The sequence below is a fragment of the Gracilibacillus alcaliphilus genome (assembly GCF_016909015.1).
Classification (GTDB): Bacteria; Bacillota; Bacilli; order Bacillales; family Amphibacillaceae; genus Gracilibacillus; species Gracilibacillus alcaliphilus.
The window spans coordinates 1-57,671 of record NZ_JAFBFA010000025.1 but is presented as its reverse complement, the minus strand read 5'-3'; the positions used below and the strand labels follow the sequence as shown (position 1 = coordinate 57,671).

At 35.3% G+C, this 57,671-nt stretch carries 55 protein-coding genes and 4 pseudogenes; 31 read left to right on the top strand and 28 right to left on the bottom strand.

Annotated features, from left to right (window positions below; genetic code table 11):
• Nucleotides 1-222: 222 nt before the first annotated feature.
• The 3 genes from JOD18_RS16505 to vanY all read left to right on the top strand — a co-directional run bounded on the left by JOD18_RS16505 (nucleotide 223) and on the right by vanY (nucleotide 3,013).
• Complete coding sequence (locus JOD18_RS16505; RefSeq protein ID WP_204670218.1) at nucleotides 223-924, top strand: response regulator transcription factor; 702 nt, start codon at nucleotides 223-225, stop codon at nucleotides 922-924.
• Entirely contained in the window at nucleotides 917-2,044 is a 1,128-nt protein-coding gene (locus tag JOD18_RS16500) for a sensor histidine kinase (protein WP_204670217.1), read from the top strand. Before JOD18_RS16505 ends, JOD18_RS16500 begins: the two co-directional genes overlap by 8 nt.
• A 90-nt stretch (nucleotides 2,045-2,134) precedes the next feature.
• Nucleotides 2,135-3,013 carry a VanY-A/VanY-F/VanY-M family D-Ala-D-Ala carboxypeptidase gene (gene vanY / locus JOD18_RS16495; RefSeq protein ID WP_204670216.1) on the top strand — a complete coding sequence of 293 codons (879 nt, stop codon included), beginning with the start codon at nucleotides 2,135-2,137 and terminating at the stop codon, nucleotides 3,011-3,013.
• Nucleotides 3,014-3,269: 256 nt separating this feature from the next.
• Here vanY and JOD18_RS16490 read toward each other — a convergent pair whose 3' ends face one another.
• The 9 genes from JOD18_RS16490 to JOD18_RS16450 all read right to left on the bottom strand — a co-directional run bounded on the left by JOD18_RS16490 (nucleotide 3,270) and on the right by JOD18_RS16450 (nucleotide 11,400).
• Complete coding sequence (locus tag JOD18_RS16490; protein ID WP_204670215.1) at nucleotides 3,270-3,701, bottom strand: hypothetical protein; 432 nt, start codon at nucleotides 3,699-3,701, stop codon at nucleotides 3,270-3,272.
• 898 nt (nucleotides 3,702-4,599) lie between these two features.
• Nucleotides 4,600-5,811, bottom strand: coding sequence for a tyrosine-type recombinase/integrase (locus JOD18_RS16485; protein ID WP_204670214.1), 1,212 nt, complete (start codon nucleotides 5,809-5,811; stop codon nucleotides 4,600-4,602).
• A gap of 38 nt (nucleotides 5,812-5,849) precedes the next feature.
• Nucleotides 5,850-6,035: a DUF3173 domain-containing protein gene (locus JOD18_RS16480; protein WP_204670213.1), complete on the bottom strand. Its 186-nt coding sequence runs from the start codon at nucleotides 6,033-6,035 to the stop codon at nucleotides 5,850-5,852.
• 489 nt (nucleotides 6,036-6,524) lie between these two features.
• Nucleotides 6,525-6,779 (bottom strand): helix-turn-helix domain-containing protein, encoded by a 255-nt coding sequence (locus JOD18_RS16475; RefSeq protein ID WP_204670212.1) that lies wholly within the window; start codon nucleotides 6,777-6,779, stop codon nucleotides 6,525-6,527.
• Nucleotides 6,763-7,200: an RNA polymerase sigma factor gene (locus JOD18_RS16470; RefSeq protein ID WP_204670211.1), complete on the bottom strand. Its 438-nt coding sequence runs from the start codon at nucleotides 7,198-7,200 to the stop codon at nucleotides 6,763-6,765. Before JOD18_RS16470 ends, JOD18_RS16475 begins: the two co-directional genes overlap by 17 nt.
• Nucleotides 7,201-7,724: 524 nt before the next feature.
• Nucleotides 7,725-8,405 carry an ABC transporter ATP-binding protein gene (locus JOD18_RS16465; RefSeq protein WP_204670210.1) on the bottom strand — a complete coding sequence of 227 codons (681 nt, stop codon included), beginning with the start codon at nucleotides 8,403-8,405 and terminating at the stop codon, nucleotides 7,725-7,727.
• An 800-nt stretch (nucleotides 8,406-9,205) separates the two neighbouring features.
• Entirely contained in the window at nucleotides 9,206-10,021 is an 816-nt protein-coding gene (locus tag JOD18_RS16460) for a hypothetical protein (RefSeq protein ID WP_204670209.1), read from the bottom strand.
• Entirely contained in the window at nucleotides 10,002-10,781 is a 780-nt protein-coding gene (locus JOD18_RS16455) for a hypothetical protein (RefSeq protein ID WP_204670208.1), read from the bottom strand. Before JOD18_RS16455 ends, JOD18_RS16460 begins: the two co-directional genes overlap by 20 nt.
• Before the next feature lie 220 nt (nucleotides 10,782-11,001).
• Nucleotides 11,002-11,400: a hypothetical protein gene (locus tag JOD18_RS16450; protein ID WP_204670207.1), complete on the bottom strand. Its 399-nt coding sequence runs from the start codon at nucleotides 11,398-11,400 to the stop codon at nucleotides 11,002-11,004.
• A 426-nt stretch (nucleotides 11,401-11,826) separates the two neighbouring features.
• Between JOD18_RS16450 and JOD18_RS16445 the strand changes: the two genes are divergently transcribed.
• From JOD18_RS16445 to JOD18_RS16435, 3 genes are all read left to right on the top strand, one after another.
• Nucleotides 11,827-12,201: a BlaI/MecI/CopY family transcriptional regulator gene (locus tag JOD18_RS16445; protein ID WP_204670206.1), complete on the top strand. Its 375-nt coding sequence runs from the start codon at nucleotides 11,827-11,829 to the stop codon at nucleotides 12,199-12,201.
• 8 nt (nucleotides 12,202-12,209) lie between these two features.
• Complete coding sequence (locus JOD18_RS16440; RefSeq protein ID WP_204670205.1) at nucleotides 12,210-13,376, top strand: M56 family metallopeptidase; 1,167 nt, start codon at nucleotides 12,210-12,212, stop codon at nucleotides 13,374-13,376.
• Nucleotides 13,377-13,447: 71 nt separating this feature from the next.
• Nucleotides 13,448-13,858, top strand: a complete 411-nt coding sequence (locus tag JOD18_RS16435) for a hypothetical protein (RefSeq protein WP_204670204.1) — start codon at nucleotides 13,448-13,450, stop codon at nucleotides 13,856-13,858.
• A 201-nt stretch (nucleotides 13,859-14,059) separates the two neighbouring features.
• Here the strand turns inward: JOD18_RS16435 and JOD18_RS16430 are convergent, their stop codons facing one another.
• Genes JOD18_RS16430 through JOD18_RS16420 form a run of 3 tightly spaced genes read right to left on the bottom strand, consistent with a single transcriptional unit; the run spans nucleotide 14,060 to nucleotide 16,714 of the window.
• Nucleotides 14,060-14,623 (bottom strand): SCO family protein, encoded by a 564-nt coding sequence (locus tag JOD18_RS16430; protein WP_204670203.1) that lies wholly within the window; start codon nucleotides 14,621-14,623, stop codon nucleotides 14,060-14,062.
• A 2-nt stretch (nucleotides 14,624-14,625) separates the two neighbouring features.
• Nucleotides 14,626-16,038 carry a sensor histidine kinase gene (locus tag JOD18_RS16425; RefSeq protein ID WP_204670202.1) on the bottom strand — a complete coding sequence of 471 codons (1,413 nt, stop codon included), beginning with the start codon at nucleotides 16,036-16,038 and terminating at the stop codon, nucleotides 14,626-14,628.
• Nucleotide 16,039: 1 nt separating this feature from the next.
• The gene (locus JOD18_RS16420) at nucleotides 16,040-16,714 is read right to left on the bottom strand and encodes a response regulator transcription factor (RefSeq protein WP_204670201.1); all 675 of its coding nucleotides are present in this window, start codon (nucleotides 16,712-16,714) and stop codon (nucleotides 16,040-16,042) included.
• Between the two features lie 411 nt (nucleotides 16,715-17,125).
• On the opposite strand from JOD18_RS16420, the gene JOD18_RS16415 reads away from it, so the two are divergent.
• The 6 genes from JOD18_RS16415 to JOD18_RS24360 all read left to right on the top strand — a co-directional run bounded on the left by JOD18_RS16415 (nucleotide 17,126) and on the right by JOD18_RS24360 (nucleotide 22,557).
• Nucleotides 17,126-18,415 (top strand): NosD domain-containing protein, encoded by a 1,290-nt coding sequence (locus JOD18_RS16415; RefSeq protein WP_204670200.1) that lies wholly within the window; start codon nucleotides 17,126-17,128, stop codon nucleotides 18,413-18,415.
• On the top strand, nucleotides 18,402-19,067 hold the full coding sequence (locus tag JOD18_RS16410) for a nitrous oxide reductase accessory protein NosL (RefSeq protein WP_204670199.1): 666 nt from the start codon (nucleotides 18,402-18,404) through the stop codon (nucleotides 19,065-19,067). Before JOD18_RS16415 ends, JOD18_RS16410 begins: the two co-directional genes overlap by 14 nt.
• Before the next feature lie 21 nt (nucleotides 19,068-19,088).
• A complete protein-coding gene (locus JOD18_RS16405; RefSeq protein WP_204670198.1) occupies nucleotides 19,089-19,919 on the top strand; it encodes an ABC transporter permease in 831 nt (276 codons plus the stop codon).
• Nucleotides 19,906-20,631 carry an ABC transporter ATP-binding protein gene (locus tag JOD18_RS16400; RefSeq protein WP_204670197.1) on the top strand — a complete coding sequence of 242 codons (726 nt, stop codon included), beginning with the start codon at nucleotides 19,906-19,908 and terminating at the stop codon, nucleotides 20,629-20,631. Before JOD18_RS16405 ends, JOD18_RS16400 begins: the two co-directional genes overlap by 14 nt.
• 205 nt (nucleotides 20,632-20,836) lie before the next feature.
• Nucleotides 20,837-22,180 (top strand): PepSY-associated TM helix domain-containing protein, encoded by a 1,344-nt coding sequence (locus tag JOD18_RS16395; protein WP_204670196.1) that lies wholly within the window; start codon nucleotides 20,837-20,839, stop codon nucleotides 22,178-22,180.
• A 191-nt stretch (nucleotides 22,181-22,371) separates the two neighbouring features.
• Entirely contained in the window at nucleotides 22,372-22,557 is a 186-nt protein-coding gene (locus JOD18_RS24360; protein ID WP_204670195.1) for a helix-turn-helix domain-containing protein, read from the top strand.
• A gap of 83 nt (nucleotides 22,558-22,640) precedes the next feature.
• On the opposite strand, the gene JOD18_RS16385 is transcribed toward JOD18_RS24360, so the two are convergent.
• The 4 genes and pseudogenes from JOD18_RS16385 to tcpF form a co-directional block, all read right to left on the bottom strand.
• Complete coding sequence (locus JOD18_RS16385; protein WP_204670194.1) at nucleotides 22,641-23,552, bottom strand: conjugal transfer protein; 912 nt, start codon at nucleotides 23,550-23,552, stop codon at nucleotides 22,641-22,643.
• Between the two features lie 17 nt (nucleotides 23,553-23,569).
• Nucleotides 23,570-24,598 carry a bifunctional lytic transglycosylase/C40 family peptidase gene (locus JOD18_RS16380; RefSeq protein ID WP_204670236.1) on the bottom strand — a complete coding sequence of 343 codons (1,029 nt, stop codon included), beginning with the start codon at nucleotides 24,596-24,598 and terminating at the stop codon, nucleotides 23,570-23,572.
• Between the two features lie 961 nt (nucleotides 24,599-25,559).
• Nucleotides 25,560-26,970: pseudogene (locus JOD18_RS25040) on the bottom strand (CD3337/EF1877 family mobilome membrane protein); the annotation flags it as partial.
• A pseudogene (gene tcpF, locus JOD18_RS16370) lies at nucleotides 26,951-29,242 on the bottom strand (conjugal transfer ATPase TcpF); the annotation flags it as partial. The pseudogenes JOD18_RS25040 and tcpF, both read right to left, overlap by 20 nt.
• Before the next feature lie 32 nt (nucleotides 29,243-29,274).
• Here tcpF and JOD18_RS25035 point away from each other — a divergent pair.
• From JOD18_RS25035 to JOD18_RS16330, 9 genes and pseudogenes are all read left to right on the top strand, one after another.
• Nucleotides 29,275-29,505 carry a DUF4872 domain-containing protein gene (locus tag JOD18_RS25035; protein ID WP_204670192.1) on the top strand — a complete coding sequence of 77 codons (231 nt, stop codon included), beginning with the start codon at nucleotides 29,275-29,277 and terminating at the stop codon, nucleotides 29,503-29,505.
• A gap of 447 nt (nucleotides 29,506-29,952) precedes the next feature.
• On the top strand, nucleotides 29,953-30,114 hold the full coding sequence (locus tag JOD18_RS16360; protein WP_018705595.1) for a helix-turn-helix transcriptional regulator: 162 nt from the start codon (nucleotides 29,953-29,955) through the stop codon (nucleotides 30,112-30,114).
• A pseudogene (locus JOD18_RS24355) lies at nucleotides 30,056-30,469 on the top strand (metal ABC transporter ATP-binding protein); the annotation flags it as partial. The gene JOD18_RS16360 and the pseudogene JOD18_RS24355, both read left to right, overlap by 59 nt.
• A pseudogene (locus JOD18_RS16355) lies at nucleotides 30,451-31,285 on the top strand (metal ABC transporter permease). The pseudogenes JOD18_RS24355 and JOD18_RS16355, both read left to right, overlap by 19 nt.
• Nucleotides 31,286-31,718: 433 nt before the next feature.
• A complete protein-coding gene (locus JOD18_RS16350) occupies nucleotides 31,719-32,120 on the top strand; it encodes an RrF2 family transcriptional regulator (RefSeq protein ID WP_018705597.1) in 402 nt (133 codons plus the stop codon).
• Nucleotides 32,121-32,644: 524 nt separating this feature from the next.
• A complete protein-coding gene (locus JOD18_RS16345) occupies nucleotides 32,645-33,559 on the top strand; it encodes an NAD(P)/FAD-dependent oxidoreductase (protein WP_018705598.1) in 915 nt (304 codons plus the stop codon).
• Between the two features lie 503 nt (nucleotides 33,560-34,062).
• Entirely contained in the window at nucleotides 34,063-35,025 is a 963-nt protein-coding gene (locus tag JOD18_RS16340) for a VanZ family protein (RefSeq protein WP_204670191.1), read from the top strand.
• A 135-nt stretch (nucleotides 35,026-35,160) separates the two neighbouring features.
• A protein-coding gene (locus JOD18_RS16335) for an IS3 family transposase (protein WP_142246032.1) occupies nucleotides 35,161-36,335 on the top strand; the annotation gives its coding sequence in 2 pieces (ribosomal slippage) (nucleotides 35,161-35,404 and nucleotides 35,404-36,335; 1,176 coding nt in all).
• Nucleotides 36,336-36,551: 216 nt separating this feature from the next.
• Nucleotides 36,552-36,764, top strand: coding sequence for a hypothetical protein (locus JOD18_RS16330; protein ID WP_033369738.1), 213 nt, complete (start codon nucleotides 36,552-36,554; stop codon nucleotides 36,762-36,764).
• Between the two features lie 392 nt (nucleotides 36,765-37,156).
• Here JOD18_RS16330 and drcS read toward each other — a convergent pair whose 3' ends face one another.
• A complete protein-coding gene (gene drcS / locus JOD18_RS16325; protein ID WP_077113179.1) occupies nucleotides 37,157-38,182 on the bottom strand; it encodes a daptomycin efflux sensor histidine kinase DrcS in 1,026 nt (341 codons plus the stop codon).
• On the bottom strand, nucleotides 38,179-38,850 hold the full coding sequence (drcR, locus tag JOD18_RS16320) for a daptomycin efflux response regulator transcription factor DrcR (protein ID WP_018705604.1): 672 nt from the start codon (nucleotides 38,848-38,850) through the stop codon (nucleotides 38,179-38,181). Before drcR ends, drcS begins: the two co-directional genes overlap by 4 nt.
• Before the next feature lie 207 nt (nucleotides 38,851-39,057).
• On the opposite strand from drcR, the gene drcA reads away from it, so the two are divergent.
• Nucleotides 39,058-39,825 (top strand): daptomycin efflux ABC transporter ATP-binding protein DrcA, encoded by a 768-nt coding sequence (gene drcA, locus JOD18_RS16315; protein WP_018705605.1) that lies wholly within the window; start codon nucleotides 39,058-39,060, stop codon nucleotides 39,823-39,825.
• Nucleotides 39,812-41,737, top strand: a complete 1,926-nt coding sequence (locus tag JOD18_RS16310) for an ABC transporter permease (protein ID WP_204670190.1) — start codon at nucleotides 39,812-39,814, stop codon at nucleotides 41,735-41,737. Before drcA ends, JOD18_RS16310 begins: the two co-directional genes overlap by 14 nt.
• A gap of 205 nt (nucleotides 41,738-41,942) precedes the next feature.
• Here the strand turns inward: JOD18_RS16310 and JOD18_RS16305 are convergent, their stop codons facing one another.
• The 7 genes from JOD18_RS16305 to JOD18_RS16280 form a co-directional block, all read right to left on the bottom strand.
• Nucleotides 41,943-42,089: an SHOCT domain-containing protein gene (locus tag JOD18_RS16305; RefSeq protein ID WP_091775827.1), complete on the bottom strand. Its 147-nt coding sequence runs from the start codon at nucleotides 42,087-42,089 to the stop codon at nucleotides 41,943-41,945.
• Nucleotides 42,090-42,463: 374 nt separating this feature from the next.
• Nucleotides 42,464-42,718, bottom strand: coding sequence for a helix-turn-helix domain-containing protein (locus tag JOD18_RS16300; RefSeq protein ID WP_077735386.1), 255 nt, complete (start codon nucleotides 42,716-42,718; stop codon nucleotides 42,464-42,466).
• Nucleotides 42,702-42,926 carry an RNA polymerase sigma factor gene (locus JOD18_RS25130; protein WP_428835754.1) on the bottom strand — a complete coding sequence of 75 codons (225 nt, stop codon included), beginning with the start codon at nucleotides 42,924-42,926 and terminating at the stop codon, nucleotides 42,702-42,704. Before JOD18_RS25130 ends, JOD18_RS16300 begins: the two co-directional genes overlap by 17 nt.
• Nucleotides 42,927-42,964: 38 nt before the next feature.
• Nucleotides 42,965-43,138 carry a hypothetical protein gene (locus JOD18_RS25125; RefSeq protein ID WP_460578427.1) on the bottom strand — a complete coding sequence of 58 codons (174 nt, stop codon included), beginning with the start codon at nucleotides 43,136-43,138 and terminating at the stop codon, nucleotides 42,965-42,967.
• Between the two features lie 459 nt (nucleotides 43,139-43,597).
• Nucleotides 43,598-44,749 carry an acyltransferase family protein gene (locus tag JOD18_RS16290; protein WP_204670189.1) on the bottom strand — a complete coding sequence of 384 codons (1,152 nt, stop codon included), beginning with the start codon at nucleotides 44,747-44,749 and terminating at the stop codon, nucleotides 43,598-43,600.
• A gap of 103 nt (nucleotides 44,750-44,852) precedes the next feature.
• Complete coding sequence (locus tag JOD18_RS16285) at nucleotides 44,853-45,074, bottom strand: hypothetical protein (protein WP_042532676.1); 222 nt, start codon at nucleotides 45,072-45,074, stop codon at nucleotides 44,853-44,855.
• A gap of 24 nt (nucleotides 45,075-45,098) precedes the next feature.
• Nucleotides 45,099-45,812 (bottom strand): GAP family protein, encoded by a 714-nt coding sequence (locus JOD18_RS16280; RefSeq protein WP_204670188.1) that lies wholly within the window; start codon nucleotides 45,810-45,812, stop codon nucleotides 45,099-45,101.
• Nucleotides 45,813-45,908: 96 nt separating this feature from the next.
• Here JOD18_RS16280 and JOD18_RS16275 point away from each other — a divergent pair, with 96 nt between their 5' ends.
• Together JOD18_RS16275 and JOD18_RS16270 are read left to right on the top strand one after the other, a co-directional pair.
• Nucleotides 45,909-46,514, top strand: coding sequence for a TetR/AcrR family transcriptional regulator (locus tag JOD18_RS16275; protein WP_042532680.1), 606 nt, complete (start codon nucleotides 45,909-45,911; stop codon nucleotides 46,512-46,514).
• A gap of 531 nt (nucleotides 46,515-47,045) precedes the next feature.
• Complete coding sequence (locus tag JOD18_RS16270; protein ID WP_204670187.1) at nucleotides 47,046-47,789, top strand: hypothetical protein; 744 nt, start codon at nucleotides 47,046-47,048, stop codon at nucleotides 47,787-47,789.
• Between the two features lie 874 nt (nucleotides 47,790-48,663).
• Here JOD18_RS16270 and JOD18_RS24840 read toward each other — a convergent pair.
• Both JOD18_RS24840 and JOD18_RS16260 read right to left on the bottom strand, forming a co-directional pair.
• On the bottom strand, nucleotides 48,664-48,828 hold the full coding sequence (locus tag JOD18_RS24840; RefSeq protein WP_332094245.1) for a hypothetical protein: 165 nt from the start codon (nucleotides 48,826-48,828) through the stop codon (nucleotides 48,664-48,666).
• A 1,070-nt stretch (nucleotides 48,829-49,898) separates the two neighbouring features.
• Entirely contained in the window at nucleotides 49,899-50,651 is a 753-nt protein-coding gene (locus JOD18_RS16260) for an alpha/beta fold hydrolase (protein ID WP_204670185.1), read from the bottom strand.
• Between the two features lie 199 nt (nucleotides 50,652-50,850).
• Between JOD18_RS16260 and JOD18_RS16255 the strand changes: the two genes are divergently transcribed.
• The 6 genes from JOD18_RS16255 to JOD18_RS16230 all read left to right on the top strand — a co-directional run bounded on the left by JOD18_RS16255 (nucleotide 50,851) and on the right by JOD18_RS16230 (nucleotide 56,319).
• Entirely contained in the window at nucleotides 50,851-51,273 is a 423-nt protein-coding gene (locus JOD18_RS16255) for a hypothetical protein (protein WP_239588176.1), read from the top strand.
• Nucleotides 51,274-51,959: 686 nt separating this feature from the next.
• Nucleotides 51,960-52,538 carry a TetR/AcrR family transcriptional regulator gene (locus JOD18_RS16250; protein WP_204670184.1) on the top strand — a complete coding sequence of 193 codons (579 nt, stop codon included), beginning with the start codon at nucleotides 51,960-51,962 and terminating at the stop codon, nucleotides 52,536-52,538.
• A gap of 106 nt (nucleotides 52,539-52,644) precedes the next feature.
• Nucleotides 52,645-53,034 carry a DUF4064 domain-containing protein gene (locus JOD18_RS16245; RefSeq protein WP_204670183.1) on the top strand — a complete coding sequence of 130 codons (390 nt, stop codon included), beginning with the start codon at nucleotides 52,645-52,647 and terminating at the stop codon, nucleotides 53,032-53,034.
• A 44-nt stretch (nucleotides 53,035-53,078) separates the two neighbouring features.
• The gene (locus tag JOD18_RS16240; RefSeq protein WP_204670182.1) at nucleotides 53,079-54,491 is read left to right on the top strand and encodes a serine hydrolase domain-containing protein; all 1,413 of its coding nucleotides are present in this window, start codon (nucleotides 53,079-53,081) and stop codon (nucleotides 54,489-54,491) included.
• 92 nt (nucleotides 54,492-54,583) lie between these two features.
• Nucleotides 54,584-55,039 carry a DUF2269 family protein gene (locus tag JOD18_RS16235; protein WP_063608840.1) on the top strand — a complete coding sequence of 152 codons (456 nt, stop codon included), beginning with the start codon at nucleotides 54,584-54,586 and terminating at the stop codon, nucleotides 55,037-55,039.
• 71 nt (nucleotides 55,040-55,110) lie between these two features.
• Nucleotides 55,111-56,319: an MFS transporter gene (locus JOD18_RS16230; protein WP_204670181.1), complete on the top strand. Its 1,209-nt coding sequence runs from the start codon at nucleotides 55,111-55,113 to the stop codon at nucleotides 56,317-56,319.
• 335 nt (nucleotides 56,320-56,654) lie between these two features.
• Here JOD18_RS16230 and JOD18_RS16225 read toward each other — a convergent pair whose 3' ends face one another.
• Entirely contained in the window at nucleotides 56,655-57,566 is a 912-nt protein-coding gene (locus tag JOD18_RS16225; RefSeq protein ID WP_063608839.1) for a conjugal transfer protein, read from the bottom strand.
• Nucleotides 57,567-57,671: the final 105 nt, after the last annotated feature.

Below are 57,671 nucleotides of genomic sequence, written 5' to 3'. Positions count from 1 at the left end.
TTCTCTTTCTATATGCGAAAAAAGAAGGGATTTGACTTCTCTTTCTTAATGTATTAATAGTTGGTATGTAATTATCATCTTAGATATAATAAAATTAGGATTATTCAATGCACGGATCATTTTTTAATATTACTAAGTAGAATGATACACAAAACGAAGTATTATAAAATGAATAAGGTCTAACATTTTGATATATGTTAAATCTAACTAGGAAGTGGGAAGATGAAAAATATTTCAATATTAATTGCTGATGATGAAAAGGAAATTGCCGATTTAATTGCTATTCATTTGGAAAAAGAAGGTTATGATGTTATTAAAGTATTGGACGGACAAGAAGCTGTTCATGCTATCAAGACTAAACAGGTTGATTTAGCAATACTGGATATTATGATGCCTCATATGGATGGATTTGAAGTAACACACCATATTCGTGAACAATCCAATATTCCTATCATATTTTTGAGTGCTAAAACCTCTGATTTTGATAAAGTAAAAGGATTAGTCATCGGAGCAGATGATTATATGACAAAACCATTTACACCTATAGAGTTGGTAGCACGTGTTAATGCCCAGCTTCGACGTTTTACGAAGTTAAATCAACCTAAAGAAAATACGGAAGATAAAACCTATTTGGAATATGGTGGATTGGTTATTATTCCTGACCAGCGTACTGTAACTCTTTATGGTGATCACATTGAGTTAACACCGAAGGAATTTGACATTTTGCATTTATTAGCGAGTCATCCAAAGAAAGTATTTAGCGTGGAAAATATTTTTCAGCAGGTTTGGGATGAAGCATACTATGGTGGAGCAAACACAGTTATGGTCCATATACGTACGCTTCGGAAAAAACTTCGAGAAGACGAGTATAAAGACAACTGGATTAAAACAATATGGGGAGTAGGCTACATATTCAATGGCTAAAATAATATATAGTTTTCGTTCAAAGATGGTGCTACTATTTGGTTTAAGTATGATTTTATCAGGTGGCATAACATATCTGATCTTCAAAGGATTACAATGGTATTATCAAACATCAGTAGATTATGGGAGTCTGTTAGCTCAAGTACGCATATTTATTCGGAATATTGGGGATATTAATTTCTTTTTGATGTTATTTATCCCACTTTCTTTTTTGTTTTTCTATTTGCTAACTAAACCTTATTCTACATATTTTAATAACATTTCAAACGGAATTCATTCACTAGCACAAGGTGATTTTAAACACAAGATACATATCCATTCTAATGATGAATTTGCGGATATTGCGCAAGATATTAATTTAGCAAGTGAAAAATTGGAAATGGCGATTCAACGAGGGGATTTTTCGGAAAGCAGTAAGGAGCAATTGATTGTAAATTTAGCCCATGATTTACGGACCCCACTTACTTCGGTTTTAGGATACTTGGATTTGATACTTAAAGATGAAGAATTGACTGAAGATCAAGTGAGACATTATCTGTCAATTGCTTTTACGAAATCACAACGGTTGGAAAAGCTAATTAATGAATTATTTGAAATCACTAAAATGAATTATGGAATGCTACCAGTTGAGAAAAAGGAAATAAACGTAACCAATCTCCTGCGTCAATTAAAGGAAGAATTGTATCCTGTATTTAAAAAGAATCATTTGATTGCTCGGATGAATTGTGTGACTGATTTATCTATTTTAGGTGATGGGGACTTGATCGCTCGCGTGTTTGAAAATCTGATGATCAACGCGGTGCGTTATGGGTTTGAAGGTGAGTATGTTGATATCAACGGGTTTGTCGAAGAACATAACGTTGTAGTTCAAGTTGTGAACTATGGAGATCGTATTCCTAATGATGAGATTCCGCATATTTTTGATGTATTCTATACTGGGGATAAAGCAAGAACATATAAAGAGGACAGCACAGGTCTGGGCTTATTTATTGCAAAGAATATTATTGAACAGCATCATGGAACTATTTCAGCAGAGAGTAATTTAATACAAACGACCTTTGAAGTCCGTTTACCACAAGGAAGTACATCTAATAACAAGAAGAATGATACAATACAATAAATTTAAGAAAAATTTAAGGTTTACCCTACTCTTTATTTAAAAAGTTTTTCCTATTCTAAAAGAGTAAGAGAAAAAGGAGGAAGTTTTATAATGAAGAAGTGGGGCTTGTTTTTGTCTTTGATCGTATGTTTATGCCTTACATATGTTTATATATTACCGATTTTTCAGGATAAGGTAGAAATTCAACAATATGAATCCAATGAAAATAAAATAAGTGATGATCAAGGAAAAACTGAAAATATTGTACAGAAGGAAATTACAAAAGAACAAATTTACCAAGGAAATCTACTGTTAGTCAACAGTGAATATCCTGTTCACGAGGGAAGTGTTAGAACGGATATTATCAATTTATCTGAGCACAATGAGTTGGTACAGGGATACGTGTTATTAGATAGTGAAAGCTATTTATCTAGGGATATTGCACATAAATTCTCAGAAATGATTGCTGATGCGGAAAATGATGGTCTTCATCATTTTGCCTTTACAAGTGGATTTCGAAGTTTTGAGAAACAACAAGCACTTTATGAAGAAATGGGGTCTGTCCGTGCATTACCCCCAGGTTATAGTGAACATAATTTGGGATTAGCACTCGATGTGGGGTCTACACAGATGCAAATGAAAGATGCACCAGAAGGAAAGTGGATAAGGAAAAATGCATGGAAATACGGTTTTGTTTTACGCTACCCAGAGGATAAAACTGATATTACGGGAATTCAATATGAACCTTGGCATATTCGCTATGTTGGTTTACCACATAGTGCGATTATGAAGGAAAAAGATTTTGTTTTAGAAGAATATTTAGATTATCTAAAAGAAAAAAAGAAGATTTTAGCTAAATTCGAAGATGAAGAGTATACTATTTCTTATTACCCTTTTTCAGAGAACATGACCATTAGTATACCAAAAGATCATGAATATGAGATTTCAGGTAACAATATGGACGGGGTCATTGTGACTATTTACGAATGAAAAGTAAGGAAAGTTTAGTTTGTAACAAATTTGAAACAGTGAATGTTTAGTGCAACATAAGACCAATTTGTCGTTGATAATAAGTGATTCAAAATAAGGGGAAAATACTTTAGCACATCTTCCAACTAGTCTTGGTATAGTTTATCCTAATGTGTATTTAGTTGGTTGCCAATATGTTGTCAAATAAAAGATAAAATGTGAAAAATTCATCAAATAAAGGGGCTTGAAAAATAGCCCCATATAGATTTTAGTATCACTATTCAACCATTGATAGCAATATCTTTTCCATCTTTTCCTGAGATATTAGAGATGCATGCATCATAATTTCATAGCCTTCTTCTGGAATAGTGATTTTCATTCCTTGTACATTACTATTATTTTCACCGTCATCATGAGCATGCTCAATAGCATATCCACTCAGCTCATACGAATCGACATTATCGTAGAATTTTAATTCATCCTCTTTCGTTGAATCAATTTTCCCTGTAATCGTATAGAAATTCATCTCTCCATCTATTTGCTGATATTGCAATACAACTACGGGGTCTTTCCGAGGGGGCGCTTCTTCCGTTCTCGCCTCTTCTTCTATCAACCTTCTGTTATTTTCAGAAATACTAGCTGGCAACATAATAATCAAAATTTCATCATCTACTACAACAATCTTTTTTTCACAATACTTTCTCCTCAAATCTGTCCATTCTACTTATTAGACAATTGATCGGATGATTTGCCTTTAAATAGTATTGAAACCCATTTTAATCATTTAATTTTTATATAACTCTCATTCGGATAATCGTGTGGAAGAACATTAAATTAACGATGCTTTATTTGTTCTATACGAATTATTTTTTTATTAAATTATTTTCATTTAAAAAAACTTAACTTAATAAAACAACCAATTTATTTTTAACATACCATATCTCAATTCTAGTGGTCTTTATTCTGTGATTGTTGATATCAAGCTACTTAATTTATATGCGTTTCCGCAATACTAAAAAGATGTCAACTAAGACTTAAAATCTGACATAACACATGAATGCTTCAAACCATTGCGCCTACAGGTGTTAACAGCTCTTATTGACTGTTTCCTAATGTTTTTCTACCCCCCTGTTAGAAACGGGGGGTTAAGGCGTGGCTGTCGCCACGCAGGCTTAGCCCAGTACATCGGCTTTCGCTTCGCACGCCGCCGCACTGGGCAGCCTTTATTTTGCCTGTTTTAGAAATCCTGTTCACAAAATATATCCTTGGAGGCATTTGATTTGTAAAATTCAAAAGTTACATCGTCTTTTTATCATTGTTATAAATATAAGAAAAGTCGATTTTGAACACTATCAAATATCATTCTTTAAAATGAATGAAAAAGCCGAAATGATCTCTCATTCCAGCTTGTGATTTATTAAAATCTGTGGCACAGTCATGGCACACTTTATATCAATTTATATGTTTTTATTGTTTTTGATATTTCCTTAAATCCCTTTATATCAACCATATTGCACGATATTGTATTGGCGAAGTACTGAGTGGGAATAGTTGTCGGAGAGCTGGAACCCCTTTATTTATAAGGGTTTCAGCTCTTTACTCTATTTTCATTGCATTGTTATTGCATTATTTGTTTTTAAACCTTTACGTAGGTAATGAGCAGTGAACTGATTTTTGGGTGAAGTATCTTTATTCTCAGATGCAGTTTGATAAGACAATATACCTTTTAGTTTATGAGCGACCTCAAAATTACTATTAGGATACAGATGCCCATAAGTACCTAATGTTGTTTCAATATCTTCATGCCCTAGGCGATCTTTAATGATTAATGGATTTTCTCCCATACTGATGAGCAGGGAAGCATGAGAATGTCTTAAAGCATGTAACCTGATACGATGCACCTCAGCTTTTTCAGAAAAACGTGTAATGGCATTCGCTAACGTATGCTTTTGTGTGGGGATACCATTATAGCTCATCACAAAATTGGTTTGAACGACAGATTGCTGCACGTCCTTCCATTCATGAAGTAACGTTAATGTATCCTCATCTAATGCAATATGACGAACGCTAGCTTTTGTTTTCGGTTCTACAAAAGAATAGTTATCTAAATTCTTATAGTAGAGTGTTTTATCAATAGATAACACACCAGCGTCAAAATCAATATCTTCCCATTGAATTGCAGTGGCTTCTCCAATCCGCATACCTGTCATAAATAAAAACCATAACGAGATAAATAAAAAATGTTGATAGTAGTCTTCCTTATAGAAAAGAGAGATGACTTTTTCAAATTCTTCTTTTGTCCAAAAATCTATTTTTGTTTTTGTCTTTTTCACATTTCCAACAATTTTCGATGGATTACTTTCAGCTAATCCTAAAACAACAGCTCGATCCATTGCCATGGAAAACAACCCTTGAACATTTCTAATATAAGAAGAACGATACTTCTTTTTAGATAACGCTAATTGCCATTTTTGAACATGAATCGGGGTAATTTCTGTTGTGATTAAGTTATCAAAAAAAGTGAAATGTTTTCTTACAGTCGGTAATCGATTATCGTACGTTCTTCCTTTTACTTGTGTTTTATACCAAGGTAAGAAAATATCTTCAATAAACTGTTGAAACAAAATATCATCTTGCTTTTCTTCTAATGCGTCTGACTTTGTTAGTAATAACCTCGAATATTCTTCCCTTGCTTCTTTTTTAGTCTTAAAACCACTGCGGTATTTCTGAATTTGCTTGCCAGTGATGGGGTGATAGCCTAAATTAGCCCTAAAGTAATAAGTTCCGTTCTTTGCTTTTTTGACGATATCTTTAGTCATGATTTCACTCCTTACGCAATTAGTGCAAGAAGTACAAATCACACATCTAAAGTTATCCCTAATACTTCCTCTACAGCTTCTTTAGGTACACGATCCAATTTTTTAGATTGATAATACTTGTGGCCCTTTGAAATCATTAGTTTTTTACACTCCCTAATGATATCAGCTGAAAAAGAGGGACCATAACCTAGTGCTATCAAGTCTTTTTTAGTGACTGTGACCATATGAACTCCTTTCCATAGACTAGGATATGCTATTTGATATCTGTCTATTATTATATCGCGTTTATAAAACTAATTCTAATACGTTACGTGAATTTGGCTCTTGCACTAAAATAAAAAGGTCTTATTCTCATAACTTATCTTGTTAAACTGAAAGTCAAAAATCAGACGGCTGTTGGTGCAGCTCCACGGGAATTTCACCCCTGCAAGTATTTCTTCCAGCCCTACTCATAGCTTGCGACGCTTTGAACGCTCGAACCATGATGGTAGGGGAGTATCATTATACTGTTGATGGATTATCGCCAACAATTCACCACGATTGTGTCTGACAAAGTATGTTTCGCTCGTTCCATGTTGGAAGTCTTGGCGTACTTGTCAGGTGGCTTATCATCAACAGAACGTATCTGATTTTTTGTTTATACTGCATGGCGTTATCTTCCATGCTTTCTTTGTCAAAGAACAAAAATAATATGAAAGGGGAAATCTCTCTACTTAAATTTTGAAAGTTAAAATAGACTGCATAAGTTTCGAACGCAAACGATCACGTGTATCTTCATCTATGCCCCAATAAATGTTCCCATGCTCATCACGAAGCTTACGCATGGACAGGCTTGTCATGTAACTTGCATAATGCAGAATAACTACTTTCATTGCTTCTGGCTCACCCTTATTTGCAGCTAAAATAATTGGGTATGGCATTAAGCCACGTTCATCATTTTCAGTATTAGAATTAATCATCCCATTCATCTGCATGTTCCTCCAAAAACCGTTTTAACCGTTCAAAAGAGCTTGTCCGTCTATACTGTACCGTACTGCGTGGAATATCGAGAAGTTGACTGATTTCTACGTCAGATAGATTAAAAAAGTAGTATAGTAGAACAGTGATACGCTTTTCTTTTGGCAAGGTACGCATGGCTTCAGCAAGTAATTTTGGAGTGATTTCCTTTCCAGCCACTTGAAAATATTGTCCTTCTTCTCCTTCATATTGCTTATCTAAGGTAAAGAGTTGATTTTCTTCTTGTGGGGTAAGATCAGAAAATGTCATCTCCTTTGCTTGTCGTTGTTGTCTTTCGTTGAAAATATTGATTGCTTCGTTCTTCAATACACGTTTACAAAAAGCATTAAAGGCACAACGAACTTGCCATTCGGTACGATCTGGTTCTATCATGCATTTCCTCTCCCTTCGCAACTGCAAAGGTGGGTGGCGATTTCCCCTTTCATATCCTTCAACAAGCTTTTTTATGAAATGCCAAAGATAAAAGCAATATTTTTTAAAATCTTTATTAAGCACAAAAAAAAGCCCAACTGAACATGAATCAGTCGGGTATAACGATTAAAAATAATATTAAATATTGTCTATTGATAAATAACAGTCATAACACTTTAAAATCTTTCTTTGTCATATCGAATTGTATCTAAATTCACAATAATAATAAATACAGCCGTTTTGAATTATCATATATTCAGTATCACCTTTGTAGATACTGAATATATTGTTTTTGCACTTATAACAGCAGTTTGCAAATTGAATATAATGATACAATTCATTTTGGTTTAGTGACTTTAATCTTTTGTAAATTGGCCGCAGCTCCCTTAATACACCATACCAAAAGCTGTTCCTCGGAAATACGCATACCGAGCTTTGTGAGACCTAGATCGTTTATTGTACGACCTACAACCTTAAGAAGAGAATTAGTCACTCTTCACTACCCGATCATGATCTAAAGGTTTATTGTCCTGTAGAAGTGTCATTTTTCCATTATCCATTTTATAGATTACGTCGCATAATATCGAAATATCCTCAGAGTTATGGCTTGCTAACAAAATAGTCATTCCTTGTTTTTTAAAATCTAATATCATTCGCCTAACATCATGTACTCCTGATTCATCTAACCCATTCATTGGTTCATCTAATATCAATAATTTAGGTTTTTCCATGATGGCTTGTGCAATGCCAAGTCGTTGTTTCATACCGAGTGAATATTTACGAACTGGTTTAGTATCATTTGGGTTTAAACCAACATCAGAAATTGCCTTTTTCAAATCTTCATCGGTCACTTTATTTTGAATAGAAGATAACAATTTTAAGTTACGTAAGCCCGAATAATGCCCAAGAAATCCCGGGGTATCTAGTAAAGCCCCGAAATCTTTTGGGAATTTTCCTTTTCCAATATGATCATCAAAAACTTTTACAGTACCTTTAGTCGGAACAAGCAGGCCCGCAATGGTTTTAAAAAAAACACTTTTTCCAGAACCATTTCTACCGACAATTCCGTACACCTTTGGTTGATCTATTTTCAATTGAATATCTTTAAGTAAAAAATGTCCTTTTATTACTTTTGAAAGATTTTGAATTTCTAATATTGTATCCATTTCATTCAGACTCCTTTATCTACTGTATTTTAAATAAAGATTCCTTTCGAATCATAAAAATGCCAAAGGTGAAAATATATAATACCAAAATACTAAGAATTAAAAATGTATAAGACCATATAAAGGAATAACCATTTAACTCTCGAAAAGCAAACAAACCGTATGTCAATGGTAAAAAATTTAGTATACTAGGGAAATTATTCCCTATTGTAATCGATGCTGCTAAACAAATGATGGTTAATAAAGAAGCAAACGCAGTGTGATTGATTAAAAAAGTAAAAAAAATATTTAGTAATACTAGCAGAAGTACTGATAATATCAGTAAAAAGAACTGGTGAGTTATTAAAGTCCATTCATTCGTTGTATATAAAAATTGGAATGGAATCATCGACTTATTTATCACTATATTTTCAGGTAAGAAAAGAACTAATACATATGTTATGACATAACCTACTATAAAATAAAGAAGAATTGTAAAAAAAGAAGCAACTATTAAACTTTGAAACCAAAGACGAAAACTTTTCATTTGTAAAAGCAAATAAATACTTCGTTCTTTTATTTCACTATTGATAAACGATCCGATGATTAATAGGATAGGTAATAAAATCAAGATTAAACGAAAAAGATCAAATTTTATATTTATCGGAAAATAAAACATAAAAATTGTTGCCTTTATGCTTTCTACTGGTATTAAATCCTCGTATATAGAGTATACAAGGAATATATTTCCAATGAACGGTAAAGCTGTAATAAGTATTACTTTTGGTGTAATCATACAAAGCAGATGATATCGTAAAATTCTAGCTAACATCTTTTTTTTCACCTTTTTCTACATCAAAATCCACCCTATCAAGCAAAAAACGACTGATTGAATAGATAATAAGAATTAATATTAACCAATAGATAAAGATACTGTATGGAAAACTGTATTGGTTTAAATCAAATTTATAAATATATTGCATAATGTTCACGTGATCGGTAAAGAAAAAGGGCGCAAGTGAGTCTAACTTTCCTAAAGTAATAGCGATATTCATTACATTCAATAAAATAACAAAAAGTAGTGATATCATCGGATTTCTTGTCCAAATAAATATAAAATAAAAAATTAATCCGAATAAAAATAAATGAAGCCCAACCAAGATAAAAGTTGCTATAGAATAAGCAAAGGGTGAAAAGTTCATTAAAAAATCCGAATGGTATGTGTAATAATTAAGTGCAAAATCACTCCACTTATTTTTAAAGCTAAAAACAAATAATGATTGCACAAGCATAATAGCAACTACAATTAATAAAAAACCGATTGTTAATTGAGCAATACAGACTAAATTCATGTGATACCATTGCTTTTTGTTTTGAAAACGAAATGCTAAATAATTTTGCACCTTGCCTTGTGAAAAATATACGGTTAGGACAATCAAAAATGTTGGGATGATCAAGTAAGAAAGCGAATGAAACCTAGTTATTTCTATAAAAAGATCATAAATATTTTTTTCATTCGAATGGTTTTCTATCAAAAGTGTTAGACAGTATAAAACGAGAACAATGAAAACAGAAAAATATACATTCTTGTTATAGAAGTATCGGATTAATCTGGCACTAGATAACATTCTCTTCATTTTTATTGCCTCCAACAAAGAAAAGCGCAACTCCAACCACACATAAGATCATTCCATACATGAAACGCTGAGTGAAACTCATTCCATAATAATTCACATCGTATAGACCCAACAAATTTAGATTTTCATGAATGTTCATTAGTACAGTAGCTGAAACGATGTAAAATATAAAAGGAGTTAACATGGTTAGATAGACATTTCGAATTAGTGTAGATACACCTAAAGCAACTGTAGCTAAAATAAATCCGCAAAAAAACAACGTAATTAAAATAATAATGATCATCACTATTGGAGAATGAACACCTATACTTTCAAAATATGTAAAAGTCTCAATCTGTTCTAACACCATAGGGATTCCTGTGAAAATTTTAACAACTAAAAGAAAGACAAAGGCAATAAAAGGTCCGATAAATAAAACTGTCCCACCAACAAGACCATTTATAAAGAATCGAATAGTCATATATTGATTCTTTTTCATTCGTAAATATATATATTTATTCAACCCTGATTTGAAATCTTCCACATAGGAGGTAGCAAATGGAAGACAGGCAATAATCGGAAACACAACTCCTAGAAAATTCGCTGTTCCAGAATTATAGCCTGAGAGAAAGATATACAGAAGTGAAATACCCTCATATGGAATCCAACTCAAGTACTCAAACATACCTACAAATACTAATACAACAGAAAGAACCGCTGTTCCAATTGTTATCTTTGATAAAAAAGCTCTTTTCAATTCTTCTTTTATATATGAATTCATACAGTACACCTCAATTATGTATCAATAATTTGTAATAATAGTTCTTAATTGGTACATACCAAGCTATTCAAGTTTACCCTTTTTTCAAAAGTATATAGTTTTATATCAGATTGCAAATGTAACCGAAAAACTAAATGGTGTATGTTAATTATAGTGAAACGGATTCATAAATTGGCTAAAGAAGATTATATTGATTGCATAACAAATGTTTATTGTAACTTTAATTAGGTGTCCATTCCCCTGAGGTCGTTGCACGCTTCATGGTAGTTGTGGAAGTGGATATATTTAAACGTACTTTTTTCCCTTTATATTTGCTAGCATTCCCTTTATAATCCATTGTTTTTTTCCCTTTAGATGAATAGGTATTTTTGCTGGTAATATTTTTCCCTTTCGTATTCTCTATCCAAGAGACTAATGTTCTATTTTTCTGTATAGATCCTACTTTATTATAGGCAGATCCAGTAGTTTTTTTCTTTTTCGGTTTTGATTCATAATCAGCGACTGCTGGTACAGTAGTTTCATAGTCATAGTAAGTAGCAGCATGAGCAATTAAACTCGTACTCGACAGTAAAAAAAACGTAGCCACAAGTGTTCCGACGATTTTTTTGCATTTCTTCAATATTCACACCTACTTTTTATAATAGTTTTTTAAATCAAATAATCAAAATCCGGATCAAAGAGAATTAGTAGCACCATTAATGTTTTTCGGTTACGTCTACAATCTAGTAAAAACAGTAGAAGTCTTCTAAAGTTTTTAAACGAAAAATAATTAAAAACCCCCTCTTTTTACAATGTATTGTTGTAATTAACACAATGATGAATTTAATAGAAAATATTACTACATAAATGTAATTATATTTAATACTATATCATTGTAGTTATAATTGCGCAAATCAAAATAAGTGAAATCCGAATGTTGAATAAACAAAAGTGAATTATGAAATTGTCAGTACATTGACATAATTATTACGTTTTAGTAGTATAAAGAGGATAAGTACAATTTATATAGGTATGAACAAAGAAATAAATATAGGTGGTGTCTATATTGTCAGATTTTCGAAGTTTATCTGAAACAGAAATGAAAGTCATGAAAGTGATTTGGAAAATGGGGCGTCCAGTTAAATCTAATGAATTATTGGAGATATTTTCTGAAAAAGAAGGAAAAGAGTGGAAAGGGCAAACGATAGCAACTTTTTTATCAAGACTGGTGGATAAGGGAGTATTGCTAATCGAAAGAGAAGGTCGACCAAATACCTATGTTCCCCGTCTTTCTTTTAAGGAATATAAAAAGAGAGAAGCGCAAAATTTCTTAGAAACAATGTATCAAGGATCAATCAAGAGTTTTTTAGCGACTCTCTATGATGACAAAATATCCCCTGAAGAACTAGAGGAACTCCAAAAGTGGTTTTCAGATAAGTAGGTGTAATAATGAGTGAATGGTTAAATATATTAATCGGCTTATCGGTTGCTGGAAGCAGTGTCTTCGTTTTGTCTTTCTTTATAACACTTGTTTCTAAGGAAAGAATCCATGCTAGATGGCATTATTGGAATAGGAAATTGTCCCTTTTCTTTTATCTTATTCCTATATTTTTAATACCTGGGATTTACCACATATTCTCAAAGGAAAATCAACTCATTTCTTTTGAGAATATATCTATTGTGGATCAAAACACAGTATGGTTAACAACAACTTTTATTCTGCCTCTATTTATGATATGGATAATAGGAGTAATTGTTACGAGTTTATGTTTTTGGTATTGGTACCGACGCTTTAACAAAAAGTTGAAAAAAGTCCTTGTGTCAGTACCTAGAGAAAGTAACATACAACATCTTTTGTACAGAAATATGAAAAATATGAAACTAGCAAATAATATAGACATAAAATTCTGTAAGACTAATATGAGTCCTGTTTTGATTGGGATTTTTAAACCCACTATTGTACTGCCAATGTACGATATTCCATATGATGAGTTAGATATGATTATAAAACATGAAGTTACTCATTTTAAGAAAAGGGATTTATGGATAAAGAAAGTTATGCTACTTGCTACCATTCTCCATTGGTATAATCCGCTCATCTACGTCTTGAGAAAAGAAGTAAATAAGTGGAGTGAACTTTCTTGTGATGAAGATGTTGTCATGGAAATGTCTCATTCGGAAAGAAAAAAGTATGGCGAAACTATATTAAATATGATTAAACGAGCAAATCAAGATGTCACTCCATCCGTTCTAGGAGCCTCTTTTACAACAGGGTCAGCCAATTTGAAAAATAGGTTGATAAAAATATTAAAAGTAAAAAAGGGAAACAAGCGTGTATTCGTTCTATCTGTAACTGTATTGTTAACGCTTGGATGTATAGGGGTTGCAAGTTCTGCATTCACCCATGAAAACACATCCATAGTGTCAGATAGAAACGATCTAAATGATAACGAAAAGGCGACCTTAGAATTTGATGACGAAAGTACGGAAGAAGTAGGAGGGGATTTTGAGATAATTTCAGTTAAAAAGTCAGATGAATCATTCTACTCAAAAGAAGATTGGCAAGAAATTCTTAAACAAATTGAAAATAATGAAATAATTTTAGAAGATGAGTAAAGAACAGACAAACCAATAGTCTTACTCGTTATAAATAAACGAAAAAAAATGAATGGGGAGAAATGGATAAAATGATTAATATTGTTGAAGATGATCATTCAATAGCTGTATTTACGGAGGAAAAAGATTGGGCGATAGAGGAAGAACTTATTGATGGAATTTCTCCTTTTTCCACCTTTAGTATCAGTCATTCGGCTCTTGGTGTAAAAAAATATGTTAAGTCAAATAAAGCATTTAATATTAAAAAGGGAAAAAAGATAAAGATAAAAAGCGTTAAATGGAGTCCATCAGGACAAAAAATTCAATTAGGATTTATTAATGCTACTAATGGTAAGCAGTATTGGACAAGGAACTACACTGGCGGTAGCAAAACTGGAGGAACTTTCAGCCTTAATGGACCAAGTGGCAAGTACTATATTGCTATTCGTACTCCATCAACAAATAGCAAATCAATTAATGTTAAGGGACAATTTGAGTTTTAATGTTCTAATAAACATTTATAGGCTCTGTTAAACTTTTAAATCACAAAATTTAGGGAAACCTAATATTAGGTTTCCCTATCGTATAGAAGTTTACGGTGGTCAAATTTAATGACTAGGTTTTGTTTCACTAAAGTTAATGTATATTAAAGTTAGGTGATGAACCGTTGTGTTTTGGAATATCTTATTATTCTCCTTTTTTTATTAACGAATTTCCTTTATTTTTTTTATTACTTCTTCTACATAAGACTCATCAATATAATTAAACTCATTTAGGACATAACCTTGGTCATCTACTAGGTAAAAATTCGTTCCATGAATAACTTGGTTAGAAGTGTCAGGTTTTTGAACAATCGTTTGAAATTGCTCTCTCGCAAACTCTTCAATAGTTTCTTGAGAGTACCCTGTCAACATATGCCAATTTGTTTCGTTATTCGTGAATTGTTGTACATATGCCCTTAATACTTCTGGAGTATCAAGATTAGGATCTACGGTGAATGAGACAAACTCGACTTTTAAGTCATTTTCCTCTATTTCTTTTTGTAGAGACGCCATTTCAAACATCATAGGGGGACAAACCGTGTTACAATTTGTAAAAATAAAGCTTGCAATCCAAACTGTTCCATTTAAATCGTCTGTTCCAAATGGTTTCTCATGTTGATCTATAAATGAAAATGGATCAATTTTATTCCCAGTAGATTGATTCGCACTACAAGCTGATAAAATTAATAGACAGACAAGAGAATAGATTATATATCGAATCTTCATGATTATCTTTCCACTCCTTCTATGTCCAGATAAGGCAATTGTATGGTAACAGTTGTTCCCGTTGATTGATCACTTGTGATAGTAAAATTCCCTTTATGTAATCGGACAATTTCTTTTACTATGGATAATCCTAATCCAGTCCCCCCCGTTGTACGATTTCTAGCTTTATCTGTTCGGAAAAAACGTTCTCCGATTCGATCGATATCTTCTGTTGGGATTACTGTTCCGTCGTTGTTGATTTGCAATTGAACTGCTTTGTTTACTTTTTTGAGTTTAATTGAAATAGTACCTGACGGTAACGAATACTTAATGGCATTATCGATGATGTTATAAAACACTTGATGAATTCGTTGTGAATCACCTAATACAATAAGATCTTCTTCCATATCAAGTGTTAAATGTATTTTTTTTTCTTTTATATGAATCTCGAATAAATCGATTGCATCTAATAATAATTGTGCAATGGCAATTGGTTGCATGTCTGTTGAATATGAATTTTCCTGCAAATAATCCAAATCAACGAGATCATTAATCAGTTTACTTAACCGCTCTGTTTCTTTTTGTATAGTTGTTAAATAATTTGTTGCTTCTTCTGGAGAAGTATATATTTTTTGTTTCAATGCCTCGGTATACCCTCCAATATACGTAAGAGGCGTACGTAGCTCATGTACAATGTTTGAGGTGAATTCTTTTTTACGTTCTTCCAGTTGTCCTAATGATAAGCACATTTGATTAAATGCTTTAATTAATTGACCAATTTCATCCTGACGATCTGTTTGTATAGTATTTGAATAATTTCCTGTTGAAACTTCATCTGATAATCGTTGTAAATCTTGGAGAGGTTTGAATATGGATTTCCAGACACGAGTAATTATCAAGAAGAAGATGCAAAAAAACAATGTTCCAACAACAAGTAAAATCGGAATACTATCACTAAATACATCTTGAATAGCTTCAAGCGGGACATATATATATATAAATCCAATGAGCCCTTGGTCACCTTTGATTGGAAATATTGCTCCTAAAATCTCTCGATGGAGTTCTTCAACAAATCCTTCTTTCATTACATATTTCCCTTGTTCTAATTCAGACTGATCGTGTGAATCAATAAGATTCTCATAATTTATTTTATAGGGGAAATACGAATACAATTCATCCAATTCATCCACAACGATAATTTCATATTCGGAAACAACATTATACCATTGGATTTTTTCAATAATTTCATCACTTAATTCTCCATAATGATAATGGGAAGCTGTACGTTTACCTTGATGGACGATGGAGTCTTCAATACTTGATACATATAATTTAGAGTACAAATAATGGATAAATAAAAAAGAGAAAAGAACAGAAAAGCCAATACTAAAAATGATTATAAGTAATATTTTTTTATTAAATGTTAGATTTTTCATTTTACACCTCAAATTTATAACCAATCCCCCAAACAGTTTCAATCAAATTTCCATGGTCTCCCATTTTTAATCTCAAGGTCTTAATATGAGTATCCACTGTTCTTTCGCTGCTTTTATGATCTTCACCCCAGACGAGATGTAATAATTGTTCTCTTGAGTAAACGCGACCACTATTTTTCGCAAGAATATTAAGTAGGCCAAATTCCTTTCGTGTTAATGAAAGCGGGGAATCATTTAGTTTTACTTGGTGTGATACATAATCAATTAAAAGGGGACCAATCGTCAGAACATTGGAATCTTCCTTGTTAGCGTAGGCTCGTCTAAGAACCGATTCGATTCTAGCAAGAAGCTCTCCTGGCATGAATGGCTTAACTATATAATCATCACCGCCTAGCTTTAGGCCATGAATCTTATCCCATTCTTCTCCTTTTGCCGATAAAAAAATAAGTGGGATCGATGATAGTAATTTAGCTTCTTGAGCAAATGTAAAACCGTCCATAAAAGGCATCATTACATCAACAATCAATAAATGCGGTTTAGTTTTATTTAATAATGAAAGAGCATGCGAGCCGTTTGTTGCTTCAAAGACAGTGTACCCGTCTTTCTCTAAGAATGCTCGTATCATTTTTCTCATTTGTTCTTCATCATCTATTACCATAACAATGGTTTGTTTCATACAAAAACCTCACTTCAACAATATATCCCTATACAGTCAATTATACAAAAAAATGTGAAGTATGTGTGAAGTCAGGCATTTCACTATTCATCCTCCTTTCTAAATTAAAATTTTCCTGCACTTAACAGCAAAAATAATTAAAACCTTAATAACAATTATAAGGCTATTATTGTAACTGTATTTTCAAAATAAGCTCACAATTACTTCACATATATATTGTACTATTTTGTTAATGCGTTTAATGGAGGTGAAAAGTCATTAATAAATCAGGGTTGTAGAAGTATTTGTAAGATAGCCAAATGACAAGACTTTCTTTGCTTAAAAATGAACGAACTAAATATTATTATTCGAATAAGTGAAGCTTGCAGGCTTATAAAGGAGGTGTTTAGTATTAGAAAAGATTTTATTATCGTGGCATTCGGATTACTGTTGATCTTATTTTCTCCTGTTTATGTAAATGCACAAGAAAAATCTATTCAACAGCAAATGAAAGAATCACAAGTTAGCGAGACTATTAAACTGAGTGAAGGTGAATATGAGGAAAGTATTGTTATCGACAAGCCTATTCATCTTGTTGGTGACGAAAATGCAACATTGCTACAAAAAGGTTCCAATCCTGCTATTACCATCAAGTCAAATAATGTAATAATTGAAAATTTGAATGTTAAGCATATAGCTACTGACAGTAAGGCGCCTGCCATTTTAATAAATGGTGACGATAATGTATTAAATGAAATCAATATTCTTACAAACAGTTACGGAATCCAGTTAGGTCAAGCGAATGCTAATATTCTATCAAATGTTAGCATTGTAGGAAATGAAAATGAATCAATAAAAAACCGAAAGCATGGGATTGACTTATGGGAATCGCATGATAATGAAATCTATGATACACAAATCAAATATGTTCAAGATGGTATTTATATTGAAAAAGGTAATGAAAATAAAATCCATCGTAATATTATCTCCCATTCTCGATATGGAACTCATCTTATGTTTACAAAAAATACTGAACTTATGGAAAATGAATCGTTTGAAAATATAAGTGGTATGTATATTATGGGAGACGAAGGAACAGTAGCGAAACATAATATATTAAGAAACAATCAGAAAAATATTCAATCGCTAGGCTTGTATATTTTTGATACGACGGGAGCCACCATCTCGGAAAATTCAATTGTGAATAACCGGATAGGATTTCTTATTGAAAGTGCGAGTGACAATAAATTAGCCTTTAATAAGGTACAAGGTAATTATATCGGTATGCAATTTAAAAGGGCTGAAAATAATGATATTGTTAACAATTCATTTGTAGCAAATGTTGTGCAAGGCCAAGCAACGGAGAGCTCCGATAATAATACGAATCAAAATTATTGGGGAGATCATCTTGGCTTAGATATAACTGGTAATCAAACGAGTGACTTAACATATAACGTTGATCCATTTTTCTTGAATATAACACGTGAATATTCACCTTTTCAATTATTATTTCAGTCGCCCGGAATGGTATTTCTTGAACAACTTATTTCTACACCTGTCGACCAACAACTCGTTGATGTGTCTCCATTAATGGAAAATCCATTAGCTGCCTCAGACAATCAACCTGTCAATCAAGGAACTATTTTCTTATGTTGTATGTCTTTACTGATTATTAGTATATTTATTATTTATTTGGGGGTAAGAAAGAATGAAAAAGTTTAGTTTATTATTTACGTTTTTAACAATGTTTACGTTGATTTTAGCTGCATGTGGGGATAACGATAATACAGACGAAGGAGAAAATACGGAGGCTGAAGATACAGAATCAGCGGAAGCTACTGAGTTAGCGTATGAACCAGAACCTATTGATCCAGATAAAGATGTTTGTGTCGTATGTGGAATGGCTATTGCAGATGATGAGCATGCAACACAGATTATATTGAAAAATGAAAAATCATTAAAGTATGATGATATAGGCGATATGTTTGTGTGGTTAGAGGAAAACGGGGAAGACGATATTGGAGCAAAATTTGTACGCGACTTTCATACGAGGGAATGGATTCAACTTGAGGATGCAACGTTTGTTCATGATGAGGAAATCAGTACACCGATGGGATTTGGCGTCATTTCATTTAAAGATAGTCAAGAAGCAGAAGAATATATAGAAGAAAATGGCTTTGGCGAACTCTTAAGTGCTACTGATTTATACGATCACGAATGGAAAATGCTGAAGCATGATCACGAAGGTGGACACAATCATGGAGATGGACACGACAATGAAGGAGAACATGGTCATGGAGAAGACAGCGATCACGAAGGTGAGCACGACAATGAACATGGTCATGGAGAAGACAATAATCACGAAGCAGAATGATAAGATAAAGGTGATAACATGTTGCATATCCTAACAGTAGCGAAGAGAGAAATAAAACTAGGATTCAGAAACTCTTGGACCTATGCCTTTTTAATCCTTTTGAATATATTTACAATTGCTATATTATTGTTACAATCAGGTGTTGGAACTGTCGAAGGATATAATGATATGACTGGAACGGTAATAAACATGACTTTATATTTATTACCGTTAATTACCCTGTTACTTGGGGGATTTTCAGTAACCAGTGAAAAAGAAGATGGTCAGTGGGGATTACTTTCTACCTATCCAATCTCCGTCTATACGTTTTTATGGGGAAAATGGCTCGGTCTAGCTGTTATCCTTGTAGCTATGCTCTTTTTTAGTTTTGGACTTGCTGGAACTATCACCCTAGTATTTGGACAAAGATTAAGTATGAGTACGTTAACTTTCTTTTTACTATTCTCTATTGTTTTAGCGTTGGTTTATTTAAGTATCGCTCTACTCATCGGTTCCATTGTGAAGAATCGTTGGCAATCACTTGTCCTGGGAATAACAGTATGGTTTTTGACCATTATGATTTGGCCATTGTTAATGATTAGTACACTCAGTCATTTACCATCGTATAAATTAGTTCAACCTATCTTACAAGCGCTGACCCTTTTAAATCCTGCAGAATTTGTTCGTGTTTTTTCCATTATGAAAATGGGAGCTGGTTCAGCTTTTGGTCCAGACTATTATCAGTGGATTACATGGGCAACGAGTAACAATGGATTACTTATTTTTTCGGCAATAATTTTAAGTTGGATACTCCTATCCGTATTTATTGGTGGTTTTATCTGGAGCAGAGGTGAATATAATGGAACAGTGTGACATAGCAGTTGATATACAAGGTTTATCGAAACGTAACAAGAAAAAGCAATTACTGCTGCCTCTCGATTATCACCTTTCCAGTGGGAAGATACTTGCTTTATGTGGCGGTAACGGGGCAGGTAAAAGTACACTTATCCGCTTGATTGTGGGGTTGATTAAACCAACGACAGGACATGTAACAATCAATGGACTGAATAGAAAAAAACATAAACAGCTATTTTTAAAGCAATTTGGTTATATGCCTGATGATTTTCAGTTTCAAAAGTCAATGACAACAAAAGAAACGATTCACTTTTATTCAAAAATCAAAAGCATTGGTAAGACAAGATACGAAGAAACATTAGAAGAAGTGGGTCTCCTTGATAAATTAAATGAGAAGGTAGGTAACTTCTCAAAAGGAATGAATCAACGTCTTTTGTTAGCTCAAGCACTCTTGGCAAATCCAAATATACTTATCTTGGATGAGCCGACGAACGGATTAGACCCATATTGGGTGAAACAATTTTGCGATCTTATGCTACAAGCTAAAAAAAATGGACAAACAATTATCTTTTCAACTCATGACCTTCATATTGCTGAACAAATTGCTGATGAAGTTTTGTTTCTTAGTGAAGGTGAGGTGATTAGTAAAACTCCAATTAATCAGTACCGTGATACCGGTTTATATGAAACATTTCAACAGCTTTATTGCAATTCTATTCAAGAAAAATAAAGTTCAACTAATCGGGCCGTTACTTGCTGTTGGATCTCCCACTTAGAAATGACGAGATCCCTTATTGCTTGAAGCAGGAGTCTTACAAAAGCTCTTCGATGGAGCGAGTAATCGCAGTCCTAGCCAGTTACACTGCGATAAAACGTGCTTATATGTATATGAGCCAAAGATGTTTATAAAAGAATAAAAAGGAGTGTAACTTAATTTGAAAAATACCTATAATCCTTTACAAAGGTTTCATTTTTATGCAGCATTGTTTATCACTCCATTATTACTTACGTTAACTTTATCAGGTATCGGGTATCTTTTTTTCACTGATGTGGAAAATAAAATATATCAACATGAATTTTTTGGTAAAAGTGAAGAAACTGAACAACAAACACTTAAACAAGCCGTTAAAGAGATTGAGGAAACGTATAATGGTTACAGTATAAACAAGATTAGTATTATGGAAGAACCTTATAATGATAGAGTAACAATTAGTAATGAAGATGGGAATCAACAGTATATCTTTTTAGATGAAAACAATCAAATAGTTGCTAGCCAAGAAACTAAATATACTTATTCTAATGTAATGAGAAACGTACATAGTTCACTATTTACGGAAAACACATTTATTAACTATCTGGTAGAGTTAACTGCATGTTGGACTATTTTCATGATTGTTTCTGGAACTTATATGTTAGTTAAAAAGAAACTCATTACGAATAAAAATAAGAAATTAAGATTTCAAAAATGGCATGCTTTATTAGGATTAATTCTAGCCATACCATTGTTTGTTATTGTATTAACTGGTCTTCCATGGTCAGCATTCATGGGAAGTCATATTAGTAAGTTGGGAGAAGATTATCCAAATTTAGGACGTACAGAGTTACGTTATAATCCACCTAATTCAGACGTTAATGAGATTCCTTGGGCGACTAGAAGTAAAAAAGAACCAATGTCTGATAATGATGAACATAAAGGACATGCTGATCATCATGGCACACTAGGTTCAGTTACTAATTTACCTAACCAAATAACAGTTGATGAAATTAGTAGTATCGCTCAAGAAGAGGGTATTTCTAAGCCGTTTTCTATTGTATATCCATCAGATGAAAAAGGCGTATTCACTGTATCTAAAGGGAGTAATTCAGGTGTCACTGGGCTGGATGTTTCACCAGATGAAGAAACAACCGTTTATTATGATCAATATAGCGGCGAAAAGCTAGGAAAAGTGGATTATGAAGAGTATGGTATCATTGGTAAATGGTTTACTTGGGGCATTCCATTACATGAGGGTCATTTATTTGGTTTGCCAAATAAAATAATGAACCTATTGGTCTGTATTGCATTTTTGGGTACTATCGTAATTGGTTTTGTATCTTGGATCAAACGTACCAAAAGCTTTCCTAAAATACTCCCCAAAAGAGTTAACAAACCAGTTTCTATTTCTGTTATATTGATGTTAATAGTACTTGGTATGTTGATGCCATTGTTTGGACTATCTATTATTCTTGTGTTAATTATTGAATATATTTTGTATTTCAAGAAAAAAGCAGTGTCTTAAGACATCGCTCAGCATTTAGATAAAGCAGATGTTTTTTCGATCTTACTTACCTTCTAGATTATATAAACAGCCTCTATTTTGTCTTATACTGTCATATTGGTTTTTCCAGATAATTATGAACATGCAAATCTACAAAGTAGTTACTTAATCAAAACGCACGTCATTTTCCTAATTTTGGAATAACATGACTAGTGACACCCGATAACGTGTCTGTTACTCAATTACACATTAAAACTGGTATTCGACATGATACGCTTAGTGCACTAACAAATAATAGACGACAACGAATACAATTAGATCATTTAGATAAAATCGTGAATACACTAAATATTAAAGATATGAATGAACTGTTTCGTATTGAAGAAGATGGACAATAGCTTTTAGAAGAAGCCATCACTACTTGTTCTATGCTAATCAAACAAATAGTGATGGTTTTACTTGGAAGCTCCATGAAGTTTTCTTATTCGACAATCATCCAATTTGTATCTTTTTCTAGGATGAGCTCGTATTGAGAAAGCTGTGTCGCTTTTGTCACCTCCTCCAAATACTTTACCGTCACCCACACCTTTATTTGATTATCTTGTTCTTGAAAGACTGGATTAACAAGTTCAGAAAACGTATAATCTTTTTCAATAGGTGGGAGGGCATTGTTTTCTACATAATAAGCCAGTTCTTGATCTGTTGCAGTAGGATAAGAAGCAAAGAACGTTTCTAAAAATAAAGTGACTTCTTCCATCGTTGAAGAATCTACCGTACCGTTATTTTTTCTTTGTTCAGGTGTATAGGTTGCTTTCTCGGGCTTACTCCATAAGGTAGGATTTTGGGTAATAACAAGGTTCCCTTGTTCGTCCTGATGAAGTGCTATGCGATAAGTTGAATTTGTTAACTTGCTCTCCTTGTCTTCCTTAATCTGTTGTTGTACAGAGTAGACGACCGAGAAAGTAGCTTCTGTTTCTTCTGTAATCGACCAAATACTTATATCTTTTACACTGGAACTGGTCGGAATATCTTCTCGAACCATGTCAACGTTTAAGACTTGCAATTCTTCTGTTAAATAGCGCTGAAGCTTATCGGTTCGTTCTTCCAATGCTTCTGTGTTATTTACCCACGTATAATAGTCTTTCACAAAATCTTTCGTAAAACTCTCCATAGCGCTTGTGTCCTGCATATGCTCTTCAATGACTTTTGTTTCATGAATGGTATGCTGATCAATTGCTGTAAAGTTTTTATAGATTCCAAAGGCAAGACTGCTGATTAATAGAATCCACAAAAAAAGAACCGACTTTTTATGCTTTCCAATGGTTCTCACTTTTACCTTTTTTAATTTCTTTGGCTGTGTCTGTTTTTCTTTTTTACTAAAAGGTAGCTTCATGCTATCCCAACCTTTCCTTAGTTTTTGATACGTCCTGCTCCGACAAAATGTGCTTGCCAGTAAGAAGAAGTTAAATCGGCATAGCCAATTGGTGAACCCGCATGATACATTTGATTATTTCCAACATATATGCCGAGGTGAGTTACATAATTGGCGGTGTTATACGTAGAATGGAAAAACACTAAATCACCCGGTTTTGCTTCCGATAAAGGAATGTGTTCCGTTGCGTCATATTGCTGTTGAGCGGTTCGAGGTAAGTTAATCCCAGCCTTGCGATAAACCCATTGTGTTAATCCGCTGCAATCAAAAGAGGTATTCGGATTGCTCCCCCCAAAAACATAAGGGTAATTTTCATATCTTAAGGCTTCTTCCATAACTAATTGAAAGGTGTCATCATCAAAGGATGGCACACGAAGGTAAAGCTGCAACAAATCGATATAAAACATATTGCCATAGCCAAATCTCCAACCTCCATTTTTCTCTAATGCAACGGGATTAGAGTAGGTAACTTTCTTTCCGCCCGATCGTTCTTTCGCAAAATTTTGCGCCAGTTCAAAAGAATAGGTTTTCCCTCGACCTGCGACATAATCAATAAAACCGCCACCGTAATTATAGGCTTGCATGATAGTTTTATCATCAACACCTTTTGTTTTTGCTGACTTTATTAACTCCGCAAAATATTTTGTTCCTTGTTCAATGGACGCTTCTGTATCTAAGGTGTTAGGTGGTAATCCCAGTGATTCACTACTTTGCATAACGTCTACTGCATTCCCGCCACTTTCTACTGCAATAATCGCAAGCAATACCGGAACATAGTCGCTAATACCATATTTATTTGCGTATTTTTCCACCATCGGTTGATGGGCTAATACATCTTCTGATAGAGCGATATGTTGAAGATAATCTGGTGAACCTAAATCCATGGAAGAATCGAAATCTCCTGTTTCATCAGATATAAAGATAGCCACAAAAGCAAGTAACCCTAAAAATGCCAAAAATCCTATACCACCAACAGTCAACAGGCTTTTTAATCGTAAAAATATCATCATCGTTTCCTCCTAACCATTCTTTTCTGACGTGGAGGTATTGATTTTTGCTGTGTCTGCTTTCGAGGAGGGCGTTTGATCACCGATTGTTGCTCTGATTTTGGAGTTTGTTTGGTAAATCGGACAGGATGTGAGTGCCGACCTTGCTGCTTTGTGTCTCTATAAGAACGGTAAACCTTCCTGTCTGGCTGAAAGACCGCTTGTTTGCCTTCGGTTTGAACCAACACACGTCTAGCTTTTCTATGAGCAGGCATGTTTTTTTCTGCTGATTGAACTTTCTGTGTCGTTGAAATGATAGGCTTTTTGGGTACAACACCCCTTTGATTGGAAAAGGCGGTAGACATTTGTTTTTTTCGCTGTCTATCTAATGCTTGTCGCTTTTCTGCAATCGTTTGGTGCTTGACGAATCGTCTTCTTTTTCTGTCATCAGGAATCCTATTTTCTTTTAGACTGTTCGGCTGGTTTGTATTTTTTAAAACAGTAGTAGGCTCTTTCTGTAACATACGTTTTGGTTTGGAAAGCGTGGTAGGCATTTGTTTCTTTTGCTGTCTATCCAATACCTGCCGCTTTTCTACAACTGTCTGCCGATGTTTCGCTGTCCGTTCTGTATGTTCACGCTGTCGCTGTTTTTTCGCTTGTACTATGCCTGCTTTAAAGTCTTTGACAGGACGTTTCAAGTGCTCCTTTCCTTGTGCTACTGCATACGTTGCTGTAGTTGGTAAATCTTTGACTTGTTGCTTTCTATGCTGGATATTCGCACGTACACGATTTTTCGTGTCTAACACTTTTCCAGTCGTTTGTCCGATCTTTTGACTAAGTGATTTTCTCTCCTGATTGGGTTTCTCTTGTTTGCTTGTCCTCATAGTGCTTAGGCTTTGTATAGGACGACGAAGAGAGAAAGAGTTTTGTGTTTTTCCTGACTTACTCATCATTTTTCCGACTGTTGTCCCAGTGGTTAATCCTGTCAACGTACGCCCAATCGAACGCTGTAACCTGCGACCACTGCGATACGCCATTTGTTTCGGGCGACGCATAACACTCCGGCCGACTTGTTGACTGTCGTTACTTTGCAATCGAAACATACCCATAATGTCACCAAGTTTCATATAAATGCCTGCGAAGGTGACAATTTGCAGAAAGGCAATCAAGAAAAATGGATAGGTGTTCGTTAAGCTGTACAACATGGAAGAAATACTAAAGGCAATCGTAATAACAAGTGTGATTCCAGCCCGTAACATAATCACATTAAACAGTTTTAAAATCGCTTGTTTCCCCATATTTTCAAAGCTAGGAATCATCGATAGTAAAAAGCTGATCGGTAGAAACGTCGCAAAAATAATAAACAGAATTTGTGAGAAAATCATCATCCCTGACAAGAGAAACACGAATATGGAAATCCCGATATTAAACAGAAATAAAAAGAAGACCATCCCTAAACGGGTAGTGGTCTTGGTAATCGTCAAATTCTTATTGTCGTAATCTTCAATTTCCGCCTTGACTACTTCTTCTCGGTCTTCTCCATTGTTGGTGTCAGGACTGATGGACACCAGATTTTCAACACGTTCTTCTCCAATCGCTTCTTTATCCGAGTTATCAAACTGCAATAAGAGCCAAGGCTGTTCTATCTGAATCGAAAAGAGATTGTTACGGATCAGATCAACACTATCCTTTCCTTGACTATTGGAGCTTGGCATAAGGATTTTACTTCCTAAATCCAATGCCGCCTTACTAATATCTGCTGAAAAGTCATTAATTTTCGTAATATACGTTGGGGCAAACGCAATAAAGGCAGCCGATACGATAAACACCACTAGAAAATTGGTCATGGCTCGTATCGCTTTTGTCGTTTCTCGTTTCATTAAACCTGTGTAGGTCACATAAATTCCCAACACTAATACAAATAGAAGCAGGAAACCAACATAAAAGCCTTCTGTTCCAAATCCTTTTTGGGTGATTCCAGCTAATGTTTGCATGTTTTTCCCGATAGCGTTCGCTGTTTCAGAAATAAAGTCTAAGGAATAAGCCTGCTGCACCAAATAGCCTGTCGCATTGGAAAGATATAAATTGATAATCCAAATAAAATTGGTGATCGTATACAACCCATACATGACTTGTTTACCTATGCCATCATCCCAGTTCCAAGGTAACCAATCCCAACCCGAATCGACATAAAAATCTAATTGATAATGGTCAAGCGGATAAAGGGAATAGAGGTTATCTTCGGATACGGTATCGTCGACTAAGCCGGCAGCTTGGGCGAATGTACCAAGTAAGAGAAGACATAGAAAAACGGCAGCACCAATGAGTACCGCCGTTAGGATAATCTTTTTCCATTTTTGTTTGTTCACATCGTCACCTCGTCTTTTTTTCATTTGTAGGTGGTCGAGTATCGAATGCATCAAATAAATCTTCGAAAACAGGATGGACTTGAATAATTCCCACACGCCCATATAAATCTTGAATCAAACATTGGCCATTTTCTAGTTCACGAAGTCTTTTCTGATTTCCTTCATCTTCTTTATCCACTCCAAAGAATTCTAATGTCTTTTTGATTTCATTAATATCCCTAGAACGAAAAGCAAACTTCACACCAATATTATTTTTTAGCTTTTCATCGGTTAAATCTGCCGCATTCTGGGTAACAAAGTATACCCCAGCATTCATGGCACGACCTGCACGCACCAGCTTATTAGACAATGTTTTCCCTTGTGCTACTTGCAGAAACGTCCATGCTTCGTCAAGGTCAACGATCTTAAAAATGCTTCGGTCAGAGTGGATAAAGTCCAGGGCAAAAGTAGAAATAATAATCAACATGGCAACACTCAATAATTCCATGGTGGTGTATTCTTCAAAACTGGTTTCTGCGTCTGGTAAGACTAAATCTGCCACTTGAATAATATTTAATTGCTTTTCTAGACTGATAGAATGTTCTACTGTTCCATCTGAAAAGAGAAGATGGGCAAAATCATAGTCCGTAAAGCTTTCGATATGGTCAGCAATGGTAGCCGCAAGTGGATTCGGGTCACTCCTTAGTTCTTGGATAACGAGAAACAAGCCACGTTCTTCTTGCTGGCTAACGGCTCGAATGGCTTTTCGTAAGACTGGAAACTTTTCGCCATCCCGACTAGATATGCCTGTAAGAAAGGTCAAAATATCAATCGCTAAGCTTTCTGAATCCTTTTTGTTTTTCATAATGACGTAAGGATCAAGCAATCCCTTGTTTGATTCTTCGCTAGTAAGGTTAACGATATTAATTTCTTCTGCGATATCTGATAAGGCTTCTTTCCAATTTCCACGTTCTGCTTTTGGGTCAACAATTAAGGCTTGACCACCAAATAGGACGGCATAATAGACGAGTAAGTTGTTAGAGAATGATTTCCCGCCACCAAGTGAACCTAAGAATGCAGAAGCTAATGCATTGGTGACCGAACCTTTCACCCCTTGACTGGCTAAGCTTGGATTGAGGTACACATTTCTTCCAGTGTCTAAATTATAGCCGAAATAAATCCCTTCTGTTTCTCCTAGCATTTGTGTGGCTCCAAACCCAAGTCCTGCAAGAAAATCAGAGGTCACATACTGTACATAATCATTGATATAACGCTTGCTGGCAGGAATAAATTCACCATGTAAGCCCAACATATCGCCAAATGGGCGAATAAGTTTCACGTTTAAGTCGTCGTAAAAATCTTTCACTTCATTACAGCGTTGGTTGAGTTCATCCAAGCTAGAAGCAGATACCCGAATGACATAGCTTAACTTGTACATGGATTCTTTTGTTTGGTCGAGGACATCTTCCAGCTCATTGACTTGTTCTAAAGCTTCCAATACATTGCTGCCTGTCTCGTTATCCGATTCCCATGCATGATTGTCCAAGTCTTTCAATTCCTTTTTCTTATTGCGAACAGTAGTTAACGCTTTTTTATTCGTTACAATTTCCACATTCATCGACGTATCAATCGGGAAGGTGAATTGTTGTTGTTGATAATAAAAGATTTCATCTGAAGGAAACTCCAAATCACCTACAATGGAATTGATCGTAAAATAGGCAACATAAGTAGTCTGTTCTTCCTGTTCGATTTTTAAATAACGTTGGTTTTCCACAATCAAACAACGAGTTGGTTTAATCAAGTCATAACGCTTCACTAACGTTTCCTTTTTTAACTTCTTTAGAGGGAGGGCATAATTATATTCCTCATAAGCAATGTCTGATTGCCCATGAAGATGTTCAATCAGATAGCCAAAATCATTTTTATTTAAAGGGCGGATCTTAAAACGTCTAGCTATTTTGTTTTGTAATAAAGATTCCATTTTAGAGAAACGTCTCATTTCATCATGAGGCATGGAAACAAAATCTCCCATGAGGTGATGATTCACGTCACGAATAAAGGCAGAAAGGGAAGTAGCAACAGATTTTCCCATCGACTTCATATTGACTTCTTCCTCATTTAACAGGAGCTTAAAGCCAATGAAAAACCGATAATCTACCTGATGTTCGCCAATCATAGAAGTAAGTGCTTCCGTCTGATCGTCGATTCGGTTGTAAGCAGCTGCTTGTAATTTCCCTGTGACCAGTCTCTTACTATTTTCCTGTACTGAGCGAATACTGCTTGCGGTACTAATTTGCAGGGCATGAATCCTGCCATCGAGGGGGAACTGGAGAATCCCTATTTAGAAATATGTATAGAGATTTCTTAAAAGAATGTTTGAGTATAGTTGATTATACTCCTTTACAAAATGGATATATTCTATTTACTAAAATCGCACCTATGTGGGAGGAGGTATCTAAGCTTATTAATAAGGCTGGAGAGACTCATGAATTACTATTCCTAAATCAGGCTTCTGATATTCTTTTAGAGTTATCAAACAAAGAATATGAAGCAATGAATCAACTATCAAGAATCTGTTGACTGCGATGCTTTCAAAAAATGAGTTTTAGAAAAGTGGATTCATGATTCTTGTTCCATTGGGGGGGGATTGGGAACGGCTTCATACTGCCTTTGTTGCACCTCCTTTGGGCTCCCGTACATCTTTCGCAGCGGCCGGATGCGGCTTCTTACCGTATTTTCCCCAACTTCAATTTCCGGATCGTGCTCCTTTAGCCAGTCCCATATTTGAGTAGCGGAGAGGTCGGGGTATTCCCTCTGATTCTGGCAATGTATTGTTAAGGTATGAGTTGAAAAAAAGATATAGAAAATATCGACTACTTGCTGTGCTAACAGGTTATGAAAATTAACTAATTCGTTTGGTTTATGTTGGTATGATTTATTACGTAAAGGCAACTGTCTGGATCGAGCGCAAAATGACAGGATTTAGAGAAGTTAATAAGGTAACATGCCATTAAAGGAGTGAACCATATGGCACTGGTAGAATCATTACAAAAGACAATCGAATACATGGAAGCCCATCTGCTGGATGACATCACGATCAAAGACATTGCTGAACAAGCTCATCTATCTCCCGAGCACTGTACTAGAACTGGTGCAGTCAGGGCGTTTTCAAAGAGGCAAATGGTTTAAAAGGTTAGATAAAGAAGATAAAGGGCATGTTCGTCGTTCCCTTGAATCAGTGGGAATGTGGGAGATGCATCATAAAAAGATAGGGGAATTATCAGGTGGATAAAAGCAGCGGATATCAATTGCTCGTGTGTTCTCAACAGATCCAGATTTGTTTATATTAGATGAACCTACAATTGGAATGGATGTACGTTCACGTAATGAATTTTATAAATTATTGAAGCACAATAGTACAGAGCATGACAAGGGTATCTTAATGGTTACACACGATCATGAAGAGATTCGTCACTACGCTAATAAACACATTGAGTTGATACGGAAGGAGGACTCACCTTGGAGATGTTTTTCTATGGATTGATGCAAAGAGCTTTCCAAGCTTCATTTTTAATCTCATTAATCACTCCAATATTAGGATTGTTTTTGGTATTGCGTAGGCAATCACTAATGGCAGATACTTTATCCCATGTCTCGTTATCTGGGGTAGCGCTTGGTCTGTTAATTGGCATCAATCCGACATGTACCAATATTCTCGTGGTAATCATTATCGCAACTCTGCTTGCATTTTTGCGTCAAATTTATCGCACATATTCTGAAATTTCGATTGCCATATTAATGTCTGTCGGAATGGCAGTAGCGCTTGTCCTGATGGAAATAAGTGCTGGTGGAATTACATTAAGTGTAACACAATTTCTATTCGGTTCAATTGTTACTATTCACAAAACAAATATGGATGTTACTAGGATTAACGATAATTATCGGATTATTATATTTAATATATCGAAAACCTATGTATGTTCTTACATTTGATGAGGAAACAGCTTTTAAAGCTGGCCTGCCTATTAAAACGATGTCGATTTTGTTTAATGTGTTAACAGGGGTCACAATAGCAGTAATAATGCCGATTGTCGGGGCTTTACTTGTCTCAGCCATTATCATTTTACCTGCAGCTATATCGCTTCGTTTAAGCAAAAGCTTCTACGGTGTCATATTAAATGAAATGGTCATTGCACTTGTCGGCATGTTAAGTGGTTTAGTCACTTCTTATGAATTGGGTACACCACCAGGCGCTTCCATCACAATAATTTTAATGTTGATTTTTGCAATCATAACACTTGCAAAGTACATGTTACATTACTTGAAATTTGATAGACTATTTAATAAAAGTCAAGGCTAGAATGAAATAAGCAGAAAAGACAAATCGAGTTTACATCGTAGAATTGTTATTTCAAATAATAAATTCCAAAACTCTACTTAATTCACAATGTATGAAAATCATTGAAGCCTTCAAACCAAATATATAAATAATTATAAAAAAGAACTAAAAGAATATTTCTACAAGCTATTATTAGAAAGAAGGATAGGTTATAAGCTGTTATATTAAGTTGGGGGCATAGATTGACAATATCGTAGTAATGTGTCTGCATAATAATATATAAGAGAAGCATTACCATTCATAACGAGAGAAATGGGGTTTTATAGTCACGATTAGAGCATTTTCAAGAAGTTCGACTAGCTGCTATAATATAATAGCCCATGCATTATACTTGGAGTTTAACAACATTCAAGTTATTATAGATAAATAAAATCCTTAATTAGGGTGATGATGAATGAAGTTTTCAAAGGCTACAGATTATGCTCTACATACGATGCTTTTTCTTACTGCAGCGACTCCGGATAAACCTGTGGGCGTTCAGCTGCTTGCTGAGAAGCAAAAGGTGTCACCAACTTATCTGTCCAAGATACTGACCAAGCTAGTAAAGGCTGGTATGATTGAATCCATAACAGGAGTGAATGGTGGATACAGACTGAAACGAAATTGGGAGGATATTTCGTTTCTTGACATTATTCATGCGATTGAGGGATCTGCCTCTTTGTTTGATTGTAGTTTCGATCACGGACCAGATTGTCCGATTCAAAGAGTAGTATTGGAAGCAGAGGAAAAAATGGAAGAGCATTTGAGAAATAAAAAAATGTCCGATCTTGTGCGGGAAATGAACATCGTTTTCTAGCACATATTCTTTCAACCAATTATAGATAATAAGTGTCTCTATAGTCTTTAATGAAATTATAATAAAAAATTAGGAGAATCCAAAAATGAACATGTATAAAAGGACCGTATAAGTTGATTCAAGATACAGCGATTTTTAATCCGGTATTGTGAAACGATGTCCCCGGAAGATTATAGGAAAGAGATCGAAAGTTAAGGAAGAGTTTCTGTACGTAGTCTGCATATTCATATCGCTGACTGTCATCGAATTTTACTAGGGATTTATGACTGAAAAATCTATATACAGAGTAAAATCAGCGCCTATCGATGATGTTTCAAAGATGTGCAAATTATTTAAAAGTCGAATGAGCTAGTGGATAAGTTCTTATGTAAGGAGGTGATGCCAACATGTAACATCGTAGCAGAGTGAGAATACAGTATTTCAGTAGTACTGGTTAGGTCTTAACTACATATGAGATGTACAGAGTAATTATTGGGCGTATACACATTTGGAAAGTTAAACTAATAAGAGGAAGGGAGTTAATCATGAAGGAAGTTGATGTTGTTATTATTGGAGGAGGTCCTGCTGGTTTAAGCGCTGGACTTATACTAGGACGGGCTAGGAAGAAGACGTTGATTATCGATGAGGGGCAACCGCGTAATGCAGTGACTAGAGAGGCTCATGCCTTTTTAACACGTGATGGCATTAGCCCACATGAATTTAGAAATATTGCTAAATCGCAGCTTCACACTTATCCGTCAGTTTCACATTTGGAAGATACTATCGAGTTGATAGAAGGTGAAGATGGTCAATTTTTGTTGGAAACTGCTTCAGGGTTGAAGATAGCCACTAGAAAACTGTTGTTTGCTATCGGAATGAAGGATCGCGATCTTGGCATACCAGGGTTGGCGGAGGTCTATGGTAAGAGCGCATTTGTATGCCCGTATTGTGATGGCTGGGAACTAAGAGATCAGCAATTAGTTGTCATAAACAGAGGAGCAGCGCTAATGCATTTTGTCCCATTGATTTACGGGTGGACAAAGCAGTTTGTAGTTTGTACAAATGGTCCCAATGAATTAAGTGAAGCAGAACGTGAAGAATTGCGTGCGCATAATATCCCGTTATTTCATTCACCAATTCATTCCATCCAATCAAATCAAGGCATGGTAAGGCATGTTAAGCTTGAGGATGGAACAGAAATTCCATGCACAGGAATTTTCTTCAAGGCAGAATTGGTACTTGGATCGGAATTACCTGTCGCACTTGGTTGCCGGATGTTGGATACTGGAATAATTGAAGTCGATGAGTTTGGAAAAACAAGTGTACCTGGTGTTTATGCAGCTGGGGATGCAACTACACACTTGCACCAATCTATTGTTGCAGCTGCTTCAGGAGCTGTATCCGCAGCCGCAATAAACGGAGAATTAAATCGAGAAGAATGGCATAAGAACAACGTTTGATTCAAATTCTAAATATATTTATAAAGAGGACTTTAAATTTATAATGTACCCTTTGTAAAAGACACTTTTATAAGGCCAAGCTACTTGAAGAAAGTGATTCCAGTACTATGAAATACTCCTCATTACCATTTATGAATCAACTCTTTAGAAAAGGTGGCAGGGTCACTCCTGCACGATTTGCCACTGTGCAAAATGGTCCTAAAACAGGTCTGTCAATAAATTTGTGGAATTGACCGTAAAAAAATTTAGTCGGTGTGGAGGATAATCCTGTCCACGAAGCGGATAGACAACCAGAGGTGCGATTATTTCCACAAAAAAGGAGCCATTCCTTCTTTAGACTGTACCCTTTGTAAAGGACAATCATAAAAAAGCTAGGCAGACTTAAGAAGGTGATCTCTGTATTGAATAGGGGTCATCAGGTTCCATTGATATCTGTAACGGTTATAGTAAATCATGTATTTTAAACATGACTTTTGATACACTGTTTCAGGAGGTGTTTTTATATGACTGCCAAGGGCAAAATAACATTGCCACAAAAACGTACAGTTATTTTTACCGTAACTATTCTTTATACTATTTTGATACTATATTTTATTTTTTTCGCTTTCGGCAGAATAGGTGCATCTGCAAGCACGACTGGGGTCACCTTTATTTTTTTTCCGATTGAGTTCTACCATTTGCCAAAGATTTCTGATTTTCTGCATCCTACTCTGATGGATTTCGTAGATCTAGGAAATGTGGCAGCCTTTATTCCATTCGGCATATTGATTCCATTGTTATTCCGTGTGAAGTTTATTCGTTTCTTTTCATTGTTCTTCCTGTCTATTCTCGTGATCGAAACCATACAGGCACTAACTTTGCTCGGAAGCTTTGATATTAACGATGCCATTCAAAACTCTCTAGGCGCAAGCATCGGATTCGGAGCGTACAAACTAGGGTATCGAACAAAAAACTTTTGGCTAAATATGGCTATTACCGGTATCACGTGTATTGTTATTCTAATCGGGGTATTAGCAATTTGCGGAATTGTGGAGAAAACGTTCACCAAAGCAGAGGGTCCCTTTATAGCTTTAAATGAACTGAAAAATAGTTCCGGGCATACAACAGCGGGAACAAAACCGTACAGCTTTAAAGTTAGCGGTCAAAACGTCGAACCTGGATATAATATATTTGGCGCCAAAGGCAAAGGAAGTGAAACCTACACTTATACGTCCAAGAAGGAGATTATTTTTTCATTTTATTATGGAATACCGGACTTAATGGATAGTGATGGAAGTATACAAGTTTTAGTCGATGGTCGTGAGGTATTATCCGGCTCTGGAACGGAGCAACTGAATTATCCGGAATTGTTTCCACAAATGTTTGAAATTCCACTTGAACGTGCAAGTAAGATTACGATAATCGTTAAGGGGAATGAAAAGCTTTGGGATGTAGGGTTTAGGGAAATGAAATATTTCTGGAAATGATTCAAACGTTTTGTTCAAGATAATGGTCTTTTTTCTTTTTCCCACCCCAAACATGTGGTGCTAGTATATTTTCATGGACACATCCTAGTTAGTTTCATAATTTTTGAGGAATAAGATTAAGAAGAGGTGTGTCCAATGAAAGGCCATAATAAAAACCAAAATAAATTTAATGAAGATTTCAAAAGGATGGTTGTGGAATTATATCAATCTGGCACTCCAGTCAAGCAATTAACCAGCGAATATGGCGTATCTGATGTCTCCATTTATAATTGGGTCAAAAAGTTTTCTCCCGTCAAATTTGAAGATGGAACCGTGGCAACGGCGGATGACTATACCAAGATTCAAAAGGAGCTTCGCCGGCTGCAGGAAGAAAATGAAATCTTAAAAAAGGCTATGGCCATATTCGCGAAAAGGTAAGCCAATCTGCAGTAGCTTCCGTGATTGATCAACATAAAGACCAACATCCCATCCAAACTATGTGCGAAGTCTTGGAATTGCCGCGAAGCTCCTACTACCTAACACTCCAAGAAACCGAATCCAAGCGTGAGCGGGAAAACAAGGAGCTGCCAAAAAGGATCAAAGAGATCCACGAAGAAAGCAAAGGGCGTTATGGAGCCCCAAAAATTCACCAATATCTCTGTGCGGAAGGATATAGAGTAAGTCTGAAACGTGTACAGAGACTGATGAAAAAAGAGGGCATCCGTTCCATCGTCATTAAAAAATATCGGCCAACACCAAGCAAAGAAACAGTTATCGAACGCGAGAATATCCTGGCCAGGGACTTTTCTACGACCACCATCAATGAAAAATGGGTGGCCGATATTACGTATATCCATACATTAAAGGATGGCTGGTGCTACCTTGCTTCTGTGATGGACCTGCATTCAAAGAAAATCGTAGGCTATTCCTTTTCTTGTACAATGACAACAGACCTGGTGATTAAAGCATTGGATAACGCCTATGCCACGCAGCTACCACCAGAGGAGTTAATTCTGCACAGTGACTTGGGTTCCCAATATACGAGTGAGGCTTTCATGGAAGAGGCTGAGTCAAAAAAGATCAGACAATCATTCAGTCGAAAGGGCTGCCCGTACGATAACGCCTGTATTGAATCCTTCCATGCTATTTTGAAGAAGGAAGAAATACATCACGTAACTTATCTGGATTACGCCTCTGCAAAGATTCATCTCTTCCAATACATTGAAGGCTGGTATAATCGAAAGCGAATGCATGGCAGCCTTCAATATAAGACCCCACAACAGGTTGAAGATGAAATCCGGGTGGCGGCTAAGTCACTGCATCATGTCTGAGCACGGCGCTTTACATGGAGGGGGGCATGTTAGGCTCGTCCGCCTGCGAAAGGATTGTTTGACCCTTTCGCCCTTCGCAAGACACCCATGCCCATAGAGGCTCCATGTCAAGCGACATAGACCAACCCACTCTTATGAAATGGAGCTCTGTCCAATCCACCATCTATTTTGTGTCCAGAATATTGGCGTAGATCCAATTATACGATTTACAGTGCTATGAACATTAATTTATTTAATAGGGTTTTTCAACACTATAATCCGAATACCCAAAAGAAAAAGAAATTCAAAGAAGTTGAAGCTACTTTCATAAAATTGTTACCTGATCAATTCCCGAATTGGGGTCAAATAGGCTATGAATGGGTTTATGAAGAAATCTATGGTGCTGACTTTTCACCACTGACTAAAGCAATGGAGGAGGGTTATTTTTAACCCTCTTTCTACACTATTTTCCGATTACCCCATAAAAATATAACCAAATAAAAATCTTAAATAAAGTGTTTGAGCCTCAATTGATTTTCAAAAGTCATTGCATATGCATGTTAAAACCATGGATAATATTTCCCATACTTGGAACTGGAGATAAAAAGAGGACATATAACGTTGATTTATCGTGGTATTAATTTTGAAAAGTTCGATTAAAATATAATAAAAACCTGGTTATAGCTATTTTCAAGTACTTATTTTTTTATCAATTAATGCACTTACTATTGGCTATATTATTTAATATTTCTTAAGCCTTACGATAAACATTATTCTACTTGAACACCTTTAATTTGATACTATTTTCCGATTAACCAATTTCTTTAACCCCACCATTATACTTATAGATGATAATAATTTCTGATTTTTGGAAAGTGGATGATGACCTTCGTATATTTCCCATCTTCTGAATGAATGGAAAGGTCATGTCCTAATTTAAGAGCCATTTCTTTTGCAAGGTAGAGACCTAAACCGGTAGATTTGGCATGACTTCTCCCAATAGATCCTGTAAATCCTTTTTCAAATACGCGGCTGATATCCTCTGGCTTAATTCCAATGCCTGTATCTTGAATCTGTAGCCGCTTTTCTTTTAGATCTTCCTCAAATTGTACGGAGATTTCCCCGCCTTCACCTGTATATTTTAAAGAATTTGAAAAAACTTGATCCATAATAAAACCAAGCCATTTACTGTCGGTATGGACAACCTGTTCAATATTGTCCATATGAAAACGAATTTGCTTGTTAATAAAAGATTTGGCAAATTTCTTTACACTGTTTTTAGCAACTTGATCCAACACTACCTCGGAAATAAAATAATCTTTGGAAAAAGAATCAATGCGAGAATAATAAAGAGCCTGCTCCACGTAATTTTCGATTCTATCCAACTCATCTTCAAACTTGTCCACAAGGTATTCAACAGTTCTTCCATTACTGTTTTCCATAAGCAAGCGACCTGCCGCAATCGGAACCTTGACTTCATGAATCCAAGATGTAATAAAATCTTGATGATCCATTTTTTCGTTATACAACTTTTGTAATTGATCGCCATGCACACTATTTACTTTTTTTAATAACTCAAGATATAACAGTTGTTCATCGTTTCGCGGTTTAGGCAGAGTTGCGAGAAATTCTTCATGATTACTTTCAACCAAATCATTTAATTCCCGATAAAATTCTCTATTGTAATAGTATTCGATGATTACGTATATAGCTACAATAAAAAAGATAACCACATTGGTATATACGATATTACTTACAGTGTTTCTGGAATCTGTGCTCACAATCGTCATCAAAGAAACAAAGAACATAATGATCACGTTTAATATAAAGAAATTCCGTTTATCTTTTAGATATTGAAAGAAACTCATTGGATAATATAACCTTGTCCTTTCTTAGTCATAATGAAGTGTTCTTTTCCAAGTTCAGCAAGCTTTTTACGCAGACGAGCAATATTAACCGTCAATGTATTTTCGTCTACGAAATTTTCATTCTTCCAAAGGCTACGCATCATTTTCGTACGACTGACGATGGTTCCTTTATTTTTCATCAGGATTTTCAAAATAAGAAATTCTGTTTTCGTGAGTTCCGACTTTCGATCTCCATGTAAGGCCTCTCCGTTCTCAAGGTTTAATATAATTCCATCATGTTCGATTGTCTTAGACTGTGTTTCCATGTAGGAATACGTTCTGCGGAGGAGTGCATTAATTTTTGCAATCAATACATCCATATGGAAAGGTTTTTGAATATAATCATCTCCTCCCATGTTTATCGACATCACTATATCCATTGGTGTATCACGGGAAGAGAGAAAGATCATAGGGACCTTTGAAATTTCTCTGATTTTATTACACCAGTAAAATCCGTCAAACGATGGCAAATTGATATCCATGATGACTAGGTGAGGATCATGATTAAGAAATACCTGCATGATTTGGTCAAAGTCTTCGATCTTAACGGTTTCAAAACCCCACTTTTCTAATGTTTCCCCTACCATATCACGAATGGTCAAATCATCTTCCACAATCATGATTTTCATTCCTCTTCCCTCCAAACAATCATCCTTCTTTAACATCATATTAATTGAATATCGACCAACATACAAAGAAAATATCGTGTTTAAACATATTTTTTATCAATGTGACGAAAATGTAAGGTTACGAGATCAAGCTGTAAGTTTATATAAAGGGCACCTATTGTAAAATAAAAACGTAAAACAAAACAACTCTGAATGGAGGATTTAAATATGAAAACTATTGTCGAAGCAAAACAAATAAAAAAAGTCTATGGTGCAAAGGGAAATGTATTTTCAGCTTTGGAGGATATAGACTTAACCGTCATGGAAGGTGAATTCGTCGGTATTATGGGTCCCTCGGGTGCTGGTAAATCAACTTTACTAAATATATTGGCAACAATTGACGAGCCGACTGCTGGTGACATCGTGGTTGACGGAATCAATTTGACAAAGATGAATGAAGAGCAATTATCTGCCTTTCGCCGTGACAAACTTGGTTTCCTTTTCCAAGACTATAATTTATTAGATACTCTAACTGTGAAAGAAAATATTATCTTGCCGTTAGCCTTGGCAAAATTGAACGTTAAGGAATTGGAACGAAGAGCAGATGAAGTGGCAGATAAGTTTGGCATTCGCGACATTTTAAATAAGTACCCGTATCAAATTTCTGGGGGACAAAAGCAACGCACGGCAGCATCACGCGCGATTATTTCAAAGCCAAACCTAATATTGGCAGATGAACCAACAGGTGCGTTGGATTCGAAATCAGCAACAGACTTATTAGAAAGTTTAAAGGATCTTAATGAACAAGACAAGGCAACAATTTTAATGGTTACCCATGATGCTTATGCGGCAAGTTATTGTAATCGCGTCCTATTTATTAAAGACGGTAAAATCTTCACAGAACTTGTAAAAGGGAAAAGATCCCGCAAAGAATTTTTCAACAAGGTATTGGATGTTCTATCCGCACTGGGGGGTGGGGCAAATGACGTTATTTAGTTTAGCAAGGAAAAATATTAAAGGTAATTTCAATAATTATTTTGTCTATTTTGTTACACTCGTCTTCAGCATGGTTATTTATTATACGTTCACTTCCTTGCAATATAGCGAAAAAATTCAGGAAAGCATTGAATTGTCGGATACAATGAGTTTCATGTTTGGGGTATCATCAATTATCTTAATTTTATTCGTAGCAATCTTTATTTTGTACTCCAATTCATTCTTCACAAGAAAAAGGAAGAAAGAAGTCGGATTGTACGCCATACTTGGTTTACGCAAGAAAACCATTGCAAAAATGTTGTTTTATGAAAATTTGATTATGGGAATCATTGCAATAGTTATTGGAATTATTCTTGGAACCTTACTTTCCAAATTATTTGCAATGATTTTAATAAAACTTATGGGTTCAATTGCCGAGGTGGACTTCGGTATTTCTATTCTAGCGATTACCCAAACAGTCATAGTCTTTATGGTCATTATTTTATTCACTTCCGTTCAAGGTTACCGTTTGATTTATCGTTTTACATTAATCGAATTATTCTATGATGAGAAAAAAGGAGAACAAATTCCAAAGGTTTCACTTATTACGGCTGTTATCGGAGTTATATTTCTTGTCGTTAGTTACTGGCTGATATTAAAACCATTTCCTGACGAATTTACTACGGAATATTTAATAAAAAATTATGGTATTGCTTTTGTTGCTCTCGTCATTGGCACCCATTTATTTTTTCGATCTGTAACGGTCTATTTATTAAGATTATCACAAAAAAATAAGTCGCGTTATTACAGAGGAACTAGAATAATTGAAACATCTCGTTTACTGTTTCGTATTAGAGGGAATGCACGTACCTTTACAGTCATTGCATTGTTGAGTGCTGCTACGATCTGTTTCTTAGGTGCAACTTACAGTGGGTATTACAGCAACGAAAAAAGAGCTGAGGAAGTTGTTCCGTTCAGTTATTCGCATTTGTCAAAAGGTCCAGAATTTGATTCGCAGGTGGAGAGAATAATAAAAGCAGATCATCGACATCCAATAAAAGCCCAACTAGACATACCCGTCATTCAGGTAAAAGGAATACTCTCATTTCAACTGGATTATGACATAAATCCTGTGCAATTAATCTCAGAAAGTACATTTAATAAAGCAGCGAATGCTTTAAATAAGGATGAAACAGTCTTACTATCAAGAAATCAAGCAGCAGTAATCCAGCCAAGGTTTACTGAATATACGAAGTCGGTTTTTAAAGGAGAAAATATAACGATTCAATTGCCTCAAGGAAGCAGCGAACTGCCATTTGTTCATATGGTTGAAAGTAATGTGCTACCTTTCGATTATCCCGATTTCTTTCTCGTAGTCAGTAACGAAATGTTTGCTGAGATAGCCAAAAAAGAGGCTCCATTAACTTATAAAGTATATGAAGTGGAAAATGAAGTAACGGCACAAGCCACTTCAAAGAAAGTAAATAAACTGGTTGGAAACGATTTTCAAGTTTCTTCATCATTTTATACTGAGTATAAGCAAGGTAAAGAAGGAAACGCAATTACTCTCTTTATTTTTGGTTTTTTGGGACTTGTATTTTTAGCGGCAAGTGGAAGTATCATTTATTTCAAACAGTTAACAGAAGCGAATGAGGCGAAAGGACACTATGAAATCCTTAGAAAAATCGGTGTCAATAAAAAGGATATACGTAAATCAATCAAAAGACAGTCATTATTTGTGTTCGGATTGCCACTAACCGTAGGAATATTGCATAGTTGTGTGACATTGTACTTTACTAGCAACTTTATTTCTAATCTAATTGGAATCAATCTTATCTTCCCTATTCTAATGGCTATAGTCTTCTTTGTTATCATCTATGCAGTCTATTATGTATTAACTGTTAATACGTACAATCGCATTGTAAACAAATAAGAGCGAAACATCTCTCGAATGTTCGGTTCGAGAGGTGTTTTGTCATGTATTCCTTTGTTAAAAAAATCCTCATTGCTCTAGAATCTAGACCGATTATATTATTGAAGTTCAATTTGAACATCCTTAAATCTTCTAACATCAAAAAATCGAATGATTGGAAATATGATAACTCCCATACAAAATGTATCGCCAATAGAAACACAATTCAGCTTGTAATATCAGAAATAACACCATATTCTTTCATTAATTTATTTTTAACCATGTAATATTCTTTCTCAGTAATCAATTTACGGGTTAGCAGTTGTTTTAACATAGCAATTTGCATACTATAAGGAATCAAATTCTGTTTCAAAAAACACGCCCCCTTATAATTAATCAATTAAAAATCAGACGGCTGTTGGTACAGCTCCACGGGAATTTCACCCCTGCAAGTATTTCTTCCAGCCCTACTCATAGCTTGCGACGCTTTGAACACTCGAACCATGACGATAGGGGAGTATCATTATCCTAACTGATGGGTTATCGCCAGCAATCCACCACGATTGCATTAGATTCATAGATTATCGCTCGTTTCTAACGAAAGTCATGGCGTATGAATCAAGTGGCTCGTCATCAGTAAAATGTATCTGATTTTTTAGTTTATACTGCACAGCGTTATCTTCCGTGCTTTCTTTGTCAAAGAACAAATATATGATTAATGAAAGGGAAAACCTAACTATTCTGTATTCAAATTTTGAAAGCTAAAACAGATTGCATAAGCTTCGCTCGTAAGCGTTCGCGTGTATCTTCATCGATGCCCCAATAAGTGTTTCCTTGTTCATCACGGAGCTTACGCATGGATAGGCTTGTCATATAGCTTCCATAATGTAGAACAACTACTTTCATTGCTTCTGGCTCACCCTTATTTGCAGCTAAAATAATTGGGTACGGCAATAAACCACGCTCGTTGTTTCCAACATTAGAATTAATCACTCCATTCATCTGCATGTTCCTCCAAAAATCGTCTTAACCTTTTGAAAGAGCTTGTCCTCCTATACTGAACGGTACTACGTGGAATATCGAGTAGTTCAGCTATTTCTACATCTGATTTGTCAAAAAAGTAGTATAAAAGGACAGTCTTACGCTTTTCTTTTGGCAAAGTACGCAACGCTTCAGCGAGTAATTTCGGAGTTATTTTCTTTCCAGCCACTTGAAAACTTTGTCCTTCTTCTCCTTCATATTGCTTATCTAAAGTATAGAGTTGATTTCTTCTTGTGGTGTGAGATCAGAAAATGTCATCTCCTTTGCTTGTCGTTGTTGTCTTTCGTTGAAAATATTAATTGCTTCATTCTTCAATACACGTTTACAAAAAGCATTAAATGCACAGCGAACTTGCCACTCGGTACGATCTGGTTCTATCATGCATTTCCTCTCCCTTCGCAACTGCAAAGGTGGGTGATGATTTCCCCTTTCATAACCTTCAACAAGATTTTTTATGAAATGCCAAAAATAAAAGCAATATTTTATTCATTAAATACAAAAAAGCCCAACTGAACATAAGCCAGGTGGGAGTAAAAATTTATACATATTATTAAATGGAAAATTCTATTTCAAAAAGTTGAAAGCCTTAGTTCAAGAAGAAAACAAATTACGACAAAACAAAAAGTAAAAGTAGTATATGAGCTAAGGCACGATTATCCTGTGAAGGCATTACTCAAAATTGTCGGTATTCCACGTAACACTTATTATTATAAAATTAATACTTTTAAGCACTCAGATAAAAATTCAAAGTAGAAAGGCTCATTAGTTCTATTTTTGAAAAGCATAAGGGCAGATATGGTTATCGTCGTATCCTCTTTTTTTCTTTAAAACTCACCATCCCTAAAGAATCTTTGACACAAAGGGAATCTGCCTAATTATATAACCTAACAAGAAGCAAAGTGGTATCGTGATCAGAATCGTAGCTAGAAATATGAAGGATGGTGGAAAGTGGATGACCTTCAATCCAGCTATAACAATAGCGATAATCGGTATATGAATGATATAAATCACGAAGGAATGGGCTGACAAGAAGCTCCAACCTTTTCCCTGAAGAAAAACTCTTTTGCGAAAGAATATGATTAATCCGAGAATGACGCCAACACAAAATAGAGCTTCCCACAGAGAATAAACCAAAGATGTCCAGTTCCAGCCGCCAGAAAACTGTAATCCGTCTACCCCAAATATCAAGACTAAGGGAAGGAGAAGAATCGATGCTCCAATTGCAATTCCAAAACCCGCCCTCCCCATTGAATCAGGAGTATTTCGAAACCAATTGCGTTGGTAAGCGATGATGCCCAAAATGAATAGCCCGACATATTGCGGGAGATCATAGCCGCTTGCTGTAAAAAGTCCAACGAATGATTGAACCCCGGGAGACCCACCGGGTAAATCAAGAGCAGGGACCCACAGTCTTATGATGAAGTATCCTACTGATAATATCATGACAAAGACTGTAAACATCCTGTAGGTGGGTGGTGTACTCTGCCGAACTACTGATAGCTTATTTTTACTCATAAATTTCGCCCAGACTGCGTATAAACAAACGAATACGAAAAGTAGCTCGACGTACCACATCGGCCCGTAAGTTAAATGTGAAAAATAGGTTTGCCATGTAAATGGCTCCTGGTTAAGCATATAGACTTCAATTGATTGAACTTGGCTAAGAATGAGAACGTAGAAGATAAACGGGACTAGGAACCGGATGAATCTATCTTTGATAAATCGGGTTGCTCCATTACGTTCAAAAGATGAAGGAACAAAATATCCGGAAATAAGAAAAAACGTCCCCATGAAAAAAGTCTGATTAAAAGCAAGGAATAGAAGGCCCATAACAGCCCCAATAGATCCTTGTGATAATACCTCGTTATAGATGGAAAAATACACTAAATGATGTAGCACTACTAACATTGTAAGAGCTGCCCTTAGGTTATCGATAAAGTATAACCGACCTTCCTTTTGGAGAGACGAGCTCCCTATATGTCTTGAATTCATAATAATTCTTATGTTCCCCTCTATGAATATTTAAAAATATATCTCAACGGAGCATCCGCCAAACTGGACGGCTATGTATAAGCCGTACTATTTGCTTTATATTTTAATTTTCTCTTTTAGTTGATCCATCTATTTTCCAAGAGGCTAAACCTATGATTCCGCCAACTACAATAAATATAATGTCCATAACAATTTCAAATCCCTGAAACGCATCAATATAATTTACCAAAAACCAACTTTTTCCACCATTAGTCAAATGATTGATTAATCCGCCTACTCCCTGTATAACAAAAAGTAGACCAAGTCCACTGATTATTTCTTTCATGATGAACACCTCATTAATAATTTTTTAATTTAATATGCCTCTAAGACCGATATTGAAAAAAACCGCACCTACTACTCCTATCGCTACCAACAGTGAGGAAATCGGAGCTTCATTTAATTTTGATCTAATTTTATTTAGAAATTGTTGCAGTCTCTCTTTAAACATAATATTTACCCCTAACAAAAGAAGAGAAGGAAGCACCATTACAAGATTGTAGCCAATTATAATAAAGATAGAAGAGGAAGGCTCAATTGTTAGGTGATTCATTAACAAAATTGAATAAAAGTAAGGCAAGGCAGTTACAAATTCAATTAGAAAAACAATGATACCTAACATGATCATCCCTTTCATCGTTGTTTTTTGGGGTATAAATGAAATTAAACGTTTTTTTGTATTATCATTTGGTTTACAGAAGCTAATTAGAGCCATAACTGCTCCAAAAAGGAGATAAAACCAATTGATAAAGTCAAATTCAGATAATTTTCCGATTCCTTTCAATAGTGAATCTCCACCAAAGTATAGGAATAAGCCCACTACGAAGTAGCCAAACTGCGTAATAAACAAAAAACCAAGCAAGCGAGAAGATAATTGATTAGGCTGTGTCAATAATAAATAAGCTGTTACAGCAAGTACACCAGGACTTAATATATCAATTAATGCGCAAATAGAAATAATTAGCAAAGCTATCGATGTGTCTATTGATGAAGAAGGCATCAATGCTTCAATACTTTCGATCAAATATAGAGTCCCTCCTTTTTATATGTTATAATTTAAATAACACAGTGTGTTAAAGTTATAATAACACACTGTGTTAAGAAAGGGAAGTGATCTTTTATGGCAAGGATTGTTAATCATGAAAAAAAGAGGAAGTCAATTGCTGAGGCCGCTTGGAGTATTATTAAGAAAGAGGGAATCGAAAAAGCATCTATAAGAAGAGTTGCTATTGAAGCAGGTATGTCTGCTGGAGCGTTAAGACATTATTTTTCAACTAAGGATGAAATGTTATTATTTATCATGGATTATTATCTGGAAGAAGGGAAAAAACGTTCTCAAAGTAAAAGTTGGTCAGACAATCCATTGCAGGCGGTTGCGGAAGTTTTATTAGAGCTTATACCAATTGATGAAGAAAAGAAAATCGAAACGAGTGTTTGGTGGATCCTTGCACTTCAGTCACTTACAAGTGATACTTTAAAAGAAAAAAAAGATGAAATGACTAACGGTATGTATGAATTAGCAAGTTCAATGATCGAGATATTAGCTCTACAAGGGATTTTATCTGATTCAACTAATGTAAAATTAGAAAAGAGTAGGCTAGCGGCATTAATTGATGGATTGTCCATTCATGCTCTGTTAAGACCTGATGTCTATTCTCCAGAAAAGGTAAAGGAAGTAATCCGTTACCATTTAGAAACACTCTGCAATGAAAGTCAATTGAGTTAGTTGATCATGTATTAATATTATTCAATGAGTTAGTAGATTTTGTTTTTTTTAAAAAATTGATTTTTTTCACTTAAAAGCTGCAATAGCCGAGCAAGGAGTGACCCAAATTTGGCAACTACTATTGTGTTAAAAAAAGCAGATTAGTGGAAGAGTTTATATTCGAATCGATGTTCTTGTACCGATTTTTCTCTGTTTTTGAACTCAAAGAAAAAAGCAAGTGGCCTAAAAGACACACCATCTGGCCAGCCAAGTGTGAGCATACGAAATCCCTTGAAAACCTTCCAGTTGTGTGGTTCTTCATTCTGATAAACAGTTCAATCTCCTTACTTCGATTAGATGAAAATAAGGAGGATGATTCTGAACCTCAAGAGAAGACAAAAAGAAGAAAGCTAACCCAATGCTTGTTTTATTCACGTTGGCCGTGGCCAGTTAATAAATGAAAGTCGTTTAGTAACTGTTATGCAACTGTAAACCCGTTAAGATTATATCATTGTCGATTAACAAAGTATTGTGCTAGGAGGAGAAAAAATTATGTTCAATGAAAGAAGTATATTACAAAATGATATAGACTCATTCCCAGGAAGATGGTTAGGAGGGCTTTCTTTAATAATAGCTCCTATCTTATTAGTTATTTCTGCACTGCTTAGAATACAATATAATTTCTTTTTCCCTGATCAGTTAGCAGCTTATGATACACATCCAACCTTAATGCTCATATCCTATAGTCTATTTTTAATTGGAATGATTTTATTATTTCCAGCTATTTTAATCCTTGTACAGTTAATTAGTAAAAAAAAGCCACGTCTAGGTCTTTGGGGTGGTTTATTAGTAATTGTTGGTTTATTTGCAAGGGCATTCCACTCGGGAGTAGATCACTTCGCTTTTCAAATTGTAGAAATTGAAAATGTTGAAGTAGCTACAAATTTTGTTGGCGAGTTTTACGGTATGTTCAATGTTGTTAATATATTAAATTTTTCTATCCTTCTTGGCTGGATTGTATTAGCTATAGGAGCATATCTGTCTAAGGTTTTTGGGTGGTTTCGATCACTTGCTTTAGGAATGATGTTTGTCTTAGCATTGGGTGTACTAAAAGGAACAAATATGACAACGATAATCTCACTAACAGGACTCTGCATAGCTCTTCCTCCTTTAGGTGTTCAAGTTTTGAAAAGTGGGAGTAAGCCCAAATTGAAAACCGTACTTTTTTACGTAATTATTATTGTATTGGTGCTCAGTTCGTGGTTATTCATGAGTGAAATGGAAAGACCTAATTAAATTCATATTGTGTTTATTACAATTAGAGGTATATGTAAAAGGTGCTTTTGTTGATGTAATAGGACTTCCCTAATCGACAGGAGCTTTGCATCTCTTTCACATTTCAATTTTCCACAATCGGGCGCTATTCTTATAAAGAAATTAGCCCATTTAAGACCATTTTCTTTGTGAATCTGATGTGGATTTGAAAAAATTGTTATTAATTCAAGTTTCGGACATGAAAAATAAGCTCTAACGATTGGTATGAAAGGGATAGGTGCAATTCTATTATCTTACAATCAACCGGATATCAGATAGCAAATTGAAGTGCTAAGAGAACAAAAGGAAAGCCATACACGTACAAAAAGTTAAAAACAGATAACGGATAAAGGTAAGGCTCTCCTCCTGGCAGCAAAGAATGAGCGTATCAAAAAACTTGAAGAGGAAAACAGACAGCTCAAAAGTGAACTAAAAAGCTTCGTGGGAAGCTTTATGGGACACTTTTAGAGTAAAGATACACAATGTCACAGAGATTTACCCATGTACACTCATTATTCTCATGGCACAGTTTCATCCGATGGCAATATTGACCAACTGATTCAATAATTCCGTGCAGTATCAATTGATCATAAGGGTGAAAAACCTTTACATAGATGTTTGTTTACTGGTCTATAGCATCAGAAATCGTTCTAGCAACCTCTTCGATTCGCTAAACATAAGGAAAATGCAACGTGAACTAACGTTTCCCTTCCTCATTTTTGCAAGTCATAATTTGCCCTGTAGGGTTATGTATTTCTGGCACCATTTGTACCATCGTATTGAGTAATGTTAATTCGTTACTATTAGCACTAAAAGTAAGTGGAGGCATATTCAGATGAGGTTGCGACACTAACAATTAGCGTTTTAATCTCGCATCTTCTAAAATCTGAATTATATCAAATGTTTCATTAGCAAGTGTAAGAGCTTCTTTTTTTGATAAATGAAGCCCTCGCTCAAACTCTTTATCTCTATCTCTTTTATCTGCTACATTAAAAAATACTGTTTCAAGTCGTTGAGGCACTGGACCTTTTATATGTGATATTAGATTTGCTATGGTTACTCTCTGGAGTTGGATGTCATAGTCTTCTTCTGAAAATTGTTTAATTGCTTGATAAACCCATTTTTTCAGATATACATTTTTCCAACATACTATCAATAAGTAAGATAGAAATATCCAATGAGCAACTTACTTTCAAGTACTAGTTTGAAATACTATTATACCTATTTCTACGTGGTAAAATAAATTCCCTTCTTAGCTACCTGCTAGTTCGCTTAAAAACTTCAACAAAAAAGCATTAATTCTTACTCAATTAACTCCTTTAACAGAATATGGATGCCTTGGCATTCCTTTCAGATTTTTAAGTAAATATGTTCGGCTGTAAGAATGATGAAAAAATTGACATTTACGCGATATTAAAGAGAGTTTTATTTATACCGGAAAAACTTATCATAATCATCAATTTGATCCGGACTTATTCCAGTTTTATTAATCGCTTCTTGTTGAAATGAATTATTGCAACTTTTACATATATAGTATTTATTTTCTCCTTTCTTGATTTTATAATATTGTGAATCAGAATGATTAATCGTAAATTTATTTTTGCAGAAAAAACATATAGTATCCAACATATTTTTTCACACTTCCTATCAGATTTTTATTGAAAAGTAACTATTTTTTAAACCTATGATTCAAAATGTGAATTTTTCCTCTAATTTACTGCCATTCTAAACTAATTTATTTTTAACTTCAACAAGTTACAAGCTTATCCGTGAACTGTATTTTTACTAAAAATATGACGGCTATGCCTGTAATGGAAGGAAAAGCTGTAATATAATAAAGCTACTTCATGCAACTGTTCAACAAAATGCTCTTTGAAGTGTAGCTCGTTATAACACAAACGGACTATAACTTCAAAGGCATATTCAATGTATTTCATCTACCTCAAGCCATTTAGGAGTCTCAAACTTAAATGATAAGTAGTCTTTAAAGACTTTCTGACGGTAACCACATTAAGGATAACGTTATAGTGGGTCGATTGCTTCCACTTGCGATTTTCCCGAACCTGATCCCTTATCTGTGTTTTCGTGATATTACCATTCTAGTAAGTTCAAAAAATGACTGATGTGGTCGGAAACGTCCTCAGGATGGGTCAAAGTGATGATGTGATTAGCACCAGGTATACGCACAAAGTTAATATTGGGAATTTCCTTATATAATTGTGCGATTTTAAAGAGATCTTCTGAGTCCTTCTCGCCTATGATAAAAAGTGTCTTCGTTTTAATTTCTCCCAATCTTTCCATCGCTGAATTAGAGGAAACAGTTTCGAATGTTTTCCAATCAAAGGTCTTTTGAATATTGTGTATCATCATTTCGCGCAATAAATCGTATGCTTTTCCAAAAGAAACGCTCCAGGAAGGCTCGCTTAATATTATATTAGTCATTTTCTCAACATCTGGTGCAGCTTTAGAAACTCGGCTCTCTAATTCCGCATGTTCGGAAGAAAATTTAAACCCCGACAGGCCTGGAGCGACCAATACCAGTTGAGACACCCTTTTTGGATAGGTCAGAGTAAAATCAGTTGCAATTTGTCCACCTAGGGAATGTCCAACGAGGGCACCTTTCTTAATTTTAAGATGATCCAAGAGTTTTCTAAGATCCTTAACATAATCAATGGGTTCATTCGGAACAGGTGACTTCCCTGCACCCCGGACATCAAGAGTGATCACTTTGAACGACTTTGAAAGATGTGGTGTGATGAATTCCCAGTCACGTGAATCCATAGCTCCACTATGAAGTAGTATAACCGGCTTTCCGCTTCCTTTAATTTCGTAATGAAGATCCATCTATTTCAATCTCCTTTCCATAAAAAAAGTAGGCACTGCCCATGACTATCTTCGTTTCATTTCTATGATTTCTTCCCTTATCCCCCAAACTGTTCACAAAACCATATAATAAACTTGTTCGGTTAAAAAATAGGTTTAATCACACTATGATGAAATGATAATAACACATCGTGTTAAATTAAAGCAAGAGGTGATTTGATTGCCGAAAATAGTTGATCATGATCACAAAAGAAAAATAATCCGTAATCTGTCTTTAGCTTTAATGTTCCTAGTAGAAGTTTTCTCTTTAGTTTTTAGTTTTGAAAGTAGAACAAATGCAGCTAGTTTAACATCGAATCCAGATCAGGATCCAAAAGTTGACACAGTGGATGGAATAAAATATGCACCAGGTAAACATAAAAAAATTGTTGGAATGGTAGTTGAAGCAACTGATCAAGGAGAAAAGGTACATGGCTTCTCAACTCCAGAAAAATATGAAGCATATCATCAAAAAGTTACAGAGCGATTATCTAGTCAGTCAATGGGTATAATGGCAAGACCAACTTATTTATATGAACATACTTCGGGTCATGGATATGGAAGATCATTAATTGCGTATCCTCGAACTCAGTCACTTCTCTGAGTACTGCATGGGATAACAGAATATCTGCTGTATCTGTAGCTTCTGGTTCTTGGTTATGTGAAAAAAATTTAATCACTCTTACCATCATAGTCTTTTTTTGATAAATGACCCAAAGGGTTGCAAGCTCGGATGTATATGTCCTGTTGACATTCGATCACTCCTCATGCTTTATATTTATCAGTATGTTTTACCAACTTCTAAGAAATATTCATTTTTAGGAATACAATGGTAACCCCAAATTAAAAATCTCAATCAAAACTTAATACATAATTCCTTAAAACTGTAGAATCCATTTTGACCAATCTTTTTTCAAAATGGATTCTTTGAATTTTTTGTAAAAAGCAGGTTCGGGTGCTATTTTTGATCAAACTTTATTTCAAAGCAACGGTTGTTGGTGTGAAAAATGCTACCAAACTGAAAAGACGAGCAACGAATTTGCGTGCATGGAACAGAAGGGTATATAGAATTACTTTAAGTGATTTGTTCATTAGTTTTTGCTTTCTGACTACGATGGCAGGCAAGTAAAAGATACTTGCATTAACTTACGCAATCCTTATATGTCAGGTGGCTGAAGCAAGTCCTTCCAGAAACGAAGGAAATTTGCTTTGAAAAAAAAGTTGCACCGTAACTCCAAATGTGATATTGTATGAATGAAAATTAAAATATTCATTCGCAGGTGATATAACATGAAGGATATAAAGGCAGAAATTTTAAACTGTGGTAAGGCTATATTCCAATCTAAAGGATATAAAGACACAAATATCTCAGACATTACCAAAATGGCAGGGACGGGGGTCGGAACTTTTTATAACTACTACTCCTCAAAAGAGCAGCTCTTCTTAGAGGTTTATATGAGTGAAAACAAACAAATAAAAAATCTAATTGTAGAATCACTTGACGTAAATGAAGACCCCATCACGCTTGTGAAGGAATTCGTGACACAAAGCTTGGAGGTCATGCATACAAATAGGATACTGAAAGAATGGTATAACAGAGATGTCTTCCGTAAATTGGAAAAGCACTTCCGTGAAAACCCAAGTATAGATGATGATTCCATCCGCAACTTTTTCGTGGGGCTGTTAAAAAAGTGGAAAGCGGAGGGGAAAATAAGAAGTGATCTTGACGATGGTCTATTAGCTGCTATTTTTGACTCCTTAGCTTATATCGATTCCCATAAGGAAGACATCGGGATTCAGCATTTTCCTGAGATTATTCAATACCTTGTAGAGTTTATCATGAAAGGTTTAACTAATTGTCGTAAATAGAGAGATAAGCGGCATTCTTTATTGCCATTACGTGAATGAATTAAAATATATTCATTCAAATTTTAATTTTCGAAGGACTATAATATTTTAATGGAGGTTTATTCATATGAAACGTACAGTAGAAATCGTATTAAGTGTCCTGGGTGTTATAACTAGTCTTGTCATGGTTGGAACGGGTGTCGTTTTTTTATACCTCAAGAATAATGAGGCTTTTCTACAATATTTAGATTCTGGTTGGACAGCTAGCCAAAACGCTTATACCCTGGAACAGTTGGGTCAAGCTGGTACCATGTTTATTTTGCCTGGTATTATCGGCGTGGTGCTCGGAGTATGTGCTGTAATGATGTTGAAAGGAAATCGCAGTCCAAAACTTGCAGGCTGGGGACTGATTATCATATCCGTAATAATTAGTATCGTTTCAGTAATCGGAATGATTCCCGCTGTATTCTTTATAATTGCAGGGATTATGGCTTTGGTTAGAAAAGCGAAAGGGTAATGCGAAATTCCCCAGTGGTTCGTCAAGGATAAGGGGTGAAAGAAATGCAAAATGACGGCTGGATCGCTTCTTTTGAAACGTATGCAGAAAAAGTAATGAAAGAATCTCACCTTCCCGGTGTTGTCGTCGGGTTAGCAAGATATGGAGAGCCCTTTTATAAAAAGGGTTTTGGTTACCGTGATGTAGAAAATCAGTTAAAAGTTACGAGTGATACTGTATTTGCCATTGGATCGATTACGAAATCTTTTACATGCGTGGCCTTAATGCAATTACAGGAGAAGGGTAGGCTCTCGTTGCATGATCCCATCAAAAAGTATTTACCTGATTTTCACTTTAAAAATGGGAAATATGTCGATCAAATGACCATTCATCATTTTATGACCCACACAAGTGGTATCCCTGATCTTCAAACGTTTCCGATGGTATTGTACGAAAGTTTGACAGAGGACGATTTCAGGTATGATCCAACAATCCGAGGCAATAAAGAAGCGTTTCAGCCGATTCAAACGTATGAAGAATATCTCGTTCATATCTCTCAATTGGATTTCGAGTTGTTGGGTAAGCCCGGGGAACAGTGGCATTACAGTAATGATTGCTATGGCTTGTTAGGAGCGATTATTGAACAAGTTAGCGGGCTAAATTTTGAAAAGTATGTTCATGAACATATTTTAGAACCTTTAGGGATGAAGCGTACCTCCTTTTTTCTGGATGAATTTCATGATATGGATGTAACAAAAATCTATGTATCCCGTGAGCAGAATGGAAAAATAGCTGTCGTTCCTTCCCCAAACTGGTGGGACACTCCTGTGCAACGAGCTTCCGGTTTCCTGAAATCGACCATTTCCGACATGCTGAAATTCATGGAGCTTTTCCGGACGGGCGGAAAGGTAGGAGCAGAGCGGATTTTGACAAATGATAGTGTCAAACAGATGACAGAGGTTCATATCTGGAGAAATCCTATAATCAAACAAGGTTACGGGTACGGCCTGTCTATCGTTCCCGATTACCATGGAGCAAAACTGGTGGAACATGCTGGCGGTATCAAAGGCGGGGGAGCCCAGATGTATATCATTGCTGAAAAAGGTTTAACAGGAATAGTTCTCACTAATTTTTTAAGTACGGCACCAACTGCCATCATGAATGGGGCATTTAATTTCATAGAGAGTCGGTCACCAGAAGCTTCCCATGTCATTTATGACAATTCCGTAGGGGAGGAAGAAGTATCACAGTACGTTGGGCATTATCAATCAAAGTCGATGAACTTGTCTCTTTCAGTTGAATTAAAAAAGAATCAGCTTCAGACATATGTGCTTGGTTCTCCAATTGGTTTAAAGCCTATTGATAAAGACATCTTTTTATTAGAAGGGACAATGGATTGTGTCAAATTTAATAGAAATGTGCAGGATCAGATCATAGAAATGGATTATAAAGGGCTAAAATTCAAGAAGGGAAAGTAATGAACCCCGACCGATAATCCATATTAGTGAAAACATCATTTCAAATCAAGTAACACCGTAATTTAGAAAATAGTGATTAAGGAGTGAAACACATGCAGCATTTATATACCTTTTTAGTAGCAATTCACATTTTTGCTGCCATTATTGGAGTGGGACCTGCTCTGGTATTTAATCGGATTTTAAAAACAGCCGGAAATATACATGAGTTAAAAAATGCTCACAAAATCATTGGAAAACTGAATCCTTTATCTAGTATCGGCTTTGGCTTGCTTGTAATCACTGGCTTATTAATGGGGCTTATAAATCCGTCATTGTTTAAGACAGTTTGGTATATGTTGGCGCTAGGCTTATTCATCATTTTAGGTATTTACAGTGCGTTTACCATAGAACCTAAAATGAAATCCATGTTGAATATTTCCGAGGAGCACCTTGGTGAAAATATTCCGCAGGAGTATATACAATTATTAAATAAAAAGGGCCCACATGATTGGGTACAAAACGCACTACTCATTACTATTTTTATTCTGATGGTTTTTAAACCGTGGTAATCAAAAATAAATGGTTCAAGAGTAGAGCTATCCCTTAGGAGAAAATGTTAATTTATTGGGGAGATAAAATAATGGGTAGAATTAAGATCACTGTATTTTTCAGTGTTTTTGTCGCAATGTTGGGGGTTATGCTTCTTGCGCCAATAACCCCTTCGCTGATCCGAGAATTGGGGTTAAAAGAAATCCACTCTGGAATTTTGATATCCACCGGATCGATTATGACGGCTGTTATGGCTCCAGTATGGGGGAATATCAGTGATGCGAAAGGGCGGAAACCGGTTATTCTGATCGGATTTATCGGCCTCTCCATCAGCACTTTATTGTTGACGATCACTTTTTATTGCGGTCTCCACAAATGGATTAGCGGCGGACTGTTGCTGTTTCTGATGATCGTAACGCGAAGCTTGGTCGGCATGTTCATCCCGGCCATCCTGTCAGCATCCCAAGCGTTTATGGGTGATGTAACAGAGGATAAGGAAAGAGGTAGCGCCATGGCGATCATAAGTGCCGCCAACGGACTGGGATTAATTTTTGGACCAGCCATTGCCGGTATATTTAGCTTAGTCGGATTGTTATGGCCGTTATATTTTGGCATAGTGATTACAGCAGTTGCCCTGTTTTACACACTGTTTTTGATGCCCGCAACAAAGCCGATAATCCAGCGAGGGGAGATGAAAGTCAGTCCATTACAACCCGGTTTGCGAATTTATTTATTCGTTGCGTTAGTAACGATGATTGGGCTTTTCACTATTCAGGTCATAGGCGGGTTCTATCTTCAGGATCAGCTGGGTCTCCCCTCTGATCAGTTGGCGGTGACGGTTTCCTTCGGTTTAATGTTTACAGGCTTGGCTGTGCTTATTGCACAGATTATTCAGTCCAAATGGCTAAAATGGGAGCCGCGGCCCATGGTACTGATCGGTTCCTTGATTCTCGTTGCAAGTATGGTCACATTCCTTCTTACAAAGCAGCTTCCATTTTACTACTTGGCGTTTTTTGTCTTTGGATTAGGATCGGGATTCATGATGACCGGTTTTATGACTGGCGCTTCTCTTTCCGTAAGTAATGAACAGCAAGGTGGAGTTGCCGGTCTGGTTACAGCGATGCAGGGAGTTTCGGCAATCATTGCTCCCATTCTAAGCACCTCTCTCTATCATGCAAATAAACATATCCCAATGGGATTGATTCTCCTGCTGGCAACGCTTTTGAGTTTGTTTATGCTGAGAGTATCTCAAAAAAAATTCTCCAAGAATGAAATTCGGGAGATGCACAATATACCATAAAGTCTCATACCGCTTATTGCCAATCCGATTAACCGATTGAGAGATCTCTAAACTGATCGATTATGTGTCCTTTGCCATTCGAATGAATCAAGGTTTCATGTAGCCGTTCTCCAAAACAGAACAGTGTATTTTTTTCATCTATTCTCGGTTAATTTTCATCGGTTTATGGCTTACTCCTTCATTTTGGAGTGAGTCTCTTTCTTTGTTTTATAAAATGAACAAATGCAATGAAACTTGAATGAAAAAATATATTTTGTCATACAAAAACACCCTTAGAAATAGATTTTTTGATCGACTCTAAGGGTGCACATCACAAGTTAGGATTTTATAATTTCTTATTCAACAATCATCCAATTTATATCTTTTTCTAGAGAGAGTTTATATTGAGAAAACTGCGTGGCCTTCGATACTTCGTCAATATACTTAACAGTAACCGATACTTTTATTTGATCCTCATCTTCTTGAAATACAGGATTGATTAATTCAGAAAAGACATACGCTTGATTAACTAATGGCAAGGCTTGATCTTTCACATAATAAGCAAGTTCTTTATTCGTGGCAGTCGGGTAAAAAGAAAAAAATGTTTCCAAAAAATCGGTCACTTCTTGCACCGTGTCGGAATCAACTGTTCCATTACTTTCAGGTTGTTGTGGCTCATAATCTGATTTATTCGGTATGCTCCATAAGGTAGGGTTTTGTGTAATTACTAAATTACCTACATTATCTTGATGAAGCAAAATTCGATATGTGGATCGGACTATTCCGCTATTTTTATCTTCCGTAATTTTTTGTTCTACCGAATATACAACCGCATAGGTATTATCACTTTCGGGTGATACTGACCAAATATCAATATCACTGACACTCGAACTAGTAGGAATATCATCTCTTATGGTATCGGTATTTAAAGCTTGTAAATCCTCAGTTAGGTAATCATTAATCTTTTCAACCCGTTGTTCAATTGATTCTTTTTCGTTTTGCCATGTGTAGTAGTCTTTCACAAAGTTTTTTGTGAAGCTCTCAATCGCATTCGTATCTATGATGCTAGTTTCAATGATTTTTATTTCATGAACGGTATGCTGATCAATCGCTGTAAAATTTTTGTAAATTCCAAAGGCTAGACTACCAAGAAGTAGTATCCATAAAAAAGTCACTATTTTTTTACGTGTACCAGCAGTTCGTACTTTCGTTTTTTTCGGCTTTGTTTCCAGTGTTTGTTTTTCTTTCTTCTTAAAAAAACTTTTCATTTGGTTCAATCCTCCCTCAATATACTTTCATTTTCTTAAAATATCGCTGTTTTTCTCTAATTTTCATTGATTAATATTAAAAACATTAGGTAAGTCAAGGAATAT

Bases quoted from the DNA above. Each gene is read 5' to 3' on its own strand.
- JOD18_RS16505 (WP_204670218.1), top strand. From the start codon at position 223: ATGAAAAATATTTCAATATTAATTGCTGATGATGAAAAGGAAATTGCC.
- JOD18_RS16500 (WP_204670217.1), top strand. From the start codon at position 917: ATGGCTAAAATAATATATAGTTTTCGTTCAAAGATGGTGCTACTATTT.
- vanY (WP_204670216.1), top strand. From the start codon at position 2,135: ATGAAGAAGTGGGGCTTGTTTTTGTCTTTGATCGTATGTTTATGCCTT.
- JOD18_RS16485 (WP_204670214.1), bottom strand. From the start codon at position 5,811: ATGACTAAAGATATCGTCAAAAAAGCAAAGAACGGAACTTATTACTTT.
- JOD18_RS16480 (WP_204670213.1), bottom strand. From the start codon at position 6,035: ATGGTCACAGTCACTAAAAAAGACTTGATAGCACTAGGTTATGGTCCC.
- JOD18_RS16475 (WP_204670212.1), bottom strand. From the start codon at position 6,779: ATGAATGGGATGATTAATTCTAATACTGAAAATGATGAACGTGGCTTA.
- JOD18_RS16470 (WP_204670211.1), bottom strand. From the start codon at position 7,200: ATGATAGAACCAGATCGTACCGAATGGCAAGTTCGTTGTGCCTTTAAT.
- JOD18_RS16465 (WP_204670210.1), bottom strand. From the start codon at position 8,405: ATGGATACAATATTAGAAATTCAAAATCTTTCAAAAGTAATAAAAGGA.
- JOD18_RS16460 (WP_204670209.1), bottom strand. From the start codon at position 10,021: ATGAAGAGAATGTTATCTAGTGCCAGATTAATCCGATACTTCTATAAC.
- JOD18_RS16455 (WP_204670208.1), bottom strand. From the start codon at position 10,781: ATGAATTCATATATAAAAGAAGAATTGAAAAGAGCTTTTTTATCAAAG.
- JOD18_RS16440 (WP_204670205.1), top strand. From the start codon at position 12,210: ATGAGTGAATGGTTAAATATATTAATCGGCTTATCGGTTGCTGGAAGC.
- JOD18_RS16435 (WP_204670204.1), top strand. From the start codon at position 13,448: ATGATTAATATTGTTGAAGATGATCATTCAATAGCTGTATTTACGGAG.
- JOD18_RS16430 (WP_204670203.1), bottom strand. From the start codon at position 14,623: ATGAAGATTCGATATATAATCTATTCTCTTGTCTGTCTATTAATTTTA.
- JOD18_RS16425 (WP_204670202.1), bottom strand. From the start codon at position 16,038: ATGAAAAATCTAACATTTAATAAAAAAATATTACTTATAATCATTTTT.
- JOD18_RS16420 (WP_204670201.1), bottom strand. From the start codon at position 16,714: ATGAAACAAACCATTGTTATGGTAATAGATGATGAAGAACAAATGAGA.
- JOD18_RS16410 (WP_204670199.1), top strand. From the start codon at position 18,402: ATGAAAAAGTTTAGTTTATTATTTACGTTTTTAACAATGTTTACGTTG.
- JOD18_RS16400 (WP_204670197.1), top strand. From the start codon at position 19,906: ATGGAACAGTGTGACATAGCAGTTGATATACAAGGTTTATCGAAACGT.
- JOD18_RS16385 (WP_204670194.1), bottom strand. From the start codon at position 23,552: ATGAAGCTACCTTTTAGTAAAAAAGAAAAACAGACACAGCCAAAGAAA.
- JOD18_RS16380 (WP_204670236.1), bottom strand. From the start codon at position 24,598: ATGATATTTTTACGATTAAAAAGCCTGTTGACTGTTGGTGGTATAGGA.
- JOD18_RS25035 (WP_204670192.1), top strand. From the start codon at position 29,275: ATGTATAGAGATTTCTTAAAAGAATGTTTGAGTATAGTTGATTATACT.
- JOD18_RS16360 (WP_018705595.1), top strand. From the start codon at position 29,953: ATGGCACTGGTAGAATCATTACAAAAGACAATCGAATACATGGAAGCC.
- JOD18_RS16350 (WP_018705597.1), top strand. From the start codon at position 31,719: ATGAAGTTTTCAAAGGCTACAGATTATGCTCTACATACGATGCTTTTT.
- JOD18_RS16345 (WP_018705598.1), top strand. From the start codon at position 32,645: ATGAAGGAAGTTGATGTTGTTATTATTGGAGGAGGTCCTGCTGGTTTA.
- JOD18_RS16340 (WP_204670191.1), top strand. From the start codon at position 34,063: ATGACTGCCAAGGGCAAAATAACATTGCCACAAAAACGTACAGTTATT.
- JOD18_RS16330 (WP_033369738.1), top strand. From the start codon at position 36,552: ATGAACATTAATTTATTTAATAGGGTTTTTCAACACTATAATCCGAAT.
- drcS (WP_077113179.1), bottom strand. From the start codon at position 38,182: ATGAGTTTCTTTCAATATCTAAAAGATAAACGGAATTTCTTTATATTA.
- drcR (WP_018705604.1), bottom strand. From the start codon at position 38,850: ATGAAAATCATGATTGTGGAAGATGATTTGACCATTCGTGATATGGTA.
- drcA (WP_018705605.1), top strand. From the start codon at position 39,058: ATGAAAACTATTGTCGAAGCAAAACAAATAAAAAAAGTCTATGGTGCA.
- JOD18_RS16310 (WP_204670190.1), top strand. From the start codon at position 39,812: ATGACGTTATTTAGTTTAGCAAGGAAAAATATTAAAGGTAATTTCAAT.
- JOD18_RS16300 (WP_077735386.1), bottom strand. From the start codon at position 42,718: ATGAATGGAGTGATTAATTCTAATGTTGGAAACAACGAGCGTGGTTTA.
- JOD18_RS25125 (WP_460578427.1), bottom strand. From the start codon at position 43,138: ATGATAGAACCAGATCGTACCGAGTGGCAAGTTCGCTGTGCATTTAAT.
- JOD18_RS16290 (WP_204670189.1), bottom strand. From the start codon at position 44,749: ATGAATTCAAGACATATAGGGAGCTCGTCTCTCCAAAAGGAAGGTCGG.
- JOD18_RS16285 (WP_042532676.1), bottom strand. From the start codon at position 45,074: ATGAAAGAAATAATCAGTGGACTTGGTCTACTTTTTGTTATACAGGGA.
- JOD18_RS16275 (WP_042532680.1), top strand. From the start codon at position 45,909: ATGGCAAGGATTGTTAATCATGAAAAAAAGAGGAAGTCAATTGCTGAG.
- JOD18_RS16270 (WP_204670187.1), top strand. From the start codon at position 47,046: ATGTTCAATGAAAGAAGTATATTACAAAATGATATAGACTCATTCCCA.
- JOD18_RS16260 (WP_204670185.1), bottom strand. From the start codon at position 50,651: ATGGATCTTCATTACGAAATTAAAGGAAGCGGAAAGCCGGTTATACTA.
- JOD18_RS16250 (WP_204670184.1), top strand. From the start codon at position 51,960: ATGAAGGATATAAAGGCAGAAATTTTAAACTGTGGTAAGGCTATATTC.
- JOD18_RS16245 (WP_204670183.1), top strand. From the start codon at position 52,645: ATGAAACGTACAGTAGAAATCGTATTAAGTGTCCTGGGTGTTATAACT.
- JOD18_RS16240 (WP_204670182.1), top strand. From the start codon at position 53,079: ATGCAAAATGACGGCTGGATCGCTTCTTTTGAAACGTATGCAGAAAAA.
- JOD18_RS16235 (WP_063608840.1), top strand. From the start codon at position 54,584: ATGCAGCATTTATATACCTTTTTAGTAGCAATTCACATTTTTGCTGCC.
- JOD18_RS16230 (WP_204670181.1), top strand. From the start codon at position 55,111: ATGGGTAGAATTAAGATCACTGTATTTTTCAGTGTTTTTGTCGCAATG.
- JOD18_RS16225 (WP_063608839.1), bottom strand. From the start codon at position 57,566: ATGAAAAGTTTTTTTAAGAAGAAAGAAAAACAAACACTGGAAACAAAG.